Source organism: Streptomyces sp. NBC_00569 (assembly GCF_036345255.1).
Classification (GTDB): Bacteria; Actinomycetota; Actinomycetes; order Streptomycetales; family Streptomycetaceae; genus Streptomyces.
Genome location: NZ_CP107783.1, coordinates 3,143,255 through 3,199,797, shown reverse-complemented (window position 1 = coordinate 3,199,797; position 56,543 = coordinate 3,143,255). Strand labels below are relative to the sequence as shown.

Below are 56,543 nucleotides of genomic sequence, written 5' to 3'. Positions count from 1 at the left end.
TCTCCCGGGACGCGAGCGAGCTGTGGCTCGGCCTGCCGGACGGGGGACGGCTGCGGATCGACGACATCGGGCCGCTCGCCCGGTGCGCCGGGCGGTTCGGCGGCGGCGACGTATCGCTCTTGGTCTCCCGCGCCCGGGCGCCCACCCGCGGCGTGCTGTGGTGGCGGTCGTGTCCGGCCTGGCGGACGCGCTGCGTGTCCCGCCGGTGGACGGGTCGACCGGCGAGCTTGATACGGCGGGCGGGGAGGAGGTGTTCACGGTTCTGCGGTGCGCCGGGCGGTTCGGCGGCGGCGACGTATCGCTCTTGGTCCCCCGCGCCCGGGCGCCCACCCGCGGCGTGCTGTGGTGGCGGTCGTGTCTGGCCTGGCGGACGCGCCGCGTGTCCCGCCGGTGGACGGGTCGACCGGCGAGCTTGATACGGCGGGCGGGGAGGAGGTGTTCACGGTTCTGCGGTGCGCCGGGCGGTTCGGCGGCGGCGACGTATCGCTCTTGGTCCCCCGCGCCCGGGCGCCCACCCGCGGCGTGCTGTGGTGGCGGTCGTGTCTGGCCTGGCGGACGCGCCGCGTGTCCCGCCGGTGGACGGGTCGACCGGCGAGCTTGATACGGCGGGCGGGGAGGAGGTGTTCACGGTTCTGCGGTGCGCCGACGACAAGCTCGGCGGGACGGTTCTCGTCGTCACCCACGTCCCGCTCATGGCCTGCCGGGTGCGCCGCACGGTCCGTATGCGCGAGGGCCGCACGTCGGCGGAGACCTTGCGTGAACGCGGTGGAGAGGGTGAGGAGTTCACGGTTCTGGACCGGGCGGGCGGGCTCCGGCTGCCGCGGGACTCCGTGGAGGGGTACGGGCCGCGCGGCCGGGTTCGGCTCACGGGTGAGGCGGGTCACGTGGGCGTATGGCCGGATCGTGACGACCGCTGCGACGGCTGAACTGCGGCTCTTTCCTCAGCTCTTGACGGAGGGCTGGTACGTACCTAGGGTCTGCGGCCAACACCCGTGTTCATAAAGGTACTTCGCGTTCACGTAGAAGAACGGATGGCCCCCCACATGCCGAACACACCGGCCCCCGCTCGCCACCGGCGCAGACGACGCGCCGCCCTCCTCGCCACTCTGGCGACGACCACCACCGCACTCGTCGCCACCCTCCTCGCCTGGCCCGGCGCCGACCGCGCCGACGCCGCGCCCGCCACCTTCGCCCACCCGGGCGTCACCGTCTCCAAGAGCCAGCTCGACTTCGCCCGCGACAAGGTCAACGCCGGCGCGCAGCCCTGGAAGGGCGCGTACGACCAGATGGTGGCGAGCAAGTACGCCTCGCTCACCCGCACCGCCAAGCCCCGCGCCACCGTCGAGTGCGGCTCCTACTCCAACCCCAACTACGGCTGCACCGACGAGCGTGAGGACGCGATAGCCGCGTACACCGACGCCCTCACCTGGTACATCACGCGCGACGACCGCTACGCGAAGAAGTCCATCGAGCTGATGGACGCATGGTCGGCCACCATCAAGGAGCACACCAACAGCAACGCGCCGCTCCAGACGGGCTGGGCCGGCTCCTCCTGGCCCAAGGCCGCCGAGATCATCAAGTACACGTACACCGGCGGCTGGGCGAACGAGGGCCGTTTCCGGACGATGCTGCGCGACGTCTACCTCCCCAAGGTCATCAACGGCTCCAACTCCAACGGCAATTGGGAGCTGTCGATGATGGAGGCCGCCGTCGGCATCTCCGTCTTCCTGGAGGACAGGACGTCGTACGACAAGGCCATGGCCAAGTTCCGTACACGCACGGCCGCCTACGTCTACCTCGCCTCCGACGGCGACCTGCCGAAGACCGTGCCGAGCCAGAACCTCGACACCAAGGCCAAGATCGTCAGCTACTGGCAGGGGCAGTCCACCTTCGTCACCGGCCTCACCCAGGAGACCTGCCGCGACTTCACGCACACCGGATACGGCATCTCCGCCATCTCCCACATCGCCGAGACCAGCCGCATCCAGGGCCAGGACCTGTACGGCACCGACGTCGGACAGCGCCTCCAGCAGGCCCTCGGCTTCCAGGCCAAGTACGAACTGGGCGAGGCGCCGCCGAGCTGGCTGTGCGGCGGATCCGTCACGCGCGGGCTCGGGCCCGTCACCGAGGTCGGCTACAACGCGATGCACACCCGCCTCGGCAACGCCATGACGAACACCCAGAAGCTCACCGAGCAGAACCGCCCGGCGGGCTCCAACAACCTGTTCGTCGCCTGGGAGACCCTCACCCACGCCGAGAACCCCAACTGATCCCGGCCATTGCCCGGCCGGGCGCCGCGTGACCATACTGGCGCCCGGCCGGGGAACACACGGGGGAGCGCACATGAGTCAGAGCACAAAAGCGGGGACCGCCGTCCTCGGCCAGGACGGCGGCGGCCCCATGGTCGTCATCGAGGACCTGCACCGCTCCTACGGCACCGGGGCCTCGGCCGTGCACGCCCTGCGCGGCGTCTCCTTCGAGGTGCCGCGCGGCGAACTCGTCGCCCTCAAGGGCCGCTCGGGATCCGGCAAGACGACGCTCCTCAACCTCGTCGGGGGGCTCGACGAACCCGACGGCGGGCGCATCACCGTCGACGGACAGGACCTCTCCGGACTCGGCGAGAACGGGCTGCTGGAACTGCGCCGCGACCGCATCGGCTTCATCTTCCAGTCCTTCGGCCTGATCCCGATCCTGTCCGCCGCCGAGAACGTGGGGGTGCCGATGCGGCTGCGCAAGGCCGACCCCCGCGAACGCGAGGAGCGCGTCGAACTGCTCCTCGCCCTCGTCGGCCTCGCCGACCACGCCAGGCAGCGCCCCGGCGAACTGTCCGGCGGCCAGCAGCAGCGCGTCGCCATCGCCCGCGCCCTCGCCAACCGGCCCGCCCTGCTCATCGCCGACGAACCCACCGGCCAGCTCGACGCCGAGACCGGCCTCGCCGTCATGGAGCTGCTGCGCGCCGTCGTCCGCAGCGAACACGTCACCACGCTCGTCGCCACCCATGACGCGGCGCTGCTCGACCTCGCCGACCGGGTCCTCGAACTGCGCGACGGCGAGATCACGGAGATCACCGCGTCAGGGGAGACGCCCGGGCGCCGCTGACCGAGACGCCGCCGGTGCGGCGCGGCCCGCATCAGAGTTGCGTCAAAGACGCACGTCCGCGGCCCTCGCGCCCCATTTGCCGCAATTGGTGGCCGTAGGGTCGACGCTGCGTACAACACGTGCAGCGGGAAGACAATGGGGCCATGGGACGCGGCAAGCTTCGGATCTACCTCGGTGCGGCACCGGGCGTCGGCAAGACCTACGCGATGCTCTCCGAGGGCCACCGCCGTATCGAGCGGGGCACGGACTGTGCCGTCGGCTTCGTCGAGCACCACGGCAGGCCCCGTACGGAGGTGATGCTCCACGGCCTCGAACAGATCGCCCGCGAGGAGCTCACCTACCGCGGCGCCGTCTTCACCGAGATGGACGTCGACGCCGTACTCGCCCGCCGCCCCGAAGTCGCCCTGGTGGACGAACTCGCCCACACGAACGTGCCCGGCTCGCGCAACGCCAAGCGCTGGCAGGACGTCGAGGAACTCCTCGCGGCCGGCATCGACGTCGTGTCCACCGTCAACATCCAGCACCTGGAGTCACTCGGCGACGTCGTCGAGTCGATCACCGGCGTGCGCCAGCGCGAGACCGTCCCCGACGAGGTCGTGCGCCGCGCCGACCAGATCGAACTGGTCGACATGTCTCCCGAGGCGCTGCGCCGCCGCATGGCCCACGGCAACATCTACAAGCCGGACCGCATCGACGCCTCCCTCTCCAACTACTTCCGCCCCGGCAATCTCACCGCCCTGCGCGAACTGGCCCTGCTCTGGGTGGCCGACCGCGTCGACGAATACCTCCAGCAGTACCGCGGCGAACACAACATCCGCTCCACCTGGCAGGCCCGCGAGCGCATCGTCGTCGGCCTGACCGGCGGACCCGAGGGCCGCACCCTCGTCCGGCGCGCGGCGCGGATGGCCGCCAAGGGCTCGGGCAGCGAGATCCTCGCCGTCTACATCGCCCGCAGCGACGGCCTCACCGCCGCCTCCCCCAAGGAGCTCGCGCTCCAGCGCACCCTCGTCGAGGACCTGGGCGGCACCTTCCACCACGTGATAGGGGACGACATACCGGCCGCGCTCCTGGAGTTCGCACGCGGCGTCAACGCGACCCAGATCGTGCTGGGCTCCTCGCGCCGCAAGACGTGGCAGTACGTCTTCGGGCCCGGCGTCGGCATGACCGTGGCCCGCGAGTCGGGCCCCGACCTCGACGTGCACATCGTCACGCACGAGGAAGTTGCCAAGGGGCGCGGCCTCCCCGTCGCACGCGGCGCGCGTCTCGGCCGCTCCCGCATCATCTGGGGCTGGCTCATCGGCGTCGGCGGGCCCGCCGTGCTGTCCCTCGCGCTCACCCACGTCGCCACCGATCTCGGCCTCGCGAACGACATGCTCCTCTTCCTGTCCGTGACGGTGGCCGCCGCCCTCGTCGGCGGTCTCCTGCCGGCGCTGGCCTCGGCCGCCGTCGGCTCGCTCCTCCTGAACTACTACTTCACGCCGCCCCTGCACCTGTTCACCGTCGCCGACCCCAAGAACATCGTCGCCATCGTGATCTTCGTAGGGGTCGCGGTGTCGGTCGCCTCCGTCGTCGACCTCGCGGCCCGGCGCACCCATCAGGCCGCGAGGCTGCGGGCCGAGTCCGAGATCCTGTCCTTCCTCGCCGGCAGCGTCCTGCGCGGCGAGAACAGCCTCGACGCGCTGCTCGACCGGGTCCGCGAGACCTTCGCCATGGACTCCGTCGCCCTCCTCGAACGCGCGGGCGACGTCGAGCCGTGGACCCGCGCGGCCAGCGTCGGCCCGCACCCCGTGGAACGCCCCGAGGACGCGGACGTCGACATGCCGGTCGGCGACCACATGGCGCTCGCCCTGTCCGGCCGGGTGCTGCCCGCCGAGGACCGCCGCGTCCTCGCCGCCTTCGCGGCCCAGGCCGCCGTCGTCCTCGACCGCCAGCGCCTCCAGTCCGAGGCGGACCAGGCCCGCACCCTCGCCGAGGGCAACCGCATCCGCACCGCCCTGCTCGCCGCCGTCAGCCACGACCTGCGGACCCCGCTCGCCGGCATCAAGGCCTCCGTCTCCTCCCTGCGCTCCGACGACGTCGCCTGGTCCGAGGAGGACCAGGCGGAACTCCTCGCCGGCATCGAGGAGGGCGCCGACCGCCTCGACCACCTCGTCGGCAACCTCCTCGACATGTCCCGCCTCCAGACCGGCACCGTCACCCCGCTGATGCGCGAGATCGATCTCGATGAGGTGGTTCCGATGGCGCTGGTGGGCGTCCCCGACGGCAGCGTCGACCTCGACATTCCGGAGAGCCTGCCCATGGTCACCGTGGACAAGGGACTCCTGGAGCGCGCCGTCGCCAATATCGTCGAGAACGCGGTCAAGTACAGCCCCGAGGACGAGACGGTCCTCGTCGCGGCCAGCACACTCGGCGACCGCGTCGAGGTGCGCGTCGTGGACCGCGGTCCCGGTGTCCCCGACACCGCGAAGGACCGCATCTTCGCCCCGTTCCAGCGCTACGGTGACGCACCGCGCGGCGCCGGAGTGGGCCTCGGCCTCGCCGTCGCGCGCGGCTTCGTCGAGGCGATGAGCGGCACGCTCACGGCGGAGGACACCCCCGGCGGGGGCCTGACCATGGTCCTCACGCTCACCGCCGCGACCGGCCGCCCGCCGGCCGGCCCCATCAGCTCAGCCATTGCTCAGAGAGGCAGGTACGCATGACCCGGGTGCTCGTGGTCGACGACGAGCCGCAGATCGTGCGCGCCCTCGTCATCAACCTGAAGGCGCGCAAGTACGAGGTGGAGGCCGCGGCCGACGGCGCGGGCGCGCTCCAGCTCGCCGCCGCGTTCCACCCCGACGTGGTCGTGCTCGACCTGGGCCTGCCCGACATGGACGGCGTCGAGGTGATCAAGGGCCTGCGCGGCTGGACCCGCGTACCGATCCTGGTGCTGTCCGCGCGGCACTCCTCCGACGAGAAGGTCGAGGCGCTCGACGCGGGCGCCGACGACTACGTCACCAAGCCGTTCGGCATGGACGAGCTCCTGGCCCGCCTGCGCGCCGCGGTCCGCCGGGCCGAGCCCACCGGCGGCGGTGAGGACGAGGGCATCGTCGACACGGACGACTTCACCGTCGACCTGGCCGCGAAGAAGGTCAACCGCGACGGCCGCGACGTGCGTCTGACCCCCACCGAGTGGCACCTCCTGGAGGTCCTGGTCCGCAACACGGGCCGCCTGGTCAGCCAGAAGCAGCTCCTCCAGGAGGTCTGGGGCCCCTCCTACGGCACCGAGACGAACTATCTGCGGGTCTACATGGCCCAGCTCCGCCGCAAACTGGAGTCGGACCCCTCCCATCCGCGGCACTTCATCACGGAGCCCGGCATGGGGTATCGCTTCGAGCGCTGACCCGCTCATCCGTTGTCCCGGCCCCCCGGTACGCTTGATTTATGAGTGCTGTCCCTCGTTCCGATACGCCGTCCGAGAAGCCGGCAGGCCGCTTCCGGCGCATGCTCGACCGGCTGTCCTCCTCCCAGGAGGACCTGGAGTCGGAAGAGCTGCGCGAGGACTCGCAGACCACGGGCTGTACCCGCATCGGGGACTGCCAGGACCGGCAGATAGTCACCGTTACTGGTACCTTGCGCACGGTCACCCTCCGACCACGCGCCGGAGTCCCGGCCCTGGAGGCGGAGCTGTTCGACGGCTCCGCGGCTCTGGACGTCGTATGGCTCGGCCGCCGGTCCATCGTCGGCATCGAACCGGGCCGCAAGCTGATCGCTTCCGGACGGGTCTCGATGAGCCGGGGCCGTAGGGTGCTCTTCAACCCTAAGTACGAACTCAGACCGCTCGGACGGGAGTAGCCGGTGACGTCCCTCGACAAGCCGACCGCGGATCAGGAATCCGACTCGAAGGCGGTGACCGAGGCCGCCCTCTTCGAGGCCTTCGGCGGCCTGCGGGGCTTGGTGGAGACCGTCGTTCCCGGTCTCCTCTTCGTGACCATCTTCACGATCAACAAGGACCTGCACATGTCGGCCATCGCGGCCCTCGCGGTGTCCCTGGTCCTGGTCGTGGTCCGCCTGGTCATGAAGGGCACCGTCAAGCACGCCTTCAGCGGCGTCTTCGGCGTGGCCTTCGGCGTCGTCTTCGCGATGATGACGGGCAACGCCAAGGACTTCTATCTGCCCGGCATGCTCTACACGCTGGGCCTGGCCGTCGCCTACATCGTCACGACACTGTGCGGGGTGCCGCTGATCGGCCTGATCCTGGGGCCGGTCTTCAAGGAGAACCTCTCCTGGCGCACGCGCAACCCGGGCCGCAAGAAGGCCTACGCGAAGGCCAGTTGGGCCTGGGGCCTGATCCTGCTCGCCAAGTGCGCGATCCTCTTCCCGATGTACTGGTGGGCCGACACCACGAAGTTCGGCTGGGTCCTGATCGCCCTGAAGATCCCGCCGTTCCTGCTCGCCGTCTGGCTGACCTGGGTCTTCCTGGCGAAGGCGCCCGCGCCCATCGACGTGTTCGCGGAGATGGAGGCGGAGGAGCAGGCCGAGAAGGAAGCGAAGGCCGCCCGCAAGGATTCGGGGGCCGCGCGTCATCGCCGCGAGGTCTGAGCGTCGTCGGGAGGCGTGACCGCCGCCGCCCGCGACGTCCTGTCGTGACGAAGAGGGGCCCCGGAGTTCGCACTCCGGGGCCCCTCTTCGTACCTACGGAAGAACCGTCAGCCCGCGACGTCCTCGCGGCGGACCGACAGCAGGTCCTCGAGCTGTTCCTCACGGGCCTGGGCCGCCACGAACAGCAGCTCGTCGCCCGCCTCCAGCGAGTCCTCCTGGGACGGGGCCAGGACGCGGGTCCCGCGGATGATCGTCACCAGGGACGTGTCCTCGGGCCACTGGACGTCGCCCACGCGCGTGCCGGCCAGCGCCGACTCGGGCGGCAGCGTCAGCTCCACCAGGTTCGCGTCGCCGTGGCTGAAGCGCAGCAGGCGGACCAGGTCGCCCACGCTCACCGCCTCCTCGACGAGCGCGGACATGAGGCGCGGCGTGGAGACCGCGACATCGACGCCCCACGACTCGTTGAAGAGCCACTCGTTCTTCGGGTTGTTCACGCGGGCGACGACCCGCGGGACCCCGTACTCGGTCTTCGCGAGCAGCGAGACGACGAGGTTGACCTTGTCGTCGCCGGTGGCCGCGATGACCACGTTGCAGCGCTGGAGCGCCGCCTCGTCCAGGGACGTGATCTCACAGGCGTCGGCGAGCAGCCACTCCGCCTGCGGGACGCGCTCGACCGAGATGGCGGTCGGCGCCTTGTCGATGAGAAGGACCTCGTGTCCGTTCTCCAGGAGCTCACCGGCGATGGACCGGCCCACCGCGCCCGCTCCGGCAATGGCGACCCTCATCAGTGACCGCCCTCTTCCTCAGGACCCTCGGCGAACGCCGCTTCGACCTTCTCGACGTCGTCGGTGCGCATCATCACGTGCACCAGGTCGCCCTCCTGCAGGACCGTCTGCGACGTGGGCAGGATCGCCTCGCCGAGCCGGGTGAGGAACGCGACCCTGACGCCGGTCTCCTCCTGGAGCCGGCTGATCTTGTGGCCCACCCACGCGACCGAGGCGTGCACCTCGGCGAGCTGGACGCCCCCGGTGGGGTCGCGCCACAACGGTTCCGCACCGGACGGCAGGAGCCTGCGCAGCATCTGGTCCGCGGTCCACCGCACGGTCGCGACGGTCGGGATGCCCAGGCGCTGGTAGACCTCGGCGCGACGCGGGTCGTAGATACGGGCGGCGACGTTCTCGATGCCGAACATCTCGCGGGCCACGCGGGCGGCGATGATGTTCGAGTTGTCGCCGCTGGAGACGGCCGCGAACGCGCCGGCCTCCTCGATTCCCGCCTCACGCAGGGTGTCCTGGTCGAAGCCGACCCCGGTGACGCGGCGGCCGCCGAAGCCGGAGCCCAGGCGGCGGAACGCCGTGGGGTCCTGGTCGATGACCGCTACCGTGTGCCCCTGTTGCTCAAGGTTCTGGGCCAGGGCGGAACCCACGCGGCCGCACCCCATGATGACGATGTGCACCGGCCGCTACCCCGCACTCCTGGTCGCCCCGATGACCTGCGAAAACATCTCGCTCACTCTTCTCTCTCAGTCTGCCGGGCAACTAGAGGCAATCGCGTGCCGCGTTGCCAGGAGATGAGCTTAAGCCGCATGGCCTCCGTTGCCAGCATCCGCGTAGCCGGAAGCTTGATCAGCTTCGCCGCGCGCCGCCCCTGCCCGCGATCTCGGCCGCGTCCCGCCTGAACGCCCACTTCATCTCGGGTTCCATCGCGAAGCGGAAGAGGCGTTGCACGGGCGGGGTGCACAGGCTGGTGATGAGAGCGGCGGCGGCCAGCGTGACGGTGATCTCGCCGAGCGGGGTGTGCAGCCACCGAAGGTCGTACCAGTCCCAGAAGCGGGAGCCCTTGGCGACGAACCCGTGCAGCAGGTAGCCGTACAGCGTCCCCGCGCCCAGCACGGTGAACCACGTCTTCCGCCGCGGTACCCAGGCGAAGAAGCACGCGGTGAGGACGACGGAGCAGCCGAACATGGCGAGCGTCATGACGGCGCCCGACCAGCCGGGGGCGCCGAGTTCCTGGGCGCTGTCACGGCGGTAGAACCAGGCGGCGTTCATGCGCGGGGCCGCCCAGTACGCGAACAGCAGGGCGGCCGCGAAGACGGGGACGGCCAGGATCCGCGCCTCACGGCGGCGTACGAGCTGGAAGTGCTCCGGCTCGAGGACGAGGCCGAGCACGAAGAAGGGGAGGAACTGCAGTACGCGCTGGAGGTCGAGGTCGTCGCCGATGTCGGGGGAGACGGAGGCGAGGATCGCGATGGCCAGCGCGAGGGTCACGGGCCGGCGGACGGTCTTCCACAGCGGGGTGGTGAGCCGCCAGATGAACAGCGCGATGAGGAACCAGGTGAGGTACCAGGGGTCGAGGAGGCTGATCGGGTACGTCGGGTCGTCGTTCGCCCAGCGCTTGAAGAAGGTGTACGCGACCTCGAAGATCACGTACGGCACGGCGACCCCGGTCACCAGGCGCCTGAGGCGTCCCGGGCTCGCGTCGAAACTGCGCGAGAAATAGCCGGAGATGACGATGAACGCCGGCATGTGGAAGGTGTAGACGCTGATGTAGAGGGCGGCCGCCGCCCGGCTGTCGCCGCGCAGGGGCTCCCAGGCGTGCCCCATCGCGACGAGCACGATGGCCAGGTACTTGGCGTTGTCGAAGAACGCGTCGCGCGGCTTGGCGGGCTGCTTGTCCGGCTTCCCCGCGACCACCCGGGACCTGTCCGGCCCGTCCGGCTTCTGCGCGGTCGCGCGCTGCTCGTCCGGCTCGTGCGGCTTGTTCGCGGCCCGCCCGCGTGCCGTCGGCGGCTTCTCCGGCGGGAGCGCGGCGGGCACGGACGCGGGTTCCGGCGACGGCGCGGCGTGGTCACCCCGAGGTGCGACCGGCCGTTGCGCGGGGAGGTGGCTGCGGGACATCTCCCGCACCGTATCCACCCCTTCTCTCGCGCGTGAACCCGGACCACAGCGGCGTTACGGGCGTCACAGTGCCCACCTAGACTGGGGTCCTCCTTGGCCCGGTGAGCCGAAGCGGATGTGGAAGAGGACGACGACGGTGGTGACGCGCGTACGCGACTTCGATGACCGGCCCGCCTTCGACGACCCGCCCGCCGAGGTCATCGCGGAGGCGGCCGGGGCGTTCGGACTGCTCGCCTCCTCGGCCCGGCTGCACATCGTGTGGGCCCTCGCGCAGGGTGAGAGCGATGTCACAGGCCTCGCCGACCGCGTGGGCGGCGCGCTGCCCGCAGTGAGCCAGCACCTGACGAAGCTGAAGCTGGCCGGGCTCGTCCGGTCCCGGCGCGAAGGGCGCCGCCAGGTCTACTTCGTGGACGACCCGGACATCGTGGCCGTGGTGCGGCTGCTGGTCGGCCGGCTCGCCGAGCGGGCCGACCCGAACCCGGCCCGCCGGCTTCGCGGGGCCGGGGCCTAGCGAACGAAAGGCCACGGAGGAGGCAGGGGGATGGCGGAGCGGGGCGGACAGGCCAGGCGCGGGCCCTGGCTCTGGGGCGTGGTGCTGTTCGTCGTCCTGGTGGCCTGGGCGTGCGGTCGGTCGGGGGACACGGGCAATGACAGGACCGGTGGCGCCACGGGGGCCACGGGGTCCACGAGGAAGCCGGAAGCCTCCGCCCACCCCTCGCGAACACCCACGACCCCCACGCCGAAGCCCAGCCCCAGCGGCACCAACACCCCTTCAGGCAAGTACGACCCGGCGGCCTACGCCCCGCAGGTCAGGGCCCGCGCCGCCGAGGCCGGCGTCAGCCCGCGGCTCCTCATGGCGATCCTCTACAACGAGTCGTACAAACCCCACGACCCCGCCCTGGAACGCGCCTGGCAGCGCTACAAACCGGGCGCCGCCTTCGGGATCGCCAACATGCACCGTGCCGCGTTCGACGAGACCAAACGGGGCCGGGCCTTCGCGGGACGCCGGTGGGAGGAGCTGCCCGACGACCGGGACCTGGCCGTGCGCGCGGCCGCCTGGTACCTCCACGACCTGGCACGGCAACTGCCCGCGCACCCCTCGGGCCCGTACGACAAGGACGAGTTGCTCGGGCTCGGCTACAACACGGGCGCGGGGAACATGCAGGCCTTCGCGCGCGGCGCGACGCCCGGCAGCCAGGCCGCCGACTATCTGTCCCGGCTGCGTTCGAACTGGGGAAAGGCGGGACGGGCCGTCGCCCGGACCGGCGGCGGCTGAGACCGAAAGCCCTCGCCAGGACGGCCCGGTGCGAGGCCCGGCCCGGGGCCTTGTGTGAGGTTCCGGTGCACTTGGGGGGTGGTGGGTGGGCGGCCCCCCGTTCGAACGCTTACGATCCTCTGCGTGTCCAAACTGACCGACGTGCCCAAACGGATCTTGATCGGGCGCGCTCTGCGCAGCGACCGGCTCGGAGAAACGCTCCTGCCGAAGCGCATCGCCCTCCCCGTTTTCGCCTCCGACCCGCTGTCCTCCGTGGCCTACGCGCCGGGAGAGGTGCTGCTGGTCCTCTCCATCGCGGGCGTGTCGGCGTACCACTTCAGCCCCTGGATCGCCGTCGCGGTCGTGGTGCTGATGTTCACCGTGGTCGCCTCCTACCGCCAGAACGTCCACGCGTACCCGAGCGGCGGCGGTGACTACGAGGTCGCGACCACGAACCTCGGCCCCAAGGCCGGCCTCACCGTCGCGAGCGCCCTCCTCGTCGACTACGTCCTCACCGTCGCCGTGTCGATCGCCTCCGGCATCGAGAACCTCGGCTCGGCGATCCCGTTCGTCGTCCAGCACAAAGTCCTGTGCGCGGTCCTGGTCATCGTCCTGCTCACGCTGATGAACCTGCGCGGCGTGAAGGAGTCCGGGAAGCTCTTCGCCATCCCGACCTACGTCTTCGTGGCCGGCGTCTTCATCATGATCGCGTGGGGCGCGTTCCGCGGGCTCGTCCTCGGTGACACCATGCAGGCGCCCACCGCCGACTTCCACATCAAGGCCGAACACCAGGGTCTCGCGGGCTTCGCCCTCGTCTTCCTGCTGCTGCGCGCGTTCTCCTCGGGCTGTGCCGCGCTCACCGGTGTCGAGGCGATCAGCAACGGCGTACCGGCGTTCCGCAAGCCGAAGTCGAAGAACGCGGCGACCACGCTCGCGGCGATGGGCCTGCTGGCCGTCACCATGTTCTGCGGCATCATCGCGCTGGCCATGTCGACCAACGTCCGCATGGCGGAGAACCCGGCGACCGACCTGATCCACAACGGCGCCGCGGTCGGCGAGAGCTACGTCCAGAACCCGGTGATCTCCCAGGTCGCCGAGGCCGTCTTCGGCAAGGGCAGCTTCCTCTTCATCATCCTCGCCGCGGCCACCGCGCTGGTCCTCTTCCTCGCGGCCAACACCGCGTACAACGGCTTCCCGCTCCTCGGCTCGATCCTCGCCCAGGACCGCTACCTGCCGCGCCAGCTGCACACCCGCGGCGACCGCCTCGCGTTCTCGAACGGCATTGTGCTCCTCGCCGGCGCCGCGGCGCTCCTCGTCGTCATCTACGGTGCCGACTCGACGCGCCTGATCCAGCTCTACATCGTCGGCGTGTTCGTCTCGTTCACGCTGAGCCAGACCGGCATGGTCCGGCACTGGAACCGCCATCTGCGCACCGAGAAGGACCAGGCCAAGCGCCGCCACATGGTCCGCTCGCGCGCCATCAACACCTTCGGCGCGTTCTTCACCGGCCTCGTGCTCGTCGTGGTCCTCGTCACGAAGTTCACGCACGGCGCCTGGGTCGCCCTCCTCGGCATGTGCATCTTCTACGCGACGATGACCGCGATCCGTAAGCACTACGACCGCGTGGCCGAGGAGATCCAGGCCCCCGAGACGCCGACCGACGACAGTGTCCGGCCCTCCCGCGTCCACTCGATCGTCCTCGTCTCCAAGATCCACCGCCCGACGCTGCGCGCCCTCGCCTACGCGAAGCTCATGCGCAGCGACACCCTCGAGGCGCTCAGCGTGAACGTCGACCCGGCCGAGACGAAGGCCCTGCGCGAGGAGTGGGAGCGGCGCGGCATCGACGTACCGCTCAAGGTCCTCGACTCGCCCTACCGCGAGATCACCCGGCCGATCATCGAGTACGTCAAGGGCCTGCGCCGCGAGTCGCCCCGCGACGCGGTCAGCGTGATCATCCCCGAGTACGTGGTCGGCCACTGGTACGAGCACCTGCTCCACAACCAGTCGGCCCTGCGCCTCAAGGGCCGCCTCCTGTTCACCCCCGGCATCATGGTCACCTCGGTGCCCTACCAGCTGGAGTCGTCCGAGGTCGCCAAGAAGCGGGCCCGCAGGCGCCAGGACTGGAACGCGCCGGGTGCCGTGCGCCGCGGCCCGGTCGAGAAGCGCCCGAAGGAGCCCTCGAACAAGGGCTGACTCCCTCGGCTGTCGTGTGGCGAGCGGCCGGACAACACCCACGTAGACTGGTGGGCTGTTGTCCGGCCGTTCGCCGTGTCCCTTGCTTTCTTACGTTGTGGAGTCCCCCGCCATGCAGGCAGAACCGAAGAAGTCGCTGGTCGGGGAGGAGTACGAGGTCGAGATCGGCCCCGTCGCCCACGGTGGCCACTGCATCGCCCGCACGGACGAGGGCCAGGTCCTGTTCGTCCGGCACGCGCTGCCCGGCGAGAAGGTCGTGGCCCGCGTCACGGACGGCGAGGAAGGCGCCCGCTACCTGCGCGCCGACGCGGTCACCGTCATCGAGGCGTCCAAGGACCGCGTCGAGGCGCCCTGCCCGTACGCCGGCCCCGGCCGCTGCGGCGGCTGCGACTGGCAGCACGCCAAGCCGGGCGCGCAGCGCCGCCTCAAGGGCGAGGTCATCGCCGAGCAGCTCCAGCGCCTCGCGGGCCTCACGCCCGAGGAGGCCGGCTGGGACGGCACGGTCATGCCGGCCGAGGGCGACAAGCTCCCGGCGGGCGAGGTCCCGCAGTGGCGCACGCGCGTGCAGTACGCGGTCGACCCCGACACCGGGAAGGCAGGCCTGCGCCGCCACCGCTCGCACGAGGTCGAGCCGGTCGAGCACTGCATGATCGCGGCACCGGGCGTCTCCGAGCTCGGCATCGAGAAGCGCGACTGGACGGGCATGGAGTCCATCGAGGCGATCGCGGCGACGGGCTCCCAGGACCGCCAGGTCATCCTGACCCCGCGCCCCGGCGCGCGCCTGCCCCTGGTCGAACTCGACAAGCCGGTCTCCGTGCTGCGCGTCGACGAGAAGGACGGTGGCATCCACCGGGTCCACGGCCGCGGGTTCGTCCGCGAGCGCGCCGACGGCCGCACGCACCGCGTCGGCAGCGGCGGCTTCTGGCAGGTGCACCCGCAGGCGGCGGACACGCTGGTCAAGGCCGTCATGCAGGGCCTGCTGCCCCGCAAGGGCGAGATGGCGCTCGACCTGTACTGCGGCGTCGGCCTCTTCGCCGGCGCGATCGCGGACCGCATCGGCGACCAGGGCGCGGTGCTCGGCATCGAGTCGGGCAAGCGCGCGGTCGAGGACGCCCGCCACAACCTGGCCGCGTTCGACCGCGTCCGCATCGAACAGGGCAAGGTCGAATCGGTTCTCCCGCGCACGGGCATCACCGAGGTCGACCTGATCGTCCTGGACCCGCCGCGCGCGGGCGCGGGCAAGAAGACGGTGGAACACCTGGCGTCGCTCGGCGCCCGCCGCATCGCCTACGTGGCCTGCGACCCGGCAGCCCTGGCCCGCGACCTGGCGTACTTCCGCGACAGCGGCTACAAGGTCCGGACGCTGCGGGCGTTCGACCTGTTCCCGATGACGCATCACGTGGAGTGCGTGGCGGTTCTGGAGCCGGTGAAGAAGGACGCCTGACCTGAGGGTTCGCGAGTGTGGGACGGCCCCGCGGATCGAACGGTCGCGGGGCCGTCGGCCTGCTCGGTCAGGCGCGCAGCTGGCCGCCCTTGACCGCTGAGACGAAGGAGGACCAGCCGGCGGCCGGGAACACGAGAACCGGTCCGTGCGAGACCTTGCTGTCCCGTACCGGGACGATGACCGCGAAGTCGTCGGAGACCTCGACGCACTCGCCACCGTCCGAGTTGCTGTAGGAACTCTTGCGCCAGCTAACGGCACTCAGGTCGATACCTCGCACGGCACTTCCTCCAAGGTGGCCAGGACGAAATTCCGCGACTCGGCTGGGGACAGCGCCAAGTCGCGCATCGCATCGTACGCACGCTGCAGCCGCTCAACCGGCGAGTCCGCTTCGATGAGTTCGCCACGGTGTGCGTTCTCCGTATATGCAACCGTAAGCCCGCCGGGGAGCCGCAGGAACATCAGCGCGGTGCTGTCCAGACCGTGCATCCCGGCGCTCAGGGGAAGCACCTGCATCGTCACGGTCGGCCTCGCCGCCACCTCCGCGACGTACTCCAACTGCCGCCGCCACTGCGCCACTTCCCGCAACGGCGTCCGCAGCACCGCCTCCGAGAGGATCGTCCGGAACGGTGGCGCGTCCTCTCCCTCCAGCAACTCCCGCCGCCCCATCCGGGCCTCGACCTGCTGCTCCAGCTCCTTCCCCCGGAGTCCGCCCGCCGCCAGCACCTCGCGCGCGTACCCCGGCGTCTGCAACAGCCCCGGCAGCACGCTCACCGCGAAATGCCACAGGCTCACCGCCTCGGCCTCCAGCGCCATGTACCGCCGGTACCGCTCGCGGAACTGCGTATGGTCCCCGGCGGCGAGCTCCCACAGCGCCAGCAGCAGTCCCGGCGTCCCGTAGTGCTGGTCCAGGGCCTGGACGACCTCGGGGCTGCCGAGCGTCTCACCCTTCTCCATCTTGCCGAACAGGGAGTAGTCCCAGCCCAGCCGCTCGCCGAGCTGCCGCAGACTCGTCCCGCTCCCGGCCCGCAGGGTCCGCAGCTCCTCGGCGAACCTCTGACGCGGCTCCTGGCTGCGGCCGGTGACGACCCGTCGCTGCGGCATACGGCCGACTCCCGTCCGAGCCGCCGGCTCGTGGTCCGTGTGGAAGGTGTGGAACCAGCGCCGCACGACGGGGAAGCACCGCACGTCCACGGCGTGATCGGTCACATCCGCGCGCATCCTCGTAACGCCCGGACTACGCAGCGTAATTCACGCAGCTTGCCGGGGTCATGGAATCAGTCGGACCGACCAACCCGCCAGACCGACCGGCGAAGGACGAGGACACGTATGCCCCCCCACGCAGCGGCCCCCGCACCACTCGATCACCCCCGCCACCGGCCACACCGCCATCGTCACGGGCCCTTCGAAACCCCGTACGCCCAAGGTCCAGGAAGCGCTCGACGCCCGCGACGCCCTGGCCGGCGCTCTCCGCCAGGCAGGAGTCCAGCTCCCCGCAATGGACGTCCGCACCCCATGGGCGGGCGACGCAGGGGGCGAGAGCCGGTATGCGCTCGTCCACCTCGGGGTCTGCTCGGCGCCCGTGGCGCTGCAGTTGGCGGCCGTGATCGCCAAGGGGGCCGGTTCGTGACGCCGGAGCCGGTCCCGTTCCTGGAGGTGGGAGACGCCGTCCACGACACCGTGCGGGACCGGTTCGGGCGGGTCATGGGACATGAGGGGCCGTACCTCCGGATCCGTCCGCTGGCCGGTGGCCGCGAATGGGACGCCGACCCGGGCCACCTGCGGCTCCTGACCCAGGACGAGTTGCTGCGCGCCCTGGTGGCCGAGGCGAACGCCCGTAGTAGGCAGGGCATTTGACGGCGCAGCGGTCAATCAGGCGCGGAATCCCGACGACGCCCTCCTCGTGATCCACTCGGGCGGATGTACACCGCAGGCCAGCGCGGGTGTGCCCTCCATGGCGGCGGTGTCCGTGGCGCCGCCGGCTTCCGGTGGGAGAAGGGTGCTCACTCCTCCTCGGCGGCCGGGGGATTCGCGGGCCGGGCCGCGTCCCTGGGCTGCCGGAAGGCGGCGACGGCGGCCTCCACGGTGGGGAAGAAATGGCGCGGGTCGATGGTGCGGGTGAGTCCGTAGCGTTCGATCTTGTGGCGTACGGGGTCCTTGAGTTCGGCGAACACGAGGTGGACGTGTTCGGCGTTGAGTTCCCTGTCGAGATCCTCCAGGACGTCCGCGGCGGTGGTGTCCACGTCGGTCATCGGCTCCGCCGCGATGACGATCCAGCGCGGCCCCGGCTCCGTGCGCGCCAGCCGCCTGACCTCGTCGCGGAAGGTCTTGGCGTTGGCGAAGAAGAGCGGGGCGTCGAACCGGAGGATCACCAGGCCCGGCAGTTGTTCGGCGTGCGGGTAGGAGCGGATGTCGTGGTATCCCTCCAGGCCCTTCACCCGTCCCAGCACAGTGTTGTACGGCCACCAGGCGCGCCGGAAGACGTTGAGGACGGACAGGGCCACGGCGATGGCGATCCCCTCCAGGACACCGAGCAGGGCCACCCCGAGGAACGCGGCGACCGACAGCAGGCACTCCGTCCTGCTCTGCTGCCAGAGCCGTGCCGTCCCTCGCACGTCGGCCAGGGACAGCGAGGCGGTGATGACCACGGCGGCCAGGGCGGGCTGGGGAAGATTGCGGAACATGCCCGGTGCGAGGACGAGCATGAGGACGATGAGCACGGCCCCGACGACTCCGGTGAGCTGGCTTCTGGCGCCCGCCCGCTCCGCCACCGCCGTGCGGGATCCGCTCGTGCTGACCGGGAAGCCCTGGAAGAGACCGGCCGCCAGGTTGGCCGCACCGATCGCGGCCATTTCCTGGTTGCCGCGGACCTCCTGACCGCTACGGGCCGCGAACGCCGACGCGTTGGAGATCGTGTCGGCCAGGGACACCAGCGCGACGCCCAGCGCACCTCCGAACAGCGGAGCGAGGTCGGACGGCCGGACATCGGGGACGGTGAACGGCGGAAAGCCGTGCGGCAGTTCGCCGACCAGGTCGACTCCGTGGTTGCCGAGGTCGAACAGCGCTGCCGCCGCGATCGCCAGGACCACCATCACCAGCACCGCGGGGACCTTCGGCAGCCACCGCTGCAGCCCCAGTACCAGAAGGATCCCGCAGATGCCGACCGTGGCGGCAGCCGGCACCGTCGCTCCTTCGGCGACTTTCTGTACGAGGCCGACGCCCTCCCCGATCAGGTTTTCGGCGTCGACCTTGAAGCCGAGCAGTTTGGGCAACTGGCCGACCAGGATGGTGAGGGCCAGGCCGTTCATGTAGCCGATCATCGTCGGTTTGGAGATCAGGTCGGCGATGAAGCCCAGCTTCGCAACCGAGGCCAGGATCATGATCGCCGCCACCATCAGCGCGAGCACCGAGGCCAGGGCGACCGCCCGGTCGGGATCCTTGTCCGCCGCCACAAGGGGCAGCACCGTGGCGGCGATCATCGGCCCCAGTGAGGAATCCGGGCCCAGCACCAGAATGCGGGAAGGCCCGCACACGGCGTAGCCGAGCAGGCAGAGGACCGTCGTGTACAAACCGGTGATGGCCGGCAGACCCGCCAACTCGGCGTATGCCATGCCCTGTGGCACCAGCAGTGTCGTCAGGACGATCCCCGCGATCAAGTCCTTGGCCAGCCACTCACGGCGGTACGACGACACGGCACTGATCCCGGGAACCGCCCGGAGCCGGGACAGCACCGCGCGACCGCCGTGTCGGCCGTACCGGCCCTGCTCGTCGGTCACGGCCTGTCCTTTCGGCGCCGGGTGGTGACGCCCCGGCCCATCCGGCACCCCGGCTCGTCCGGCCTCCCTCACCCCTCGGGCCTCTCGTGAACGCCGGGGAAGAGCTTGCCCAGTTCCCACAGAATCAGCAGGCGACGGCGGTCAGCAGGCCCAGCCGTATGGTCCGGAGGTGATCGAGGTCGTCCCCAGGAGGCGGTGGAAGCCGTCCTGCCGGTGGCCGGCCGCGTGCGGGGGATCGGCCTGCCCCCACCTGATTCTCCGGCCCACGAGTCAAGATCGCCTCCTGGCCCATGGCGGCTCCGCCCGCGCGCACGGCCGGAAAGGCTGGGATCCTGAGTGTGGGCGGGCCCATGATCGGCCCCTGACAAGCAGCGGTGGTGAGCGCCGTGGCGGAGAGTTCCAAGCACACTCCGGGACCGGCCGGTCCGAGTGTTCCGTGCGTTGATCCTCTGGGGGACTCCTTTCTGCGCACGCGGATCGCTCTGCCGACGCGCCCCGCCGTCTACCTGCGGCGGCAGCGGCTCGACCGGCACCTCGACAAGGCACTTCGGACGCGGCTGACCCTGATCAACGGAGCGGCGGGCGCGGGCAAGACCCTGCTGGCCGCCGACTGGGCCGCCGGCCTGCCACAGCCGGTCGCCTGGCTGACCGCCGAGGACGAGGACCGGCAGCCCGGTGTGTTCTGGGCGTACGTGCTGGAGGCTCTTCGCGCGTGCGGTGTGCCGGTCTCCGGCGCGGTCGGGGTCCCTATGGAGGCGGCCCGCGTGGACCGCAAGCTGCTGGCGGCGCTCGCCGCCGATCTGGACGCACGCGACCAGCCGGTGACCGTCGTGATCGACGAGTTCGACCGCGTGACCACCCCCGAGGTCGCCGAGCAGCTGGAATTCGTCCTGCACCACGCCGGGCAGGGCATGCGCCTGGTCCTCGTCACCCGCACCGAACCCCTGCTGCCGTTGCATCGCTACCGGGCGGCCGGCGAGCTGACGGAGCTGCGCGGCGCCGAGCTGGCCTTCACCCCCGAGGAGGCCGTCTCGCTGCTGGAACTGCACGGTCTGCGCCTGCCGGTCGACGCCGCGCGCGGCCTGGTGGACCGCACCCGGGGCTGGGCCGCCGGACTGTGCCTGTGCGCCCTGGCCGCGCGGGAGAGCGCGGCCCCGGAGCTCTATCTGAAGGAGTTCGAGGCGGACCGGAGCGCGGTCGCGGACTTCCTGCTGGCCGAGGTGCTCAAGCGGCAGCCGGAGGAGACACAGGATCTCCTGCTGCGCGTCAGCGTCCTCCAGCGTTTCAGTCCTGATCTGGCGAACGCGCTGACCGGGCGGACCGACGCCGAGCCCCTGCTCGTCGAGCTGCACCGCGCGAACGCGTTCGTCGAGGACCTCGGGCACTCGTGGTTCCGGCTCCACCCGCTGTTCGGGGAGATACTCCGGGCCCACCTGCGGGTCCGCCTGCCGGGCCTTGAGCCCGAGCTCCACCGGCGTGCCGCGCTGTGGCTGCGCCGCTCCGGATCCCTCCCGGAGACACTCGCTCACGGCGCCGCCTCGGGCGACTGGGATTTCACCGCCGGCGCCCTCGTCGACGACCTGGCGATCGGACAGCTCTTCACCGGCCTGCGCTCGGGCGACCTCGACCAGCTGTTCTCCGGGATGGACCCCGAGGCCACCGGCCTCGCGACGGAGCTCGTCCGGGCGGCCCGCGACCTGTCCCGTTGCGACGTCGAGCGCGGTCTGTCCCATCTGCGCCGCGCCGAGGAGCGGCTTGCCGCCGACCCGCACGCCGGGGCGGCCGTGCAGCTGAGCTGTGCGCTGCTGGAGACGCTGGCCGCCCGGCTGACCGGTTCTCCCGGGCAGGCCGAGGAGGCCGCGCGGGCGGCCGCCCGGCTCCGGCGGGAGGTCCCGGAGCACCTCCTGGACAGGCATCCCGAACTCCAAGCGCTCCTCATGACCCATCTCGGCTCCACCCGCCTGTGGGCCGGGCGCTTCGAGGACGCGCGTGCCGCCCTGACCACGGTGGCGGGAATCCATGACGGACCGTCCACCGTGCTGCCCCGTGAGGAGTCGCTGGGGCACCTGGCACTGATCGACTATCTGAACGGCTGGATCGACAGGGCGGAGCGCAAGGCTCTCGCGGGTGCCTCCGAGGCGGAGAGGTTCCGTCCGCCCGAGCCGGGCGTCTCCGGTGCCGGCACGGGCATCGGGTTGCTGGTGCTGGCCGCCGTGGCCGTGGACCGTGACGAGCTGAGCCGGGCGCAGACCCTGCTCGACGAGACGGCCCCGCTCCCCTCCGCGACACACGATCCGGTGATCGCCGCGGTCCGGGCCGTCACCAAGGCGCGTCTCCTGCTGGTCCAGGGCCATGCCCGGGCCGCCGTCGAGGCGGCGGACCCAGGCATCCGCGTCCTTGCGGCCTCGCCCTGGGCGGCGGGCCAGGAGGCGCTGATCGCCTCGGCCGCGCACATGGCGGAAGGGCGCCCTGGGGCGGCCGCCGAGGTGCTCCAGGTCGTCTCCGGCGACCAGCCGGCCTGTGCCGTGGAAGCCGCGCGGATACTGCTCGCCGCAGGTCGCCCGGAAGCGGCCGTCGGTCTGCTCGACAGCATCGACACCGGGGGCCGGATCGGGCCGGCGGTGACCGTTCGGGCGGCGCTGGTCAGGGCACAGGCCGCGCACGGGGCGGGAGACGAGGCCACAGCGCACCGGCTCGTCGCGCAGGCACTGCTCGGCGCCCGCCGCGAGCGGCTTCGCAGACCCTTCCTCGACGCGCGGCCGTGGATCCGGCCTCTGCTGTCCACCGGGCCGCTCCAGGAGCTGGCCGCGGACTGGCTGACGCCCGCTCCGTCGCGTCCTGGTGAACCGGCCACGGACGACGCGCGGCCCTCTCCGCTCGTCGTGGAGCTGAGCGGACGCGAGCGGGACGTGCTGGAGCGGCTGGCCCGGATGATGTCGACCGAGGAGATCGCCGCCGACCTCTTCGTGTCGGTGAACACGGTGAAGACCCACCTCAAGAGCGTCTACCGGAAGCTGGCGGTGAACCGGCGCAACGAAGCGGTGCGCCGCGCGCGCGAACTCGGACTGGTGTGAACGGGCCCCGGCTGCCGGGACCGACCTTGGTGTCCCGGCACGAGCGCGGTCCCTCCCCCGTGGCGGGTGATGCGCGATGCGAGCACATCGGCTGCGATGGGAAGGGCGGCAGCGCCGGACTGCCGCGCTGAGCGGTAAGCCCTATGCGGTCCGAGGTCCGAGGTCCGAGTGTCCGAGTGTCCGAGGCTGTCACGGACTCCTGCGCCACCGTACAGCTCAGCGGGCCTGAAGACGGCGATCCTCGCCACCGGCGGCATCACCCTCCTCAGCTTCCTGGAGACATCCCATCGGCCGGCCGACGGGATGTCAGAGCCGTCCCCCGCCCGCGGGACACCCACGCTCCGGCCCGGGCGGCCGGACCGACGCCCCGGGCCGAGCCCGAGGAGGCACCCGTGTCCCGAACCACCGGACCCGTCAGAGCCGAGCGCCGAGCACGTGCCGACTACACGGGCGGCGTCTACGGATCCCTGCTCGCGGCCTCCGTGGTCGTCGGCGCCGGCTCGCTGGGCTCCTTTCCCCGCGCGGAGCTGGTGCTGCTGCTGTTGCTCACCGGCGTGGTGTTCTGGGTCGCGCACGTACACGCGCAGCTCTTCGGAGCTCGGCTGGCGCGGCGGACGGCACTGGACCGCGGGACTGTGCTGCGCGTGTGCCGCGACGAGTGGCCGATCGTCAACGCGGCCGTCCCGCCCGCCGCCGCGGTGGCCCTCAGCCCTGTCCTCGGGCTGGACGTGAAGGGCGCGCTCTGGCTGGCGCTGTCCGTCGCCGTGGCCGGGCAGGTGGGCTGGTCCGTGGCCGCGGCACGCAGGGCCGGTGCCCCCTGGCGCCTCATGGCCGGCACCGCGCTGGTCAACCTGGTGCTCGGTCTCCTGATCATCACCTTCAAGATCGTCCTGAAGCACTGAGCCGGACCGTCGTACGCCGGAGAAAGCGAGCAGGTCACCTCTACCGGGTGAGGCCCGGCCGGGCGCAGAGGCGGACGCTCGCAGGTATGGACGTCGCCCACCCGCCCCACGCTGCTCGCGGGAGAAATGCCCATGCGTTACGAGATCCGCGTCGAGGGACTCATGTCGGAAACGCTGACCAAGGCCTTCCCGGAGCTGGGCCACGTGATGATGGCCGGTCAGACGGTCCTGTTCGGCCCCGTGGTGGACGATGCGCACCTGTACGGGCTGCTGGCCCGGCTCCAGTCGCTGGGACTGCGGGTGCTGGAGATGCGGCAGCTGCCGGAGGGCCGGGCCGACTGATCAGAGGCGCTCCGCGCTGATCCGAATCCGGGAACGGCGAGCGACTCCGGTTCCTCACGCATCGCCCTGGCGGCGCCGACGGATCACCCGCCGTGGGTGACCCGGCGGGCTGCGGCGCGCGGGACGCTGAGGCGGTCAGGTCCCCGCGTACCGCCGGCCCCTTCGGCGGTCCGGGAACGACCCGCTCGATCATGCGAGGAGGAGCCATGACCATGCCGCGTGGTCCGGCGCCGCAGACCGGACCGGAACCCCCCGCCGGCGGGGCGCCCCACCGTCCGGTCGACGATCCCGCCGACGCGCTGGCGCGACTGGGCCGCTCATGGACCTGGATCCTGGGCTCGGCCGTCGTCACGCTGGTGCCCGGCATCCTGATCCTGGTCTGGCCGGCGGAGACACTGCACGTCCTGGCGGTCCTCATCGGCCTGTACCTGCTGGCCATGGGGGTGTTCCGGTTCGTGGCGGTCTTCGCGCGGGACGAGCACGGCGAACGGCTGTCGGGGCTGCTCCTTGCCGTGCTGTTCCTCCTGGCCGGGGTGCTGTGCCTGCGGAACCCGCTGCAGACCATCACCGCGCTCTCCCTGATCGTCGGCGTCGTCTGGCTCGTGTCCGGCGTCCTCACCCTCTACACCGCCATCGCCTCCAAGGACCTGCCGCACCGCGGCGTGCTCGTGGGCGTCGCGGTGCTCGGCATCGTCGCGGGGATCGTCGTACTGGCCCTGCCTGCCGCGTCGGCACAGGCCCTGACCCGGCTGCTCGGGCTGTGGCTCGTCCTGCTCGGTCTGGCCGAGGCGGCGGTCGCCCTCGCCTGGCGGTCCGCGCTTCGGAAGGCGGGCGTCACGGGCTCGCCCGGTCAGGCTCCGACGGCCTGACACCCCACCCACCGAGCTCACCCCCGTCGGGTGAGGCCACCCGGCCCGCGTCGGCCCACGCTGAAGACGGCAGGCAAAGGCGGCTGGGCGAGCGCCCGGGACGGAGAAGAGACATGAACGCGCAGACGTACCTGGCGTACGACTATCCCCTGATGAGCGTCTTCTGGAGCATGCTCTGGTTCTTCCTGTGGATCATGTGGTTCGTCCTGCTCTTCCGCGTCATCGGCGACATCTTCCGCGACGACGCCATGAGCGGCTGGGGGAAGGCCGGCTGGCTGGTGCTGACCATCTTCCTGCCCTTCCTGGGCGTCTTCGTCTACATGATCGCCCGGGGCAAGAACATGGGCCGCCGGGAGATGGCGCAGGCCCGTGAGCAGCAGAAGGCCTTCGACAGCTACATCAGGAAGACCGCGGGCGGTACGGACCGGCCCAGCAGCGTCGACGAGCTGGCCAGGCTGTCCGAGATCCGCGCCCGCGGCGACATCACGGAGGAGGAGTTCAGCAAGGCGAAGCAGCTGGTGCTGGCCGGCCGGGGTCCGGCCGAAGGCCCGGGTACCGACGCCGCCTCCGGCTCCGCAGGTTCCGGACGCTGAGCGCGTGCCGGACGAACACGAAACGAGGCACCACCATGACCGCACACACGCAGCCGGCCGACACGACGAAACAGGCGTGGGCAGGCGGCCTGACGATCTTCGCCGGCGTCATGCTCATGCTCGTCGGTGTGCTCGGCATCTGCCGGGGCATCATGGGGATCGCCAAGGACGACGTCTTCGTCGCCACACGCAATTACGTCTTCCAGTTCGACCTGACCGGCTGGGGCTGGGTCCACCTCGCCCTGGGCGTGGTCGCGGTGATCGTCAGCTTCGGGCTGCTCCGGACCGCGACGTGGGCACGCGTCGGCGGCGTCGCGATCGCCGGACTCGTCATCATCGCCAACTTCCTCTCCCTGCCGTACTACCCGGTCTGGTCGGTCGTGCTGATCGCGATCTCGGGATTCATCATCTGGGCGCTGTGTGTGGTCCAGAAGGACGAGTCCGACTGGTTCTAGGGGGCACCTCACGGCGTCGAGTGACGCAGAGGGGAACCGCAGGGATCGGGACGGTTGTCCGGAGCCCGGGCAACCGTCCCGATCCCTGCCACCGTACGAACGCCCGCGCGAGTTGTCGCGAGGCGAGCCCCACCTCGCCGTCGGGGTTCGGCCACCTGGGCCCCGACGGCGAGGTGGTTCCAGGGCTGCGGCTGGAGTTGATCCGCTTGTGCGGCTTGAATGGTCTTATCGACTCGCACGTACTGTGTGATCAGGCTGTTCTGGGCTGCATGTGCGGATTGGGGCGAGGCTGTGGGCGTACTGGTGGTGCAGCATGTGCGGGCCGAGGGGCCCCACGCGATCGGTGAGGCACTGGTGGCGGCCGGGCTGCGGCTGCGGGTGTGCCGGGTGTGGGCGGGGGATCCGCTGCCGGAGAGCCTGGCCGGCGTCGAGGCGCTGGTGGTGATGGGCGGGCCCATGGCCGCTCACAGCGACGCCGGGTTCCCGACGCGTCATGCCGAACTGGACCTGCTCCGGGAGGCGTTGGCCGCCGAGGTGCCGGTGCTCGGGGTGGGTCTGGGGGCCCGGCTTCTCGCCGTCGCGGCCGGCGGCGCGGCCCGTACGGGTTCCGGCCCGCAGGTGGGCTGGGCTGAGGTACGCACCGGTCCGGCGGCCGACCGGGATCCCCTGTTCGCGGGTGCGCCCGAGCGGCTGCGCGTGCCGCACCGGCACGGCGACACCATGGAACTTCCCCACGGGGCGGCGCTGTTGGCCTCCTGCGAGCGGTGTCCGGTGCAGGCGTTCCGGGTGGGCGCCTCGGCGTGGGGGCTGCAGTTTCACCTGGAGATGGACGAGGCCGCCGCGGACGCCTTCGTGACGGTATTCGCGCAAGAGGCCGCCACCGCTCCCGGCAACAGCGATGCCGCGCCGGGTGAAGGGGCAGAACAGGGACCGTACCGGGACCGGGTGTTCGGGCGGTTCGCGGCGCTGGTCGCCGCGCGCGCCGCGCACACCGCCACCCGTACGTTCTTCACGCCCAGGGCCGACGCCTGGGAGGCGCGCTTCGCCGCCGACGGCCCGAGGTACGTGGCGGCGGTCGCCCGGATGGGACTGCTCCCCGGCCAGACGGCCCTCGACCTGGGCTGCGGCAGTGGACGCGCCCTGCCTGCCCTGCGCGCCGGGGTGGGTGACAAGGGGAAGGTGTTCGGGGTGGACGTCACCTCGGCCATGCTCACGGCGGCCGCCCGGGAGGGGCGCGCTGGTCCGGCCTGCCTGCTGGTCGCCGACTGCCACCGGTTGCCGTTGCCGCCGGGCACGACGGACGGCATCTTCAGTGCCGGGCTGCTCGACCATCTCCCCGCCCCGCCCGTGGCCCTGCGGGAATGGGCCCGCGTCACCGCCCCCGGCGGCACGCTCCTCCTCTTCCACCCCTCCGGCCGCGCCGAACGCGCCGCCCGCCACGGCCGTCCCCTGAGCCCCGACGACCCGCTGGGTGAGCCGAATCTGAGGCCCATGCTGGACGGCAACGGCTGGCAACTCGTCTGCTACGAAGACAAGTCCGAGTACTTCCTGGCCCGCGCCGTTCGCGTCGCTGACGAGGCGCGCAACTGAGCGGAACACCCGACCGCAGGGCATTCAAGGGCATTCATGAACACCGAACTCAACCGCGCCGCACGCCTGTTGGACGCCCAGGCCCAAGCCGCCGAGCTCTTCGCCGAGATCGAGGCGAGGAAGCCGGTCGAGCCGGGGAGGGGGAGCGGGCGGTCAGTAAAAGTCCTCCGCCACCGGCGGCCTCCGCACCATCCACGCGAACAGAAACCGAGTGATATCTGTTCCGACGAGTGCAGAAATTGAGGGCGCGAGGCTGAAGTTTTTCCGGGCGGCAGGGCTGGGAAATTTGAGTTCTGCGGGGATTTCTGGGTGGCGTGCTACTGTTGGATTTAGTTGCAGTTGTGGTTCCCAAAAACTTTGAGTGCCCCCGCCGGAATATCTGTTCCGGCGGGAGTGCTTCTGTGTTTCCGGTGTCCTTTCCGGGCGGGGCGATGATCGCAGCGACAGGAGTTCGCACAGTGCGGGCTCCGGGCACTGCCCCGAAGGAGATATGACATGGCTGCTGGCACCGTGAAGTGGTTCAACGCGGAAAAGGGTTTCGGCTTCATCGAGCAGGACGGTGGCGGCCCCGACGTCTTCGCCCACTACTCGAACATCGCCGCCCAGGGCTTCCGTGAGCTGCAGGAAGGCCAGAAGGTGAACTTCGACATCGGTCAGGGCCAGAAGGGCCCGACGGCCGAGAACATCGTTCCCGCCTGACGTCGTCGCTGACGCGTAGACCGTAGCTGGGGCCCGCACCTTGGGGTGCGGGCCCCAGCTCGTTTCTTTTCCGGGTGTCGTTCATGTTTTTGGCATCCAATTATTCGGCTCGTTTCCGCGATTCCCTCTGCTGTTCAAATGCCGCGGGAATTCCCTGACGCGTGCCGTGCATTTTCGTGCCGCGTTCAGGAAGGTTTTGCCGATCATGAAACGTACGTATGGGGCAGGTCGAGGGAGTCGAGACGGGCGAACGGGCCGGAGTGTGGTTTCCGGGGAGTTCGCGTTGCCGAAGACCGTTCGGCCGGGCCTTCCCGCAGTCGCTTCCTTCGGGGAACTCGCCCTGCCGGACGAGCTCCTGCGGATGCTCACCAGCCTCGGCATGAACGAGCCGTTCCCCATCCAGGCCGCGACCCTGCCCAACTCCCTCGCCGGGCGTGACGTGCTCGGCCGCGGCCGTACCGGGTCCGGCAAGACCCTCGCGTTCGGGCTCGCCCTCCTCGCCCGTACCGCCGGGCGGCGCGCCGAGCCCCGCAGCCCGCTCGCCCTGGTCCTCGTGCCCACCCGCGAACTCGCCCAGCAGGTCGCCGAGGCACTCACCCCCTACGCGAAGTCGCTGAAGCTGCGGATGGCCACCGTGGTGGGCGGCATGTCCATCGGGCGTCAGGCCGGAGCGCTGCGAGGCGGCGTCGAGATCGTCGTCGCCACCCCGGGGCGGCTCAAGGACCTCATCGACCGGGGCGACTGCCGGCTCGACGAGGTGGCCGTCACGGTGCTAGACGAGGCCGACCAGATGGCCGACATGGGGTTCATGCCCCAGGTCACGGCCCTGCTCGACCAGGTGCGGCGGGAGGGGCAGCGCATGCTGTTCTCCGCCACGCTCGACCGCAACGTCGACCTCCTCGTGCGCCGCTATCTGCACGACCCGGTGGTCCACTCCGTCGACCCGTCGGCCGGCGCCGTGACCACGATGGAACACCACGTCCTGCACGTCCACCCCGTCGACAAGCACGCGGCCACCACCGAGATCGCCGCCCGCGACGGCCGGGTCATCATGTTCCTCGACACCAAGCACGCGGTGGACCGGCTGACCCGGGACCTGCTCGGCGTCGGTGTGCGTGCCGCCGCCCTGCACGGCGGCAAGTCCCAGCCCCAGCGCACCCGCACCCTCGCCCAGTTCAAGAGCGGACACGTCACCGTCCTGGTCGCGACCAACGTCGCCGCCCGCGGCATCCACGTCGACAGCCTCGACCTCGTGGTCAACGTCGACCCGCCGAGCGACCACAAGGACTACCTGCACCGCGGCGGCCGTACCGCCCGCGCCGGCGAGTCCGGCAGCGTCGTCACCCTCGTCCTGCCCTACCAGCGCCGCGACATGAGCCGTCTGATGCGCGACGCCGGGATCACCCCGCAGATCGCCCAAGTCCGGGCGGGCGAGGCCGAGTTGAGCCGCATCACCGGGGCGCGGGCGCCGTCCGGTGTGCCGGTCGTCATCACCGCGCCGGTGACGGAACGCCCGCGGCGCAGCGGGGCGAGCACCCGAGGCCGCCGCAGCCGTTCCGCCGAGGCCCGGCGCGCCGCCGGTCCGAGGCGCGCCCCCGACCAGCCGCGGACGGGGCAGGGACCGGGAGCCTCCCGGCCGACCGCGTCCTCGGTCGCCGTGGCGTCCTGACCTGTCACGCCACGGCCCCACCCCATCCCGCCATCCCGTAGGAGGCACTTTGACACTGGTCGAGACACATCCGCGCAAGACGGCCCGCCCCTCTTCGGGGGCAGAGTCCCTGAGGCCGTCGGGACCCCACGTCTGGGCCGACATGACCGTCGAGGTGGCCCTGTCCGTCCTCGACAGTTCCCGTGCCGGCCGGCTCCTCCTCTGCGACGAGGACGGCCGCTGCACCGGTACGGTCAGCCGCGCCGAGCTGAGCGCCGCGCGCGACAGCGCCCGCTACACCGATCGCACCCAGCTGCGGGACATCGTCCACAGCTCCGGACCGTCCCTCTCCCTGTGAGGCCCTCATGCGCTGTGTCATCGCCAGATTCCCCTTCGACCTGTTCAGCAGTGACGTGCTGGACGCGATGAAGGGCGTCAAGCCCGAACCCGTCACCGGCGACTCCGTGCTCATCGGGCGGCGCCGCTACCCCGTCAAGCAGGTCGGGGCCGTCATCACCCGGCAGGACCGGCGCGACTTCACCTCCGCTGAGGTGGTCAGGGCGCTGACCGCGCTCGGCTTCACCTGTACGGAGGTCTCCGCGGGCGGCTCCGCCCGGGCTGAACTCACCCCGCTCCAGGCCGCGTCGGCGCTGATGGGCCTGCCGGCCTCCGCGTAGACGCGCCACCGCCTGCCGCCGAGGCCGGGCGGTACCGAGGGCCCCGACCGGTGAACCGGTCGGGGCCCTCGGCGTGTGCGCGGCCCGGCGGCGGCGCGGTCCTGCGGACGCATGGTGTTCAATTTGGCCGGGGCACGGCGGCCGCGACGGCGCCGGGCCCCCTCCACGCGCCCCTCGACGAGGTGAGATGACAGCAGAAGAACCGCTCGGCCGTCTCGACGACGACGACTACCCCGCCTTCACGATGGGACGGGCCGCCGAGATGATCGGCACCACGCCCGCGTTCCTGCGGGCCATCGGCGAAGCGCGCCTGATCACTCCGCTGCGGTCGGCCGGCGGACACCGCCGCTACTCCCGCTACCAGCTGCGTATCGCGGCACGTGCCCGCGAGCTCGTCGACCGGGGCACCCCCGTCGACGCCGCCTGCCGCATCATCATCCTCGAGGACCAGCTCGAGGAGGCCCTGCGCATCAACGCGGAGTTCCGCCGCGCGGCGGCCGGACCGGACACCGGGGCCGAGGGCCGTTAGGCCCCACCCGAAGACACAGCCCCTCAGGCAACTCCCTGCCATGCAGCTTCCTGGCGTGGCCGGATGCGGACAGTGGGGGTGGCGCGGTGATTATCTCTAGGCACGCAGTCGGAACGGCCGAGACGGACCGGACCGGCGCAGGTCAACGCATCGAACGTACGCCGCACCGTACTCGCGAATGGAGACCTCCCATGTCCCGTGCCACCACCCGCTGTACCGTCCTCGCCGCCGCCGTACTCGGCGGGATCCTGTGGGCCGTGCCCGCGCAGGCCCTCCCCTCCGGGCCCACCGGGCACGAAGCCGGCGCCCCGAAGGCGGCCCCCTCCTCCGCCGACGACTTCGTGTGGCCGACCCCGCCGGCCCGGCCCTTCGACTTCGTGTGGCCGAGCCTTCCGCAGAACCTGCCCGGCCTGCCCGGCATACCCGCCTCGCCCGACGACTTCGTCTGGCCCGTCACCCCTCAGCGGTGAGTGCGATGCGGACGACGACGCCCCGTCAGATCCATTCCCTGCGCGTGGCCTGCACGCCGGCCTCGAAGCGGCTCGACGCGCCGAGGCGCTCCATCAGCTCCGCCATGATGCGGCGCTCGGTGCGCACCCCGATACCGAGGGCACGGGCCACGGCCTCGTCGGTGAGACCCGTCGCGAGGAGCTGGAGGAGCTTGCGCTCCTGCGGTGTGAGCCCGCCGGGCAGAGCGTCGCCGGGCCGGTCGAGGGGGCAGGAGTGCTCCCAGTACGCCTCGAACAGGGCCCGCATCGCGAGGACCACCGGCTGGCTGCTGAACAGCAGCGCGGACGGCTGGGCCTGACCCGGCAGACCGGCCACGATCGCGGCGGTGTTGTCGACGATGAGCAGCCGCATCGGCAGCGTGGGCGAGGTCCGGATCTCGCTGTGCCGCTCCGCCATCCACTGCGCGTGCGCCTTGGTGACGCGGTCGTTGGCGACGCTGTCGAGGTAGATCGACCGGAAGCGCACCCCCCGCGCGAGCGCCCGCTCGTTGAGGGGCCGACCGGCCTCGATCGACTCCTGGGTCAGCGCGTTGACCGGATGGAACGCGAGGGACTCGCGCACGCAGGACTCGGCGAGTGCCTCCAGACGGATACGGATGTCGTCGACGTTGTCGAGGTGTTCCGTGCCGTCGAGGGTGTTCGACCAGCCGGACGCCGTGTACTCGGCGGCGAGCGCGGCCAGCGCGGCGCGGTTCTGCTCGATGCGCTGCTGGCGCCAGGCCAGTTCGTTCTGCTCCCGCTGGAGGAGGACCTTCAGGCCGAGCGACGGGTTCACCGCCCGCAGCCGGCCGGGTGAGTCCGTCGAAGGTGCGAGGAGGGCGAGTTCGGACAGCCTGTCAAGGGCCGCCTCCACCGCCTCCGGTGTGCAGTCGAGTAAAGAGGCGAGGCGCTTCGGATCGTGTTCCTTGTGGAACAGAATGGCGCGGTAGACGCCGAGCGTCTGCTGATCCAGTGACGAGACTTCGTCCACGTGGTGTTTCCCCCTTGAACCACGGTTGAACGTTTATTCAGCGCCAGGTCATGGCGCCTGAACTCCACTTCATCAGGGCGCGCCGCTTTCCCGGCGACGCGCACGTTTCAAGCCGTCCACAGATTCCGCACGTTACCTGCTCATCGTATTCCGCGAACAGGGAGTCCTCGTGTCCCACGCAGCGTCCTACGCACCCCCACCGCTCGACGGCTGCGTCGTCCTCGTCGTCGACGCCACCACCGGCACCGGACGGGTCGTCACCGCGCGGCTCTGTGCCGCCGGGGCCGCCGTGGCCGTCGTCGGCGCGGGCCATCGGGGGCGCGGGGACGACGCGGCCACCAACGCCGCCTTCCTGTGCAAGGAGCTGGCCGACATCGGTCTCGTGGCGCTGCCGTACCAGGTGGACGCCGAGGACACCGAGGCGGTGCTGGGGCTGCCGGCGCAGATAGCCGCCGACATCGGTCCGCTCACGGCCGCCGTCGTGATCGTCCCGGCCGAGGACGCTCCGTACGGCCTCGCGGACACGTTCCGCGCGGTGTCGGCCGCCGTCGTGGCGGGCCTGCCCGCCCACGCCGTGCACATCGAGATCGACCAGGAGGCCCGGGCCGAGGAACTGGCCAGGTCCGTGGTCGACCGGCTGCTCGGCACGTCCGGTTCCGAGTGCGAGTCCGAGCCTGAGTCCAGTAGATCGATACGGGGGTAAAGGGATGTCCGTACGCGTGGTCGTAGCAGGTGATCACCAGCTGGTCCTCGAAGCGTTCGCCGAGACGCTCAACGGCACCAACGGCCTGGACGTCGTGGGGCTCGCCACGACCTACGAGGCCGTGCTGCCCGCCGTCGAACGGCACCGGCCGACCGTGCTGCTCCTCGGGGAGCCCACCATGGGCGGCAAGGCGCTGCGGGCCGCGACCGATGTGCGCGCGCGGCACCCCAAGTGCGGCGTCGCCCTCATGGTCGGAGCGGCCACCCCCGCGGTGGTCGACCGGGCCGTCGCCGCGGGCGCGCTCGGCATCGTCCCCAAGAACGCGCGCCTGCCGCAGCTGATCACCACCCTCATGGGCGTCGCGGGCGGCTGTCTCACCGTCGACCCGGCGCTGCTGCGGCCGCCCACGGCCGGTGAATCGGCGCTCAGCGTGAGGGAGATGGACGTGCTGCGCCTCACCGCCGGCGGCGCCACGGTGAAGGAGATCGCCGGCGAGCTGTATCTCGCCGCGGGGACCGTACGGAACCTCACCTCGGCGGCCATCAAGAAGCTCGGCGGCCGCAACCGGTTCGACGCGGCGCGCATCGCGAGCGAGCACGGATGGCTGTGAGACCGGGGCGGCCCGGGGCCGGACGCGCGCCGGCCCCGGCACGGGGTGTGCCGGGGCGGGGCGTCCTGGTGCGCGGCGTACGGGCGCTGCTCACGCGCGTACGGGCGCTGCTACTTCTCCAGGCAGAACTCGTTGATCGGGTAGCCGACGTGGCGGTCGGCCGTGGGCAGATGACCCAGGATCGTGTCGCCCGGCTTGAGTTCGGTGCTGTTGAGGACCGAGGCGCCGGGGCCGAGGACACGAACGTGCCAGTCGTCCTGGAGGATCAGGTTGACCGTCTGGCCGTTGGGCGCGACCGCGTCGATGGAGATCAGCGGACGCGTCTCGATCTTCACCCTGCCGACGCTGACGGGACGCGTGCGGCCCTTCACGTCGACCGCAAGCACCGAGCTGCCGGCGTGCAGTTCGCTCAGGTAGTGGGTGCGCCCGTGCTGCGCCACGGTGTACGAGTGCAGCGCGCCCGCGTTGACCCGGAAGGGGCGCGTCGGCATGTACGGCAGCGGGTGGGTCTCGCTGACGCACAGCACCATGCCCTTGGAGTGCGAGCCGACGAGGATGCCCTCGTCCTTGCGGAAGTGGGTCGTCGTGTCGACGCAGGCACGCTCACCCATCCCGATGTGCGTGGCGCCGGTGACCGTCAGCTCCACCAGCGGGATCTCCCCGCCGCGCGAGGTGGCCGCGGTGCGCAGGGCGGTGGCGTCGCCCACGGTGCGGCCGCGCATCAGGACGCCGTCCGAGCCCAGTTCGAGCACGCCGTAGACGATCTCGGCCTCCTCGTTGTTGGCCGCGGTCGTGACGATGGAGCCCGGGGCGCCGGTGGCCGCCGCGATGACGATCTCCAGCGGGATCTTCGTCGGGTCGCGGAAGTCGAGGACGCTCCACGCCTCCAGACGCGCCGCCAGGCAGGCGTCCTCCAGGGTGTCGGCGTCGACGATCTCGACATAGCGCCCGAACTCGACGTCGGGGTGTGCCTCCACGAGCGGGGCCCGCTCGTCCTTGCCGCCGGGCACGATCACCAGGTCGGCCTCGCCGAGGTCGGCGGGGACCGAGGCCGCCCCGTCCTCGAACAGGAGGATCTTGCGGACGGTCGGGGGCAGACCGGTGAAGGCGGCCGGGTCGGCGGCGACGACGCCGTCGATCCGCTGGTGGACGGCCTCTTCGAGGATGGCGGCGGTGGCGGTGCCGGCGTCGCGGATGTCAAGCCAGCACAGTTTTGCGTCCGTCATGATGCGGACCTCCTGTCAGATCGTGGGAGAGCGGGGCGGTGGTCGGTGCGTCGAGGTGGTCCGGGGTGAGCCGGGCGTCGCTGTCCGTGTCGGCGGACGCGGTGAAGGGGCCCGGCCCGAAGTGCTGTTCGGGGAAGTGGTGGACGAGCCGGGCGACCTTGGCGGCGAGCCGCCTGGGGTCGGCGGCCTGGAAGATGTTGCGGCCCATCGCCACGCCGCCCGCGCCGCCCGCCAGGGCGTCCCGCACGTACGCGAGGACGTCCTCCTCGTCGGCGAGGGCGGGGCCGCCCGCCACGAGCACCGGCACCGGACACGCCGCCGTCAGGTCGAGCATCTCCGCGGTGGAGCCGAGGAAGACGGTCTTGACCAGGTCGGCGCCCAGGTCGGCGGCGATCGTCACGGCGTGCGCGACGAGCTCCGGGTCCCGGGGGTCGGTGATCCGCGGGCCGCGCGGGTACACCATGGCGAGCAGTGGCAGGTTCCAGCGGTCGCAGGCGTCGGCGATCCGGCCGAGGTCGCCGATCTGCTGCCGCTCGTCGTCGGAGCCGAGGTTGACGTGGACGCTGACGGCGTCCGCGCCCAGGCGCAGGGCCTCCTCGACGCCGGCGACGACGTACTTGGCGTTGGGGTCGAGCGCCTGGCTGGTGCTCGCGTTGAGGTGGATGATCAGGGACATCGCGGCGAACCGCTCCGGACTGATGTGCCGCACACTGCCCTTGTGCACGACGACGGCGTCCGAACCGCCGGCCGCGAGGCGGCCCGCGAGATGGTCGAGTGACATGCCCTTGGACACCACGGGACCGTCACTGATCGAATGGTCGAGAGGGGTGATCATCAGGCCGGCCGTGCTGTGGCGGTAGAGCCGCCGCAGCCGCAGCGACCGGGCGAAGTGGCCGTATGCGGTCATGAGACGCCCTTTCTGGTTCGCGGGATGGCGTGATCGGGCGGAGCACCCGTGCCGCGTACGCGGACGGGGCCGTCCCGCGCGGTGGCTCCGCGCGGGGAGCTGGTGGCGGGCGCCGGAGCCGTCCCTGAGCGCTCGGGTGTGGACGACACCCGGCGCAGATACGCGCGGTCCGGCTTGCCCGACGGGGTCAGAGGCAGCTGCGGCCAGACGGAGATCCGGACCGGGGTGTGCTCCGGAGTCAGCGTCGCGGCCACGTACCCGCGCAGGTCGCACGAGGTGCGGGCGGCACCCGAGTGCAGTTCGACGGCGGCGTGCACCTGCTCCACGTAGTCGTCGTCCCGCACGCCGAAGACCGTGGCCTGGCGTACCTGCGGATGCTTGAGGAGCGCGTCCTCGATCGCCGTGGGGTCCAGCTTCAGACCGCCGTGTTTGATCACGTCGCCGACGCGTCCGTCGAGCCGCAGATAGCCGTAGCGGTCCCAGTGCCCGAGGTCACCGGTGCGCAGCCAGCCGTCCCTGAGGGTGGCGCCGGTGAGCTCGTCGTCGTCCAGGTAACCGGCCGTCACCGTGGGGGAGTTGACCCACAGCTCGCCCGTGACGCCCCGCTCGACCTGTGGTCCGCCGCCGGGCGCCCTGATCTCCAGACGCACCCAGGGGAAGGGCCGGCCGACCGAGCCGAGCAGTTCCGGCTCCCGGTGGTCGAGCGGGTTGAGGCTGCTGATGCCGCCCGCCTCCGTGGTGCCGTACACCTGGATGAGGACGTCCCCGAAGAGGCGGACGGCCCGCTCCACGCGGTCCGGGGCCGCGGGTGTGCCGCTGTAGGTGATGCGGCGCAGCGAGGACAGGTCGGTCGTGTCGATGCCCGGATGGTCGAGCAGCCGGTACAGGTGGGGCACCGCCAAGTACACGTCGGTGACCCGCTGTCGGGCGAAGGCGCGCAGGACGTCGTCGGGGTCGAAGCCGTCGTGGAGCACCACCGTTCCCCCGCCCGACAGGACGGCGTCGGCCATCGGTGCCGTGGTGTGGCTGATCGGTGTGACGGACAGAAGCGTCGCGGGTCCCCGGGGATCGAGGCCATGGGCGAGGCGGTCGACGAGCTCCTCACGGGTGCCGAACTGCTGGGCGACCATCTTGGGCCGGCCCGTGCTGCCGCTGGTGAAGTCGACGACGGCGAGCGCGTCGGCCCGCGGCGGCGGCAGCCGGCCCGGATCCAGGGCCCGGGCTGGAGCCCCGCGCGGGATCGGCAGCACGGTGAGCCCCGGCAGACGGTGGGACAGCCAGCGCCCCCGCTCGGCACTCTCCTCGTCCACCAGCAGGAGCAACGCGCACAGATCGCCAAGGAGTTGGGTCTGCGTGCCGAGCGAGAACGTCTCCGTGTCGGTCCTCGGGTTCATGGACCGTACGTAGACGGACGTGGCCCCCAGGAGGTGCACGGCGTACCGGGCGCTGAGCATCAGCGGATGGTTCGGCCCGGTCAGGACGGCCACGGTGTCGCCCCGGCCGACCCCGTGGTCGTACAGCAGGGCCGCGGTGGCGTGCACGGAGTCGCTCAGCTCACCGGCGGTGACGGTGCCGTCCGGCCGGTGCAGGACCGCGCGGGACGGATCCCGTTCGAGCGCGTCGAGAATGCGGCGGACGTACGGGCTTGATCGTGCGGTCATGTTTCCCCCTTTCTCCAGCAATTCGGTGTGCGGAATGGGCGGTTCAAGAGATCTTCATCTGCGCCATCATTCCCATGGCGCTGTGGTCGATCATGTGGCAGTGGTAGGGATAGACGCCCTTGTGCGTGTCGAAGGTGAGCTGGAGTCTGGCCGTCTGCCCCGGAAAGAGCAGCACGGTGTCCTTGAGGCCGGCCTCCGCCGGATAGACCGGCTGCCCGTCGCGTTCGAGAATGCGGAACTGCACCAGGTGCGTATGGAAGTTGTGCGGAATAGTGGTGCTGGTGTTCGTGACCGTCCAGACCTCGGTGTCGCCCCATCTGATGTGCGTGTCGATGCGGCCGGCGTCGAAGGTCTTTCCGTTGATGTAGGCCTTGTCGCCGGTGCCGGGCTCGTCCATCCGCAGCTCGAAGCTGCGCTCGACGGTCGGCTTCGGCAGGGCGGGCAGGGTGGTGAGGACGTCGGGCACGCGGCTGGTGTCGGGCGTCTTCTCGCCGACGTCGAACCGCATGATCTGGCCGACGAGTTCGGTCGGTCCGGGGCCCAGCATGTTCTGGAGCGTGAGCTGGGTGCCGGGCGCGTACTTGGAGAAGTCGACGACGAAGTCGGCGCGTTCACCGGGGGACAGGACGAGGACCGGGGTGGCGGCGGGTGCCGGGAGCAGGCCGCCGTCCGAGCCGATCTGGGTGACCTGGCTGCCGTCGTTCAGGCAGAGGATGAAGATGCGCAGGTTGCATGAATTGAGCATCCGGAAGCGGTACTTGCGCGCCTCGACCTTCATGTACGGCCACGGGGCGCCGTTGACGAGGATGGTCGTCCGGTTCTCCGCGTCGTCCATCGTGTAGACCATCTGGCCCGCCGCGTCGAACTGGGCGTCCCGCAGGATCAGCGGTACCTCGTAGCGGCCGGACGGCAGGCCGAGCGCGTCCTCCGCCTTGTCGCCGAGCAGATAGAGACCGGAAAGGCCCCGGTAGACGTGCTCGGACTCCATGTGGTGGGCGTGGTCGTGGGTCCACAGCGTGGCCCCGACCTGGTCGTTGGCGTAGACGTACGTCCTGGAGCGGCCCGGCGCGATCGTGTCCATCATGCCGCCGTCGTGCTCCACGGGGTTGCTGCCGCCGTGCAGATGGACGGAGGTCGGCATGTCCAGGGCGTTGATCTGCCGGACCACCGCGGTGCGGCCCTTGCGGGCTCGGATGGTGGGGCCGGGGAACGTGCCGTTGTAGGTCAGCACGTCCGTGCGGGTGCCGGGCAGGATCTGGTGGCTGGTGCGGCTCATGGTGACCGCGTAGTGGTCGGCGGTGCTCGTTCTCCGGTACGGGGCGAGGACCTTGGGCACGGACAGCGGGACCGCGAACGGCGTGACGGCCGGGGCGCCGGCCGCCGTTGCCGCGTTCGCGGATCCGCCCGACGTCAGTGTCTGGAAGAGCCCTCCCGCGGCGCCCACTGCGCCGACGGCACCGGTGGTGAGACCGAGGCGTATTGCATGACGACGTGTAAGCACGGCGGGGATTCCTTAACTGAGGTCGCTCGGCCGACTTGCCCGGCCGGATGGTGAATTCGTCTTCCGAGCATGCGGACCAGGGCGCGGAATTCCGAGCGTTCGACGCCTCGCGGTGACGGGTGTCATGGCCGCCGATGGTGTACGTCACCGATTTCACGCGAGACAGGGGGAGGGGTTCCCGTTCGGCCTGACAGTGATTTCCGGAGTACGCCCTCGACCGCACGCCGACTGGGCAAGTCGCCTCAAAGGAACCGGAGATCAGCATGCAGACCGAGAAGACGGCGAAATCACCGCCCCGGACCGCGCCCGCGTTCCGCGCCGACGTGCGGGTCCTCTTCGACGGGGAGTCGGCGACCCTCGCGGGCCCCGCCACCTCGCTCACCCTGCGACCGGTGCGCGGCGGCATCCGCACCGCGCTCGGCCGGCTCGCCGAAGGACCGCGCCCCATGGGCGAGTTGCTGGACGGGCTGCGGGCCGCCGAGGTCGTCCAGGTGGAACGGTTCCTCGACCGCGCGGGCCATCTCGTCGCGCGCAGCGTCCTCACCCGGGGCGGACCCGCCGACCGCAGGGAGCTCCTGCGCATCGAGCCCACCGCGCGTGACGCCGAGCACCGGATCGCCGTGGTGGCGCCGGGCACGACCGTGCGCCTCTCCCGGTTCGCGTTCTGCCGTACCCGCGAGGGCGTACTGGTCCTGGAGTCACCGCTCGTGAAGTTCCGCGCGGTGCTCGTGGACCGCGCGGCCCGCGAACTGGTCGCCGCCCTGGGCGAACCCGTCGCGGCCGGCGCGCTCGGCACCGGCCTGCACGAGGACGACGCCCTCGACGCGCTCGCCCACCTCGTGGGGGCCGGCTTCGTCGAACCCGCCGACGAGGACGGCGCGTTCGCCTCCGACACGGAGCCGACGCTGCGCCAGTGGGACTTCCACGACCTGCTGTTCCACTCCCGCATCCGCTCCGGGCGCTACGACGACGTGTTCGGCGCCGTCTACCCGTACCGCGGCGAGATCGACCCCCAGCCCGCCGTGAAGCCCGCCCCGGACGGACCGGCCGTGGACCTGTACCGGCCCACGCGCGAGGAGATCGCCGGGCGCGACCCGTCCCTCACCACCGCCCTGGAGACGCGCCGCTCCATCCGCTCCTACGGAGAAGGGGAGTTGACGGCCGAGCAGCTGGGCGAGTTCCTCTACCGGGTCGCCCGGGTCCGCGCCCACTACACCCCCGAGGACGGCAGCGGCCGCGACGAGGTCGTCTCCCGCCCCTATCCCAGCGGCGGCCAGGGCTACGAACTGGAGCTGTACGTGACCGTGCGGCGGTGCGCGGGACTCGTCGCGGGCATCTACTACTACGACCCCGTCGCGCACCGCCTCGTCCTCGTCAACGACGCGGAGACGGACCGGGAGTCCCTCTTCCATGTGGCGTCGCGCGCCACCGGGATGGAGGCGCGCCCCGACGTGCTCATCACCGTCACGGCGCGCTTCCAGCGCATGGCGTGGAAATACCGCGCCATCGCCTACGCCACGACGCTGCGGCACACCGGTGTGCTCTACCAGACCATGTACCTGGTGGCGACGGCCCTCGGCCTCGCCCCGTGCGGCCTGGGCAACGGCGACGCGGACATGTCCGCCCGTGTCCTCGGCCTCGACTATCTCAAGGAGTCGTCCGTGGGCGACTTTCTGCTGGGCAGCCGCAGCCCCGACGATTCCGTGGCCGGCGATCCCGAGGCGGGCTGGGCCATGCTCAACAGCCCGGAATGGTCGCTGCCGGTCGATTCCCCCGTGATAAATGTCAGCGAGGGGGCGCAAAGGCTGGCCACCGAATGACCGGCCGAGCATTATTAATTGCGCAGCCACCGGTTGCGGAAAGAAAAAAGACCCCCCGGAAATCTCCGGGAAGGTTCCTCCGGGGAATCCCCGGGAACTCCTGAAAGGAATTCATCACATGAGCATCAACGACATCAAGAACGGTGACGACGCGGAGAAGGCGTTCGACAGCTTCGACGTCGACGAGCTGGAGACCCTTGAGGTCGCCCAGGGCGTGGCCCTCCCGGAGATGGGTGCCTCCAGCGGTTCGATCGGCACCTCGTCGTCCTCCTCGTCGACCTGCTCCGCCTGCTGACTTCCCCTCACCCACCCCTCATCCACCCCGCGAAGCCACTTCGCGGAACACCGGAAGGAATTCATCACATGAGCATCAACGACATCAAGAACGGTGACGACGCGGAGAAGGCGTTCGACAGCTTCGACGTCGACGAGCTGGAGACCCTTGAGGTCGCGCAGGGTGTGGCCCTCCCCGAGATGGGCGCCTCCAGCGGTTCGATCGGCACCTCGTCGTCCTCGTCCAGCACCTGCTCCGCCTGCTGATCCACCGTTCCAAAGGATGCGCCCATCCAGCCGGGAGCTGGATGGGTACATCCTTTTGTGGGGACGTTTCGCGGGCCCCTGCGGGGGCCGGCCGCGTTCCCGCGTCAGCCCCGCACGGCGACGTGGAACGACGAGGCCCACAGCACCAGCGCGGCGCCCAGGCCGACCACGACACGCACCGTCTCCATCGTCGTGCCGGTCGCGGCGACCACCAGGCCGGCCACCGCGACCGCGGTCAGGAAGACGGCCGTCCACTTGTACTGCCACTGGTCGAAGAGGCGGGCGAGCGGGAAGAAGTGCAGGCCCACGACCAGGCAGATGCCGGGCGGGATCAGCTCCGGGTGGCCGCTCGCGTTCGACGCCGCGATCACCACGAAGATCGCCACCAGCTCGGCCATGTTCACCATGCCGACGCCGCGGTTCCACTTCTCCGGGAGCCGCACCATGCGCGAGGCCGGACCGGCCCCGCCGCGGAAGGCCAGGACCACCGCCACGACGGTCACCGCGGCGGCGAGCACGCCGATCGTCACCGAAACCCCCACGGCACTTATGCCGGAGCCGCCCGCAAAAGCCCACACCAGGGCAAAAACCGCGAGGACGATGGCCCCGCGGCGGCGCAGATTCTGCGTGAGTGCGAGGCACTCCGAGTCCGTAGTCATGGCCGGAGGGTACAGCGATCTTGGCGCCGGCCCGGCAGTTTTCGGCCAACCTGTCCGTGACTCGTCGGGCGCCCGTGTCACGAAAGCGGTGACGTATGTAAGCGGCCGCCCCGCATTCCCTTTCCGGGCGCAAGTCGCCGCCACAGAATTCCAGTCAAAACATTCCGCAAGATCTGTTGAAGATTTCCTGGAAGGTGCGAAAAACATGGGGGTTGAAGCGCCGGAGCGCACTGCCGTGAAGCCGGACTCCGCCGGCCTGACGGGAGTGCGGCTCCACACACGGATGCCGGTGACACCGGCGTGGCTCGCCCGGCACGTCGTGCCGGTCGCCCGCGCCCTGAGCGAACGGGGCGCTCCCGCCGTCCAGTTGAGGCGCGGCTGGCTGCACGGCCCGCATGTCGACGTCCTCGCCCTCGCGGTGCCGGGCGGCCCCGACTGGACCGAGGTCGCGGACCTCCTCGACGCCGGTCCGCTCGACCCGCCGCGCGCCCTGACCGAGGAGGCGTACCTGGAGCAGGCCCGCGAGTTCGGCCGGCTCGAAGCGGTGCAGCCGCCCTACCTGCCGCTGCACGAGCACGGCGCCGTCTCGCGGGTGGGCCCCGCCGACACGGCGTCCCGTGAGCCGCGCCTCGACCAGTTCCGCACCGTCGTGCTCGGCGCTCTCAACAAGCCCCTGCTGCGCATGATCGAGGGCATCGCGGCCGAGCCCGCCACCGCCACCGTGCGGCTCGCCGAGGCGTTCGCCGCGCTAGTCGACACCCACTTCCTCGGCCCCGCCTACGGGGTGTTCTCGCCCCGCTCCCACGTGGAGGCGTTCCTCGCCTGGGCCGCGCCCACCAAGGACGTCAGGCCCGTCTTCCAGGACCGGCTCGCCAAGGACGCGCCCCGGCTGCGTACCGTCGTCGAACAGCGTCTGTCCGGCGAGGTGTCGGCCGGGGCCGCCGAGTGGCGGACCGCGTTCGCGTACAGTTCCGGCGCCCTGGAGAGCGCCGTCGCCGCCGGGACACTCACCCTCGACCTGCTCGACTCCGTCACCGACGGTGTGGACCGCAGCGAGATGGGCCCGCCCGGAGCGACCCGCGTCGTCCCGCAGGGCGACCAGCCCGACAGCGACTTCCACCGCGCCGTCGGCGAGTCCGGAGTGGTCGCCGACCCCTCCCGCTGGTTCGCCGCCTTCCGCCTCCTGACGAACCTCTTCTACGAGCAGCTGCCGCTTCTGACCGTCTCGCCGATGCAGCGCTACTACATGTGCTTCGCCATCGCCGAGACCGTCGACGACGTCCTCGGCGTGTCCTGGCAGGACCGCCTCAACGACCGCCGTGACCGCATGGCCGGCGCGGCGGCCGACCCGACGGGAGTCACGCGATGACCGGCCCGACCACACCCGAGTCCCTCTGGTTCCTGCGCGTCAACCCGCTGCGCCGCACCCGCCTCGCCGACCCGGCACAGCGCCGTACCCTCGCCGAACTCGCCGCCGCCGAGGAGGTGTTGAGGCAGGCCGCCGACGCGTGCTCCGACGAGCTGTACCACCGCATCGGCGCCGCCGCCGACGACGCCGAGCGCCGCGACCTCATCGCGCTGCGCCGCTCCATCCACAACGGCCGCGCACCCAAGAAGCCGCCGGCCCCCACGCCCGCCGTCACCGAGTGGCTGGCCGCGCGGGACGCCAGGGAGCGGCTGCGCGACGCCGTCGTCGACGGCTACACCGAGGCCGCCGACCGTGAACGTGCGGTCCTGGCCGCCCTGCTGGGCGACGACGACCTGCTGCGCTCGCTCGCCCTGGTGGCACCCGAGGTCCACCAGGAGGCCGAGCGCTACCGTGCCGCCGTCCTCGGCCCCGGCAAGGTCTCCGCCCGCACCCGCAAGTCCGAGCGCGGCCTCATCCAGTACGTCACCCGGGCCATGGTCCGCACCAGCCCGCTGTCCCGGTTCACCGCCGTGGGCATCGCGGAGCCCGACCCGGCCGGGGTCGACCCCGGCGACGTCCCCTTCGAGGGCGCCACCGCCTTCCCCGGGCTCGACCGCGTCATGCTCGGCTACGTGCTCGGCGGGCTCCCCGCGGCCGACACCGCCGACCTCACGGACCTTTGGGTGGGCATCCCGCCCACCTCCGCGCCCGACCCCGAGTCCGGCAAGCTGTTCTTCCTGCGGCTCACCGACGCGGGCATGCGCCGGCTAGCCGTACCCCTGGACGGGCCCGTCGGCGACCTGCTCGACGCGGTGTCCATGGGGCCGCGGCTCTTCCCCGCCGTCGTCGCCCACGTCGCCGAACGCGCCGGCATCCCGGCCGAGGCCGCCGACAAGCGCGTACGGCAGGCCGTGGGCCAGGGCCTGCTGTGCACCTTCCACGAGGCCGAGGACGGCTCCGCCGACTACGACGACCTCCTCACCCCCGACGACCCGCGCGCCACCGCCCTCGCCGCAGGCATCCGCGCCGGACTGCCCCGCCTCGCCGGTGCCCCGTCGCCCGAACGGGGCGGTGTGCTCGCCGAGTTGCGCGGCGACCTCGGCAAGCTGAGCCACCTCGCCGGGCGGCCCGCCCAGATCACCGTCGAGGAGGACTACGTCATGCCGCCGCTGAAGGTGGCGACCCGGCAGTGGCACAAGCCGCTCGCCGACCTCGGCCCGGCCGTCGAGCTCCTGTCCGTCTTCGACTGGCTGCACGACGTGCGCGTCCTGATGACGGCCGCGTTCGTCGAACGGTTCGGCGCCGGGGCCAACATCCCGCTCGCCGCGAACGCCGCGTTCGTCGTCGGCGAGGTGTCCCGGCGCGCCGCCGCCATGGACGCCGTGTACGGGCCGCACGGCACCGGCGACCCGTCCGCACTCGCCGGCATCGGCCCCGCCGACGGCTCCCTGGAGCGCATGTACCTGCTGCGCCGCGAGCTCACCGAGGCCGTCCACGCCCGCCTGTCCAAGACCGTCGACGCAGGCGACGACACCCTCGTCCTCAGCCCCGACGACGTGGCGGGCCTGACCGCGTCCCTGCCCGAACGCTTCCGCCGGGACCCCCTCATCTACGGCGTCCTCCTCCAAGAGGGCGACGGCAGGCTCGTCCTCAACGACGGACTGCCGGGCCACGGCATGCTCTACGCCCGCTTCCTCGACGCCGACCGCCGCATGGGCGGCCGCGCCCTGCCCCGCCTCGCCGGACACCTCCAGCGGGAGTACGGCTTCGACGGCGCCCGCGTCACCGAGGACCTCGGCCTGCACCGTCTCAACGTCAACGCGCACGCGCCGATCCTGCCCGGCGGCCTCACCCCCGAGGACTGGTTCACGCTGCGCCTCGCGCACGACCCGGACACCGACACGCTGCGCGTCGAGGACGCCGACGGCGCGCCCCTGCGCGTACTCCCGCTCGGTACGGGCCACCCCGGCCTGTTCCCGCCGCCCCTGTCCGTCGCCTCGGGCCTCGCCATCAGCGGCCGCCTCTTCAACAGCCTGCCCAACAGCTGGCACGCGGCGACGCCGTGGGACCGCGCCACCACCAGGACCGCGCCCCGCATGGCCGTCGGCGACGTCCTCATCGGGCGCCGCCGCTGGTACGGCGGCGACGAGCTCACCACCGCGGTCGCCACGGGACCCGACGAGCACGACCGGCTCCTCGCGCTCAACGCGTGGCGCGCCCGGCACGGCGTCGCCGAAGAGGTCGTCATCAAGAACGCGCCCGAGGACGAGGGACCTCTCTCGGTGGGCGCCCCCGACGTGCAGTCCAAGCGGCTCCAGCAGAAGCCGCAGTACGTCGACCTCACCAGCGCCCTGAGCGCCCGCGTCCTGCCGCGCATGCTCGACCGGCGCGGCGCCGACGGCTGCTACCTGGAGGAGGCGCTGCCGTCCGTCGTCGACGGCACGCACGCCACCGAGTGGGTCGTCGAGGTCGGCCGCGACGACGGCGGCCGCTTCACCTACCGAGGGGGACAGGCATGACGAACGCCAGGCTCAAGGCCCGCCCGGACCTGCACTTCGCGCCCGTGCCCGGCGGCGTCTACCTCAGCGGCACGCGCGGCCAGGTCGTCCTGCGCGGCTCCGACGTCCTGCACGCCGTGGCCGAGGGCTGCGTCCCCCTCCTGGAGAACGGCGCGACCGAGGACGAACTCGTCGCCGAACTCGGCACCGAGCGCTCCCGGCCCGCCGTACGCCACCTCGTCGGCAAACTGCGCGACGCGGGGCTTCTGCTCGACCCCGACGCGTTCACCGCCCCCGAACCGACCGCCGAGGAGCGCGCGCCGCACGCCGAGTCCGTCGCCCGCCTCGAAGCCCGACTCGACGACCCGTACGCTGCGTTCGCCCGCCTGCGCGCCGCCCGGGTCCTCGTCACGGGCCCGCCCGAAGCGACGGGGCCGGCGGCGCGCGGGCTGCGCCGGGCCGGAGTGGGGGAGGTGACGGTCGCCGAGGCGCCCGGTTCGTCCGACCACGTGTACGAAGGTGCTGACGCCGTACTGGAGATCCGTACCGCAGCCGATGGTGCGGGGCCCGAACTCCCCTCAATGACACACCACTTGACCGTTCTTCTCGGCGACACGGTTCATGTCGTGGGCCCCGTTGTCGCGGGTGGTCCCGAGGGCGCCGAGGCCTTCCGTGAGCGGGTCCTGTCCTGGACGGACGAGGGCGACGGGCCCGTACCGCGCCCGGTGGCCGACGCCGTCGCCGGGGCCCTCGCGGGACAGCTGCTCATCGACACGCTGACAGGGACGGCGGACGCGGGCGAGGCCCACGTCGTGCACGGGGCGGACCTGGTCTCCGACCGGGTGACCGTCGGGGGAGCCCGCATGGCGGCCGCGCCCGGCCGGCCGGGCTCCCTCCTCACCGACGCCCCCTCGGCACCGATGCCCGAACCCGAGGACGCGCGCGAGTCGGCCGTGACCCTCGCCGGACGCTGGACCGGACTGTTCGCCTACACCGCCGACGAGGAGCTGCCGCAGATGCCGCTCGCGCTGCGCGCCGTGGAACAGCGCGGGGAGCGGACGGGCACGGTCGTCGCCTGGGGACCGCACCAGGAGACCGCGACCGTCGCCGCCGCGCTGCTCGCCCTGCGGGACCGCGTCCCGGGGGCGGCAGCGGGACTGACCGAGGAACACTGGCTGCTCGACGGCGCGCTGCGGCTGCTGGCCCCGCGCGCGGTGGAGCTCGCCGGGGCCGACGCGACGCCCGACGCCGAAGGGCGGCGCATCCTGTCCGCCCTCCGGCAACTCGTGGACGGCGGGCCGCGGCTCGCGCTGCGTCACGTCCCCGGCGTCGACTGGCGTCTCGCCGAGGTCACCACGGCGGCCGGTGAACTCCTCGGCGCGGGCTGGGGATCCACCCCCCAGGAGGCGCTGCGCACCGCCCTGTGCGAGGCCGTCGCCCACGCGCAGACGGACCGGCCCGGCCGGCTCTCCACGGACGCGCTGCTCTTCGCCGATCCGGCCGCCGTCGGCGCCCTGCGCGCACAGCTCATCGCCCACGCCGACACCGTCGGCGGCGCCTTCATAGGCCACGCCGTCGCCGCGGACCCGGTGCTCGGCGAGATCCCCTTCTGGTACGGGCCGGTCGAGGCCGCAGCACGCACGCGGGAGACCCACGATGCACAGTGACACGGCGGACACGACGGACACGATCACCGCGCGGCGCGCTCCCGACGCGTACGACGACGAGATCTGGCGCGACGTCTGCGCCGGGCTCGGCGCACCGGCCGTCGCGGACGGCGTGAGCGTCTCCGTCCGGCGCGGCTGGGACCTAGGCTGGGAACGCCAACACCTCGACGCGGCAAGGGAGTCGGGCCGCCCGCATCTGTCCGTGCGCGTCCACGGTGACGAGGTCCTCGTCGGACCGTTGTGGGCGCCGGACACCGATGCCGGGTGCGCGGGCTGCGCAGAGGTCCGCGAGCGCACCGTCGTCGACCACCCCCTGGTCGGCGACCTCACCCACGCCGTCGACGGCCCAGCGCCGTCCGAGGCGCTGCTGCCCGAACTGCTCCGGGCGTCCCTGGAGCATCTGGCGCGGCGGCCCGTCGGCCCCGGCGAGCTCTACGCCGTCTCGGCGCGCGGCCTGCGCCGCCACCGCGTCGCCCGCAGCTTCCACTGCCCGCTGTGCGGCCCGGAGAAGGGCGAACTCGCCTCCGGACAGCAGCCGTTGCCCCTCGCGCTGCGCAACCGGCCGGCCTCCCCGGGCGACCCGACCCGGTCCGGCGACAGCCGTCTCGTCGAGCGCGGTCTGCTGCGCGAGCGCCTCGTCGACGACCGCTTCGGCCCGGTCCGAGCCATCCTGCGCGAGTCCCGCACCCCGTTCGCGATGAGCATGGCGGTCGTGCCGGACGCGCCGGCGATGGGCCACGGCCGCGCCAGGACGTTCGCCGAGACCGAGCCGGTCGCCGTCCTGGAGGCGTACGAGAGGCTCGGCGGATTCCCGTACGACATCCCGGTCCTCACGGACCGCGCGTACACGGACGTCGCCGAGCACGCCGTGGACCCGGCGACCCTCGGCCGGTACACGGACGAGCAGCTGGCCCACCCGACGAGCCGGGTGACACCCCACACGGCCGACACCCCGATGGACTGGGTGTGGGGCCACGACCTCGACGACGGGCGGGCCCTGCTGGTCCCCGCCGACCACGCCTTCTACCAGTACGAGTACGCGTTCCGCCGGGACCGGCGCGCCGCGAGGGCCGTCGAACCGCACGAGCGCAAGCACTACTTCTACGAGTCGTCCAGCGGCTGCGCCGTCGGCGCGAACCTCGAAGAGGCGGCGCTGCACTCGCTGTTCGAGCTGGCCGAGCGCGACGCGTTCCTGACCTCCTGGTACCGGGCCGTGTCGTTGCCCCACATCCCGGAGAGCTCGATCACCGACCCGACGAGCCGCGCCATGATCGAGCTGATCCAGGCACGCGGCTTCGACATCCATCTGCTGGTCGCCACGCGGGACATCGCGCTGCCCGTGGTCTGGGTCCTCGCCGTCAACCGCCTCCACCCGTTCCCCGCGACGTTCTCCTCGGCCGGGTCCGGGGCGGACCCGCAGTCCGCGATCCGCGGCGCCCTGCGCGAGGTCGCCCAGCTCGTCACCAACCCGGTCGACTGGACCAGGGAACAGGTCGAGGCCATGGCCGAAGACCCCTGGCTGGTCCAGGAGCTGGAGGATCACGTCCGGTTCTCCTCGATCCCCGAGACGCGCGAGCGGGCCACGGCCGCGCTCGGCGGCCCGAGCGTCACACCGGACGAGGCGTTCCCCGACTGGCCGCGGCGCCTCGCCGACGCGTCGGGCGGCGATGTGCGCGGCGCGCTGGACTTCGTGCGCTCCCTGTTCGCCGACGCGGGCCTCGACCGGATCGTCCTCGTCGACCAGACGAGCCGCGAGCACGCCGACGCGGGCATCCACGTCGCGCGCGCGGTCGTCCCCGGCATCCTGCCGATGTGCTTCGGCCACGCACAGCAGCGCCTGGCGGGCCTGCCCCGCCTGGAGGCGGCCCTGCGCGGCACCGCCCAGGAGCACCGGACGTCCCCCTACGACCCCCACCCGTTCCCGTGACCGCGCCCGCGCCGGCCCGGCGTTCCCCCGTGGAACTGCCGGGCCCCGAAGGCGACAACAGCATCGCGCGCGAACCCCTCTGGTACGCGTACGGCGCCGGCGCCGACCGGCCCGAGCCGCCCCCGTGGACCTGGACCCCGGAACCGCCGCCGGACACGCACGTCCCGCCCGAGCCCCCGCGCGCGGGCGATCCGCGCGAGACCCTCCCGCTCGGCACCGTCGACCTGCTGGAGGCCATGCCCTACCCCGCGCTCCCGCCGCCGCGCGACGTGCCGGACCGCCTGGCCCGCGCGCTGATCACCGCGTTCGGCCCGCAGCGCCGCGAGCCCGAGAACCCGTACAACGACCACCGCCCCTACGCCTCCCCGCGCTGCCTCTTCCCCGTGCACGCCTTCGTGGCCGGGGGCAGCGGCGGGGCGCCGTGGCGTGTCCTCGACCCTGACCGGCACGCGCTGACCGGTGAGCCGGGCGGGGGCGCACCGCGCCGGATCGCCCTCACCGGCCGCTACACGGCGATCCCCGCCGCCTACAAGTGGTTCAGGGGATCGCTGGTCGCGCTCGAACTCGGCATCGTGCTGCGAGCGTTGGGCGTGGGCTGCGAACTGTTCGACGTACCCGCGCGGCTCTCGCTGCCCGGGCCCGACGGGCATGAACTCCTCGGGGACCTCGGGCTCGACCCGGCATGGGAGTGGTCGCTGCCGCTCACCCTCGACGTCGGCGACCCGGCCCCGGTCCTGCCCGTACGGCGTCGTGCCGCCATCCCCGACCTGCGCGACCCGTCCCTCGCCGACCTCGTGCGCGTCAACCGGCAGCAGACGTACGACGGTTCACCCGTCCCTGTCGGGCGCGCGATCCCGCGGGACCTGCCCCTCTCGCGCACTGTCCCGAACTGGGCGGAGCTGCTGTGGCAGCGGCACTCCGGGCGCATGCCCCGCGCCCTGCACGGCATGAGCGGCCGCCGCGCCCGGCTCCCCGCCGAGGCGTTCGACAGCGTACTGCGGTGGCTCGCCGTCCCGCCCCCGGGACCCGACCTCGCGGCGGCCTTCGACGCGGTGAACGTCACCGCCGTCGTCCAGGGCGTCGACGGCCACGAGGACGGGGTCCACCGCGCGGTCCCGGGCGGCGCCCGCCTGCTGCGCGCCGACCCGGAAGCGCCCGCCCGCCTGGAGGAGCACTACGGGTACGGCGTCTCGCCCGTCAACGGCTGCCGCATCCGGCACGCGCCCATGACCGTGTTCTTCTCCGTGCGCCCCCGCGACCTGTTCGCCCGCTCGGGGCCGGCCGGGTGGGGCGCCGCACAGCACGCCGTCGGCTGGGCCGCCCACGGCCTGTGCCTCTCGGCGGCGGCCTCAGGCCTCTTCGCGCGGCCCGTCCGCGCGTTCAAGGAGATCCCCACGCAGCGCGTCCTCGGCCTCGATCCGGACGAGACGATCGTCCTCTCCGTCGTCGTCGGCGCCCCGCAGGACTCGGGCGGCGCGCTTCTGGACCTGCGGCTGTGACCGCCCGCACCCCGACCACTCAGGGAGACCTCATGACATGGAGCTCGTGGCACCTCCACCTCGCCACCACCGCCCGGTCCGCGCACGACCGCGTCCTGACCGACGTGATCGGCCCCACGATCGGCGAACTCGCCCCCGGCACACCCTGGTTCTTCATCCGCTACTGGCAGGCAGGACCCCATCTGCGGCTGCGGATCAGGGACGTGGACCCGGATGCGTACGACCGTGTCGAGGAGCAGCTGCGCGTCCGGCTCGCCGATGCCGGAACGCTCGGGCCCGGCGAGGAGCCGCTCGACCCCGACGCCTACCTCGAAGGCGCGGGAGCGCTCGCCTCCGCGGGCGAGCAGGGCGACGACCGGCACGTACGGGCCATGCTGGCGCCCGGCGTCCACCGCGCCGACTACGACCCCGAGTTCGACCGCTACGGCGGCCCCGCCCTGATGCCCGCCACCGAGGACCTGTTCCGGCTCTCCAGCGAGCTCGTCCTGCGCCTCGCACCGAAGGCTCCCGCGCAGGCGCAGCGATCCCTGCTCGCCCTGCGCGGCACCATGGCCGCCGCCGCAGCCCTCGGTGACACCGCCGAACGCGGCTACTTCTACGCGCACGGCCTCGGCGCCTGGCGGGCCTGGGCCGGGGAGGCCGGCTACCCGGACGAGCTCCTCGACTCGCTGACCACGATCACCCGGGACGCCGGCGCCAAGCCCGTGGACCCGCTCGCCCACGGCCCGTTCGCCCACTGGCACGACAGGCTCGCCGCCCTCACCGGCGACATCCGGGAGAAGTCCCCGACCCACCCCGGAATGATCCTCTTCTCACACGCCCACATGCTCCACAACCGCCTGGGCCTGAGCCTCCTGGAGGAGCTGCGCAACTACGCCTGGCTGGCGCATGTCTTCCCGGTCACGGAGGGCGCCCTCGCCTGACCCGGGAGCGCGCACGACGAGGCCCGGCCGGTAGAGCACCGGCCGGGCCTTCGTGTTGTGCCGCACGCGGATCAGGCGCGTACGAACACCGCCGTCACCCGCAGCCGCAGCCGGGGACCCACCATCGCCCGCATCGCGCTCACGCCGCACGCGTGCCGGTCGACCGTCGCCGACGCGCGCACGACCGTGCTGGCGCCCTCCGGGACGACCTCGTCGACCGTGAGGACCAGCGGCACCGCGCGGCCCTTGACGGACAGCAGGCCGGAGACGGTCCAGGGCTCGCCCGTGGCGAGGGTCTCACCGTCGAAGCGCAGGAGCGGGTGGTGCTGCGTGTCGAGGAAGGCGGGGCCGCGGACGGCGTCGTCCCGGCGCGGGTTCCCGGTCGTGAAGCCGGCCGCGTCGAGCGCGACGTCGAGGTGCCCGAGCCGGCCCTCCCCGTCGAGTTCCGCGGCGCCGGAGCGCACCGGCATCGACCCGGTCACCGGGAGGAGGAGAAAGTGCCGGCCGGTGAACTCGACGGAACTGGCGGAGGGTTCGAGGGTCCAGGCACCGGCGAGGTCGGCCGGCCCGGGGCGCGTGTGCGGTTCGGTGAGCGACATGCGAGGGGGTTCCCTTCGGGATGGGGGGGTGGGGCGAGGTGCCGAGGGGGCCTCCGAGGAGGCCCCCAAGAAGTGCGCGGGGTACGGCGCGTGGTCTACTCCGGCCGCGGGTCCCAGCGGAAGCTGCGCACCGCGATCAGGGCGCCGACGACACCCCAGGCCGCGAGAACGGCGAGGTCGCGCCACTGGTAGCCGGAGTTCTGCGCGAACGGCGCCAGCATCGCGTCGTTGAACGGCTTCACCGGGAGCAGCCCGGCGATGTTGTTGAGGACCTCGGAGTGGATCGGGAAGTAGCTGCCCGAGATGAACACCAGGGGGAACTGGATGAACTGCACCACGGCGGGTGCCGCCTCCGAGTTCTTGATGAGCGAGGCGACACCCACGCCCAGCGCGCAGAAGCTCGCCGCGCCGAGCACGAGGGTGAGCATGATCGCGCCCCAGTGCGTCGGCAGAGGCACGTCGTACAGCGAGCCGATACCGATGACGAGCGCGACGTCGACGACGCTCACGACGATGCAGTGCACGAGCAGGCCCGTGAAGTAGACCCAGGCCGGCAGCGGCGTCGCGTGCAGCCGCTTGAGCACCCCGGTCTGCCGCCGCATCGCGAGGACGATCGCCAACTGCCCGTAACAGGCGCCCAGTACGGACACCGCGGCGATCGTCGGCGTGTAGTACTGCATGCCGGACAGGCCGAAGAAGAACTTGTCGTCGGCGCTGCCGCTGAACACCGCGCCGAAGATCGCGATGATGACGATCGGCAGCACGAACGTGAACACCATCGACTGCGGGTTGCGCCAGAACGACAGCTGCTCGTAACGGATCTGATGGCCGAGCAGCGCCAGCGGGCTCCGCTCGGTGCGCGCGGTGCGTCCGGCGCCGGCGGCCGTGGTCGGGGTCAGGGTGGTCATGAGCGGCTCCGTCCGGGTCGGCGCCCTCGCCGCGAGGACGGCCCGCGCCCGCGTTCGGAGGACGGTGAGGATGCTTCCTGTTCCGCGTACTTGCTGGTCAGGCCCAGGTAGATGTCTTCGAGCGTGGGCTGCTCCACGGTCAGGCGCTCCAGCGGGGTGCCGCGCCGCAGCGCCCACTCGGTGAGCCGGTGGAGCGCGGCCGTCGGCTCGTCCGACTCCGCCGTGACCAGGCCCTCCTGCACATCGCTCACCTGCAGCGGCACATCGGTGAGGGCCGCGCCGTGCGGCAGCAGGAAACGGATCCGGGCCAGCGCGCTGTCCCGGCCGCCCAGCGTGTCGGGCGTGCCCGCGGCGACGATCTCACCGCCCGCGATCACGGCGACCGAGTCGGCGAGCGCCTGCGCCTCGTCCATGTAGTGCGTGGTCAGGACGATGGTGGTGCCCGCGTCCCGCAGGTTCTTGACGACCTCCCAGGCGCCGCGCCGCGCGTTCGGGTCGAAGCCCGTCGTCGGCTCGTCGAGGAAGAGGAGCTGCGGGTTGCCGACGACGCCGAGTGCCAGGTCGAGCCGCCGCTTCTGCCCGCCGGACAGGTCCTTCACCTTCGCGCCGCGCTTCTCGTCGAGCCCGACCAGGTCGATGACCTCGTCGATGCCGCGGGGCGCGGGGTAGTAGCCGGCGTTGCGCGCGATCGTCTCGCGCACCGACAGATACGGCTCGACGGCGATGTCCTGGAGCACGAGCCCGATCTGCCCGCGCAGCCACTTGCCGTCCGCCTTCTTGCCCGGGTCGCGCCCGAGCACCTCGACACTCCCGCCGTCCCGGCCGCGGAAGCCCTCGAGGATCTCCAGTGTGGTGGTCTTGCCCGCGCCGTTCGGTCCGAGCAGGGCGAAGATCTCCCCGTCCGAGACGGTGAAGTCGACGCCGCGTACGGCCTCGTGGTCCCCGTAGCGCTTGCGCAGGCCCTCCACGGCCACCGCGGTCACCGCGGTCCCTCCGCTTCCGTCACTGTGTGCCTCCCGGCGTCGTCAGATGTCGCTGTCACCTGGAAGTTAGGCCCGGACGGGGGCACTTGAGCCGCCGTGGCCCGGTTCCGATGACGGACGTCACGCAAGCGGCGACAGTTGTCAGGTCAGGGGGTGACGGCCGTTGCCGCGCGGGCCGTGAGCCGCCGATGCTCTGGGAGCGGCGAAGGGCGGGACCCCGGCACTCCGGGCTTCTCGCACCGCCGCGCACCTGGCCGGTAGACAGCGACGCGGAAGGCGGTCCCAGACGTGCGGTTCGGGGAAGTGGGCGAAGGGGAACGGCCGCGGATCACTGTGGTCGGCGCGGGCATCGGAGGCCTGGCACTGGCCGGCGCGCTGGCCGCGCACGACCTGCCGTACGTGGTCTTCGAGCAGACCAGGCGCCTCGCGGAGGTGGGGGCGGGCGTCCAGCTCTCGCCGAACGCGATCAGGCCGCTGCTGCGTCTCGGCCTCGGCCCGGCGCTGCGCGAGCACGCCGTGCGCATCGAGGCGATGGAGGTACGCGGCTGGACCGGCCGCCCCATCGCCCGTACCCCGCTCGGCGAGGACTGCGAGCGGATGTTCGGGGCGCCGTACTACGCGATCCACCGTGCGCATCTGCACGAGGCGCTGCTGTCACTGGTCGACCGGGACAGCCTCCGGCTCGGCCAACGCCTGCGCGGCGCCGACGAGTCCGACGACGGCGCCCGGCTCACCTTCGAGGACGGCACCGTCCGCGAGGCGGAGGTCGTCGTCGGCGCCGACGGCATCCACTCGACCGTCCGCGAGACGTTCCTGCGCGACGAGCCGGTCTTCGCGGGGCTCGGCATCTACCGGGGCCTGGTCCCCGTGGACCGGCTCCCCGACGAGGCGCGCGCCGCGCTCGTGCGCCTCTGGCTCGGTCCCGGCGGGCACTTCGTCTGCTACCCGGTGTCCGGCGGCCGCCACCTCAGCTTCGCCGCGACCGTCCCCATGACGGACGCGCCGCCCGAGTCGTGGTCGGCGCCCGGCGACCCGGAGGAGCTGCGCCGCGCGTTCGGCTCGTGGACCGGCCTCGTCTCCGACATCGTCGAGGCCGTCGAGGTGACCCATCAGTGGGCGCTCCACGACCGGCCGCCGCTGCGGCAGTGGTCGAGCCGCCACATCACGCTCCTCGGCGACGCGGCGCACCCGATGCTGCCGTTCATGGCACAGGGCGCCAACCAGGCCATCGAGGACGCGATGGACCTGGCGGCCTGCCTCGCCGCCCCGACCGACGAGCCGACCGGCACCCGCCTCGCCCGCTACGAGTCCCTGCGCATCCCGCGCACGGCCGAGATCCAGCGCGGCTCCCGCGGCAACGCCGGCGTGCTGCACCTGCCCGACGGCCCGGCCCAGCGCCGCCGCGACGCGCAGATGGCGGTGCACGCCGCTCTGCGCGACCGGACGACGCTGTACGCCCACGAGACGGGCCGCAGCGTGGTGCCTTCGGGGGTGTGACTCCCGGGCGCGCCTACGGCGGTGTGCCGTCGAAGGTGTGACTTCGGTGGTGTGCCTTCGGAGGTGTGCCTTTTCGAGGGGAGGCGGACAGTGTGACGGGGCGTCGGCCGCCGTCTACTGTTCGGCCCATGCAGTCCTACACCATCGGGCAGGCGGCGCGTCTGCTCGGCGTCAGCCCCGACACGGCACGCCGCTGGGCCGACGCGGGCCGCGTCGCCACCCACCGCGACGAGGGCGGCCGCCGCCTGATCCGCGGCCAGGACCTGGCCGCCTTCTCCGTCGAGGTCGGCCAGTCCGGACCCGACGGAGAGGACGCCTCGTACACCTCCGCGCGCAACGCCTTCCCCGGCATCGTCACCGGCGTGAAACTCGGCGACGTGGCGGCCCAGGTCGAGATCCAGGCGGGCCCGCACCGGCTCGTCTCGCTCCTGACCCGCGAGGCCGTCGAGGAGCTGGGCCTGGAAGTGGGCATGCAGGCCATCGCCCGCGTGAAGTCGACCAACGTACACATCGACCTCACCTGACCCGGCCCCACCGGGTACCCGGACGAGGGGGGTGTACGTAGCGACACCCGAGGTCCGGGCCGTACGCCCCATGTGCCGGAGAGCCGCCGTCCCTAACGTCGTGGTCATGGCGCAGACAGCGCCGTGACGACGACGGTGGACGGGGAGAGACCATGTTCCGACGCAGGGGCCGCGCGGGCGGCAGCGGACCGGCAGGACACGGCGGCGAGGCCCTGCGGCTGGTCAAGGTCAGCAAGACGTACGGGGCCGGGGAGGGCGCCGAGAACGCCGTGACCGCACTCGACGACGTGACCCTGAGCCTGCGGAGCGGCACGTTCACCGCCGTGATGGGTCCCTCCGGCTCCGGCAAGTCCACGCTCCTGCAGTGCGCGGCCGGACTGGACCGGC

At 71.9% G+C, this 56,543-nt stretch carries 56 protein-coding genes (1 of these 56 cut by a window edge); 40 read left to right on the top strand and 16 right to left on the bottom strand.

The window, feature by feature from the left end:
- Positions 1-539 precede the first annotated feature (539 nt).
- The 7 genes from OHO83_RS14360 to OHO83_RS14330 all read left to right on the top strand — a co-directional run bounded on the left by OHO83_RS14360 (position 540) and on the right by OHO83_RS14330 (position 7,677).
- Positions 540-926 carry a hypothetical protein gene (locus tag OHO83_RS14360; protein WP_330279582.1) on the top strand — a complete coding sequence of 129 codons (387 nt, stop codon included), beginning with the start codon at positions 540-542 and terminating at the stop codon, positions 924-926.
- 117 nt (positions 927-1,043) lie between these two features.
- Positions 1,044-2,270 (top strand): alginate lyase family protein, encoded by a 1,227-nt coding sequence (locus OHO83_RS14355; protein WP_329433765.1) that lies wholly within the window; start codon positions 1,044-1,046, stop codon positions 2,268-2,270.
- 73 nt (positions 2,271-2,343) lie between these two features.
- Positions 2,344-3,099 (top strand): ABC transporter ATP-binding protein, encoded by a 756-nt coding sequence (locus OHO83_RS14350; RefSeq protein ID WP_330279581.1) that lies wholly within the window; start codon positions 2,344-2,346, stop codon positions 3,097-3,099.
- Between the two features lie 143 nt (positions 3,100-3,242).
- Complete coding sequence (locus OHO83_RS14345; RefSeq protein ID WP_330279580.1) at positions 3,243-5,798, top strand: sensor histidine kinase KdpD; 2,556 nt, start codon at positions 3,243-3,245, stop codon at positions 5,796-5,798.
- Positions 5,795-6,478: a response regulator gene (locus OHO83_RS14340; protein WP_266558987.1), complete on the top strand. Its 684-nt coding sequence runs from the start codon at positions 5,795-5,797 to the stop codon at positions 6,476-6,478. The genes OHO83_RS14345 and OHO83_RS14340 overlap by 4 nt, the downstream gene beginning before the upstream one ends.
- Before the next feature lie 41 nt (positions 6,479-6,519).
- Positions 6,520-6,930, top strand: coding sequence for an OB-fold nucleic acid binding domain-containing protein (locus OHO83_RS14335; RefSeq protein ID WP_100591174.1), 411 nt, complete (start codon positions 6,520-6,522; stop codon positions 6,928-6,930).
- A 3-nt stretch (positions 6,931-6,933) separates the two neighbouring features.
- Positions 6,934-7,677 (top strand): DUF3159 domain-containing protein, encoded by a 744-nt coding sequence (locus OHO83_RS14330; RefSeq protein WP_266674956.1) that lies wholly within the window; start codon positions 6,934-6,936, stop codon positions 7,675-7,677.
- 107 nt (positions 7,678-7,784) lie between these two features.
- Here the strand turns inward: OHO83_RS14330 and OHO83_RS14325 are convergent, their stop codons facing one another.
- The 3 genes from OHO83_RS14325 to OHO83_RS14315 all read right to left on the bottom strand — a co-directional run bounded on the left by OHO83_RS14325 (position 7,785) and on the right by OHO83_RS14315 (position 10,574).
- Positions 7,785-8,462 (bottom strand): potassium channel family protein, encoded by a 678-nt coding sequence (locus OHO83_RS14325; RefSeq protein WP_116508876.1) that lies wholly within the window; start codon positions 8,460-8,462, stop codon positions 7,785-7,787.
- Complete coding sequence (locus tag OHO83_RS14320) at positions 8,462-9,133, bottom strand: potassium channel family protein (RefSeq protein ID WP_266674957.1); 672 nt, start codon at positions 9,131-9,133, stop codon at positions 8,462-8,464. Before OHO83_RS14320 ends, OHO83_RS14325 begins: the two co-directional genes overlap by 1 nt.
- A 169-nt stretch (positions 9,134-9,302) precedes the next feature.
- The gene (locus OHO83_RS14315; protein WP_330279579.1) at positions 9,303-10,574 is read right to left on the bottom strand and encodes an acyltransferase family protein; all 1,272 of its coding nucleotides are present in this window, start codon (positions 10,572-10,574) and stop codon (positions 9,303-9,305) included.
- 139 nt (positions 10,575-10,713) lie between these two features.
- On the opposite strand from OHO83_RS14315, the gene OHO83_RS14310 reads away from it, so the two are divergent.
- The 4 genes from OHO83_RS14310 to OHO83_RS14295 all read left to right on the top strand — a co-directional run bounded on the left by OHO83_RS14310 (position 10,714) and on the right by OHO83_RS14295 (position 15,466).
- A complete protein-coding gene (locus OHO83_RS14310; protein ID WP_227300612.1) occupies positions 10,714-11,085 on the top strand; it encodes an ArsR/SmtB family transcription factor in 372 nt (123 codons plus the stop codon).
- Positions 11,086-11,115: 30 nt separating this feature from the next.
- Positions 11,116-11,850 (top strand): transglycosylase SLT domain-containing protein, encoded by a 735-nt coding sequence (locus OHO83_RS14305; protein ID WP_330279578.1) that lies wholly within the window; start codon positions 11,116-11,118, stop codon positions 11,848-11,850.
- A gap of 123 nt (positions 11,851-11,973) precedes the next feature.
- Positions 11,974-14,022 carry an APC family permease gene (locus OHO83_RS14300; RefSeq protein ID WP_266674960.1) on the top strand — a complete coding sequence of 683 codons (2,049 nt, stop codon included), beginning with the start codon at positions 11,974-11,976 and terminating at the stop codon, positions 14,020-14,022.
- A gap of 112 nt (positions 14,023-14,134) precedes the next feature.
- Positions 14,135-15,466, top strand: coding sequence for a class I SAM-dependent RNA methyltransferase (locus OHO83_RS14295; protein ID WP_330279577.1), 1,332 nt, complete (start codon positions 14,135-14,137; stop codon positions 15,464-15,466).
- Positions 15,467-15,533: 67 nt separating this feature from the next.
- On the opposite strand, the gene OHO83_RS14290 is transcribed toward OHO83_RS14295, so the two are convergent.
- Together OHO83_RS14290 and OHO83_RS14285 are read right to left on the bottom strand one after the other, a co-directional pair.
- Positions 15,534-15,743, bottom strand: a complete 210-nt coding sequence (locus OHO83_RS14290) for a DUF397 domain-containing protein (RefSeq protein ID WP_330279576.1) — start codon at positions 15,741-15,743, stop codon at positions 15,534-15,536.
- A complete protein-coding gene (locus tag OHO83_RS14285; RefSeq protein WP_330280776.1) occupies positions 15,725-16,567 on the bottom strand; it encodes a helix-turn-helix domain-containing protein in 843 nt (280 codons plus the stop codon). The genes OHO83_RS14290 and OHO83_RS14285 overlap by 19 nt, the downstream gene beginning before the upstream one ends.
- Positions 16,568-16,961: 394 nt before the next feature.
- Here OHO83_RS14285 and OHO83_RS47020 point away from each other — a divergent pair, with 394 nt between their 5' ends.
- On the top strand, positions 16,962-17,093 hold the full coding sequence (locus tag OHO83_RS47020) for a hypothetical protein (protein WP_405634989.1): 132 nt from the start codon (positions 16,962-16,964) through the stop codon (positions 17,091-17,093).
- On the top strand, positions 17,090-17,320 hold the full coding sequence (locus OHO83_RS14275; RefSeq protein WP_266674964.1) for a hypothetical protein: 231 nt from the start codon (positions 17,090-17,092) through the stop codon (positions 17,318-17,320). The genes OHO83_RS47020 and OHO83_RS14275 overlap by 4 nt, the downstream gene beginning before the upstream one ends.
- Before the next feature lie 15 nt (positions 17,321-17,335).
- Here the strand turns inward: OHO83_RS14275 and OHO83_RS14270 are convergent, their stop codons facing one another.
- Entirely contained in the window at positions 17,336-17,470 is a 135-nt protein-coding gene (locus tag OHO83_RS14270) for a hypothetical protein (RefSeq protein ID WP_266674965.1), read from the bottom strand.
- The gene (locus tag OHO83_RS14265) at positions 17,467-19,194 is read right to left on the bottom strand and encodes a SulP family inorganic anion transporter (protein ID WP_266676699.1); all 1,728 of its coding nucleotides are present in this window, start codon (positions 19,192-19,194) and stop codon (positions 17,467-17,469) included. Before OHO83_RS14265 ends, OHO83_RS14270 begins: the two co-directional genes overlap by 4 nt.
- A 431-nt stretch (positions 19,195-19,625) precedes the next feature.
- Between OHO83_RS14265 and OHO83_RS14260 the strand changes: the two genes are divergently transcribed.
- The 13 genes from OHO83_RS14260 (at position 19,626) to OHO83_RS14195 (ending at position 31,087) form a co-directional block, all read left to right on the top strand.
- Positions 19,626-22,313 (top strand): LuxR C-terminal-related transcriptional regulator, encoded by a 2,688-nt coding sequence (locus OHO83_RS14260; protein ID WP_330280774.1) that lies wholly within the window; start codon positions 19,626-19,628, stop codon positions 22,311-22,313.
- Between the two features lie 392 nt (positions 22,314-22,705).
- Positions 22,706-23,215, top strand: a complete 510-nt coding sequence (locus tag OHO83_RS14255) for a hypothetical protein (RefSeq protein WP_266674967.1) — start codon at positions 22,706-22,708, stop codon at positions 23,213-23,215.
- A gap of 132 nt (positions 23,216-23,347) precedes the next feature.
- On the top strand, positions 23,348-23,557 hold the full coding sequence (locus OHO83_RS14250; RefSeq protein ID WP_266674968.1) for a hypothetical protein: 210 nt from the start codon (positions 23,348-23,350) through the stop codon (positions 23,555-23,557).
- 206 nt (positions 23,558-23,763) lie between these two features.
- Entirely contained in the window at positions 23,764-24,426 is a 663-nt protein-coding gene (locus OHO83_RS14245) for an HdeD family acid-resistance protein (RefSeq protein WP_266674969.1), read from the top strand.
- 113 nt (positions 24,427-24,539) lie between these two features.
- Positions 24,540-25,019 carry an SHOCT domain-containing protein gene (locus tag OHO83_RS14240; RefSeq protein ID WP_266674970.1) on the top strand — a complete coding sequence of 160 codons (480 nt, stop codon included), beginning with the start codon at positions 24,540-24,542 and terminating at the stop codon, positions 25,017-25,019.
- Positions 25,020-25,054: 35 nt separating this feature from the next.
- Positions 25,055-25,474, top strand: a complete 420-nt coding sequence (locus OHO83_RS14235; RefSeq protein ID WP_266674971.1) for a DUF7144 family membrane protein — start codon at positions 25,055-25,057, stop codon at positions 25,472-25,474.
- Between the two features lie 291 nt (positions 25,475-25,765).
- Complete coding sequence (locus tag OHO83_RS14230) at positions 25,766-27,064, top strand: methyltransferase domain-containing protein (protein ID WP_330279575.1); 1,299 nt, start codon at positions 25,766-25,768, stop codon at positions 27,062-27,064.
- A gap of 495 nt (positions 27,065-27,559) precedes the next feature.
- Positions 27,560-27,763 carry a cold-shock protein gene (locus tag OHO83_RS14220; RefSeq protein WP_266558953.1) on the top strand — a complete coding sequence of 68 codons (204 nt, stop codon included), beginning with the start codon at positions 27,560-27,562 and terminating at the stop codon, positions 27,761-27,763.
- A gap of 205 nt (positions 27,764-27,968) precedes the next feature.
- Positions 27,969-29,432, top strand: coding sequence for a DEAD/DEAH box helicase (locus OHO83_RS14215; RefSeq protein ID WP_330279574.1), 1,464 nt, complete (start codon positions 27,969-27,971; stop codon positions 29,430-29,432).
- 49 nt (positions 29,433-29,481) lie between these two features.
- Positions 29,482-29,769 (top strand): CBS domain-containing protein, encoded by a 288-nt coding sequence (locus tag OHO83_RS14210; RefSeq protein WP_266674975.1) that lies wholly within the window; start codon positions 29,482-29,484, stop codon positions 29,767-29,769.
- A gap of 7 nt (positions 29,770-29,776) precedes the next feature.
- Positions 29,777-30,088 carry an SCO5918 family protein gene (locus OHO83_RS14205; protein ID WP_266674976.1) on the top strand — a complete coding sequence of 104 codons (312 nt, stop codon included), beginning with the start codon at positions 29,777-29,779 and terminating at the stop codon, positions 30,086-30,088.
- A gap of 187 nt (positions 30,089-30,275) precedes the next feature.
- Positions 30,276-30,617 carry a helix-turn-helix domain-containing protein gene (locus OHO83_RS14200; protein WP_329433748.1) on the top strand — a complete coding sequence of 114 codons (342 nt, stop codon included), beginning with the start codon at positions 30,276-30,278 and terminating at the stop codon, positions 30,615-30,617.
- 191 nt (positions 30,618-30,808) lie between these two features.
- Complete coding sequence (locus OHO83_RS14195; RefSeq protein ID WP_266674978.1) at positions 30,809-31,087, top strand: hypothetical protein; 279 nt, start codon at positions 30,809-30,811, stop codon at positions 31,085-31,087.
- A 25-nt stretch (positions 31,088-31,112) separates the two neighbouring features.
- On the opposite strand, the gene OHO83_RS14190 is transcribed toward OHO83_RS14195, so the two are convergent.
- Entirely contained in the window at positions 31,113-32,096 is a 984-nt protein-coding gene (locus OHO83_RS14190) for a helix-turn-helix transcriptional regulator (RefSeq protein ID WP_266674979.1), read from the bottom strand.
- Between the two features lie 169 nt (positions 32,097-32,265).
- On the opposite strand from OHO83_RS14190, the gene OHO83_RS14185 reads away from it, so the two are divergent.
- Positions 32,266-32,799, top strand: a complete 534-nt coding sequence (locus tag OHO83_RS14185; protein ID WP_330279573.1) for a hypothetical protein — start codon at positions 32,266-32,268, stop codon at positions 32,797-32,799.
- Between the two features lie 4 nt (positions 32,800-32,803).
- A complete protein-coding gene (locus OHO83_RS14180) occupies positions 32,804-33,409 on the top strand; it encodes a response regulator transcription factor (RefSeq protein WP_227297853.1) in 606 nt (201 codons plus the stop codon).
- 110 nt (positions 33,410-33,519) lie between these two features.
- On the opposite strand, the gene OHO83_RS14175 is transcribed toward OHO83_RS14180, so the two are convergent.
- From OHO83_RS14175 to OHO83_RS14160, 4 genes are read right to left on the bottom strand one after another with little or no spacing between them, the layout of a single operon-like run.
- The gene (locus OHO83_RS14175; RefSeq protein WP_266674981.1) at positions 33,520-34,635 is read right to left on the bottom strand and encodes a 3-dehydroquinate synthase II; all 1,116 of its coding nucleotides are present in this window, start codon (positions 34,633-34,635) and stop codon (positions 33,520-33,522) included.
- On the bottom strand, positions 34,607-35,542 hold the full coding sequence (locus tag OHO83_RS14170) for a 2-amino-3,7-dideoxy-D-threo-hept-6-ulosonate synthase (protein WP_266674982.1): 936 nt from the start codon (positions 35,540-35,542) through the stop codon (positions 34,607-34,609). Before OHO83_RS14170 ends, OHO83_RS14175 begins: the two co-directional genes overlap by 29 nt.
- Entirely contained in the window at positions 35,539-37,203 is a 1,665-nt protein-coding gene (locus OHO83_RS14165; RefSeq protein ID WP_266674983.1) for a class I adenylate-forming enzyme family protein, read from the bottom strand. Before OHO83_RS14165 ends, OHO83_RS14170 begins: the two co-directional genes overlap by 4 nt.
- Before the next feature lie 43 nt (positions 37,204-37,246).
- Positions 37,247-38,704, bottom strand: coding sequence for a multicopper oxidase family protein (locus tag OHO83_RS14160; RefSeq protein ID WP_330279572.1), 1,458 nt, complete (start codon positions 38,702-38,704; stop codon positions 37,247-37,249).
- A 263-nt stretch (positions 38,705-38,967) separates the two neighbouring features.
- On the opposite strand from OHO83_RS14160, the gene OHO83_RS14155 reads away from it, so the two are divergent.
- From OHO83_RS14155 to OHO83_RS14145, 3 genes are all read left to right on the top strand, one after another.
- On the top strand, positions 38,968-40,524 hold the full coding sequence (locus OHO83_RS14155) for a SagB/ThcOx family dehydrogenase (RefSeq protein WP_330279571.1): 1,557 nt from the start codon (positions 38,968-38,970) through the stop codon (positions 40,522-40,524).
- 118 nt (positions 40,525-40,642) lie between these two features.
- Positions 40,643-40,819: a thiazolylpeptide-type bacteriocin gene (locus OHO83_RS14150; protein ID WP_100591202.1), complete on the top strand. Its 177-nt coding sequence runs from the start codon at positions 40,643-40,645 to the stop codon at positions 40,817-40,819.
- Between the two features lie 68 nt (positions 40,820-40,887).
- Positions 40,888-41,064, top strand: a complete 177-nt coding sequence (locus OHO83_RS14145) for a thiazolylpeptide-type bacteriocin (protein WP_100591202.1) — start codon at positions 40,888-40,890, stop codon at positions 41,062-41,064.
- 104 nt (positions 41,065-41,168) lie between these two features.
- Here OHO83_RS14145 and OHO83_RS14140 read toward each other — a convergent pair whose 3' ends face one another.
- The gene (locus OHO83_RS14140) at positions 41,169-41,723 is read right to left on the bottom strand and encodes a DUF7010 family protein (protein ID WP_266674986.1); all 555 of its coding nucleotides are present in this window, start codon (positions 41,721-41,723) and stop codon (positions 41,169-41,171) included.
- 205 nt (positions 41,724-41,928) lie between these two features.
- Between OHO83_RS14140 and OHO83_RS14135 the strand changes: the two genes are divergently transcribed.
- From OHO83_RS14135 to OHO83_RS14110, 6 genes are read left to right on the top strand one after another with little or no spacing between them, the layout of a single operon-like run.
- Positions 41,929-43,092, top strand: a complete 1,164-nt coding sequence (locus tag OHO83_RS14135) for a hypothetical protein (RefSeq protein ID WP_329433737.1) — start codon at positions 41,929-41,931, stop codon at positions 43,090-43,092.
- Entirely contained in the window at positions 43,089-45,650 is a 2,562-nt protein-coding gene (locus OHO83_RS14130) for a hypothetical protein (RefSeq protein ID WP_330279570.1), read from the top strand. Before OHO83_RS14135 ends, OHO83_RS14130 begins: the two co-directional genes overlap by 4 nt.
- Complete coding sequence (locus OHO83_RS14125) at positions 45,647-47,296, top strand: hypothetical protein (protein ID WP_266674989.1); 1,650 nt, start codon at positions 45,647-45,649, stop codon at positions 47,294-47,296. Before OHO83_RS14130 ends, OHO83_RS14125 begins: the two co-directional genes overlap by 4 nt.
- The gene (locus OHO83_RS14120; RefSeq protein WP_330279569.1) at positions 47,286-49,223 is read left to right on the top strand and encodes a TOMM precursor leader peptide-binding protein; all 1,938 of its coding nucleotides are present in this window, start codon (positions 47,286-47,288) and stop codon (positions 49,221-49,223) included. The genes OHO83_RS14125 and OHO83_RS14120 overlap by 11 nt, the downstream gene beginning before the upstream one ends.
- Complete coding sequence (locus OHO83_RS14115) at positions 49,220-50,722, top strand: nitroreductase family protein (protein WP_330279568.1); 1,503 nt, start codon at positions 49,220-49,222, stop codon at positions 50,720-50,722. The genes OHO83_RS14120 and OHO83_RS14115 overlap by 4 nt, the downstream gene beginning before the upstream one ends.
- 32 nt (positions 50,723-50,754) lie before the next feature.
- Positions 50,755-51,645, top strand: a complete 891-nt coding sequence (locus OHO83_RS14110) for a thiopeptide-type bacteriocin biosynthesis protein (RefSeq protein ID WP_329433729.1) — start codon at positions 50,755-50,757, stop codon at positions 51,643-51,645.
- A 71-nt stretch (positions 51,646-51,716) separates the two neighbouring features.
- Here OHO83_RS14110 and OHO83_RS14105 read toward each other — a convergent pair whose 3' ends face one another.
- The 3 genes from OHO83_RS14105 to OHO83_RS14095 all read right to left on the bottom strand — a co-directional run bounded on the left by OHO83_RS14105 (position 51,717) and on the right by OHO83_RS14095 (position 54,135).
- Complete coding sequence (locus tag OHO83_RS14105; protein WP_330279567.1) at positions 51,717-52,244, bottom strand: YceI family protein; 528 nt, start codon at positions 52,242-52,244, stop codon at positions 51,717-51,719.
- Positions 52,245-52,339: 95 nt separating this feature from the next.
- Positions 52,340-53,152 (bottom strand): ABC transporter permease, encoded by an 813-nt coding sequence (locus tag OHO83_RS14100; RefSeq protein WP_266674994.1) that lies wholly within the window; start codon positions 53,150-53,152, stop codon positions 52,340-52,342.
- Positions 53,149-54,135 (bottom strand): ABC transporter ATP-binding protein, encoded by a 987-nt coding sequence (locus OHO83_RS14095; protein ID WP_266674995.1) that lies wholly within the window; start codon positions 54,133-54,135, stop codon positions 53,149-53,151. The genes OHO83_RS14100 and OHO83_RS14095 overlap by 4 nt, the downstream gene beginning before the upstream one ends.
- Positions 54,136-54,423: 288 nt before the next feature.
- Between OHO83_RS14095 and OHO83_RS14090 the strand changes: the two genes are divergently transcribed.
- The 3 genes from OHO83_RS14090 to OHO83_RS14080 all read left to right on the top strand — a co-directional run.
- On the top strand, positions 54,424-55,632 hold the full coding sequence (locus tag OHO83_RS14090; protein ID WP_330279566.1) for an FAD-dependent monooxygenase: 1,209 nt from the start codon (positions 54,424-54,426) through the stop codon (positions 55,630-55,632).
- 128 nt (positions 55,633-55,760) lie between these two features.
- The gene (locus OHO83_RS14085) at positions 55,761-56,156 is read left to right on the top strand and encodes a TOBE domain-containing protein (RefSeq protein ID WP_329433727.1); all 396 of its coding nucleotides are present in this window, start codon (positions 55,761-55,763) and stop codon (positions 56,154-56,156) included.
- Positions 56,157-56,308: 152 nt separating this feature from the next.
- A protein-coding gene (locus OHO83_RS14080) for an ABC transporter ATP-binding protein (RefSeq protein ID WP_330279565.1) crosses the window boundary here: on the top strand, positions 56,309-56,543 show its start. It continues 566 nt past the right edge of the window; only the first 235 of its 801 coding nucleotides appear in the window; its start codon is at positions 56,309-56,311; the stop codon falls past the right edge of the window.

Coding starts and splice junctions, on each gene's coding strand:
- OHO83_RS14355 (WP_329433765.1), top strand. CDS start 1,044: ATGCCGAACACACCGGCCCCCGCTCGCCACCGGCGCAGACGACGCGCC.
- OHO83_RS14350 (WP_330279581.1), top strand. CDS start 2,344: ATGAGTCAGAGCACAAAAGCGGGGACCGCCGTCCTCGGCCAGGACGGC.
- OHO83_RS14345 (WP_330279580.1), top strand. CDS start 3,243: ATGGGACGCGGCAAGCTTCGGATCTACCTCGGTGCGGCACCGGGCGTC.
- OHO83_RS14340 (WP_266558987.1), top strand. CDS start 5,795: ATGACCCGGGTGCTCGTGGTCGACGACGAGCCGCAGATCGTGCGCGCC.
- OHO83_RS14335 (WP_100591174.1), top strand. CDS start 6,520: ATGAGTGCTGTCCCTCGTTCCGATACGCCGTCCGAGAAGCCGGCAGGC.
- OHO83_RS14325 (WP_116508876.1), bottom strand. CDS start 8,462: ATGAGGGTCGCCATTGCCGGAGCGGGCGCGGTGGGCCGGTCCATCGCC.
- OHO83_RS14315 (WP_330279579.1), bottom strand. CDS start 10,574: ATGTCCCGCAGCCACCTCCCCGCGCAACGGCCGGTCGCACCTCGGGGT.
- OHO83_RS14305 (WP_330279578.1), top strand. CDS start 11,116: ATGGCGGAGCGGGGCGGACAGGCCAGGCGCGGGCCCTGGCTCTGGGGC.
- OHO83_RS14295 (WP_330279577.1), top strand. CDS start 14,135: ATGCAGGCAGAACCGAAGAAGTCGCTGGTCGGGGAGGAGTACGAGGTC.
- OHO83_RS14285 (WP_330280776.1), bottom strand. CDS start 16,567: ATGCCGCAGCGACGGGTCGTCACCGGCCGCAGCCAGGAGCCGCGTCAG.
- OHO83_RS47020 (WP_405634989.1), top strand. CDS start 16,962: ATGGACGTCCGCACCCCATGGGCGGGCGACGCAGGGGGCGAGAGCCGG.
- OHO83_RS14250 (WP_266674968.1), top strand. CDS start 23,348: ATGCGTTACGAGATCCGCGTCGAGGGACTCATGTCGGAAACGCTGACC.
- OHO83_RS14245 (WP_266674969.1), top strand. CDS start 23,764: ATGACCATGCCGCGTGGTCCGGCGCCGCAGACCGGACCGGAACCCCCC.
- OHO83_RS14240 (WP_266674970.1), top strand. CDS start 24,540: ATGAACGCGCAGACGTACCTGGCGTACGACTATCCCCTGATGAGCGTC.
- OHO83_RS14235 (WP_266674971.1), top strand. CDS start 25,055: ATGACCGCACACACGCAGCCGGCCGACACGACGAAACAGGCGTGGGCA.
- OHO83_RS14220 (WP_266558953.1), top strand. CDS start 27,560: ATGGCTGCTGGCACCGTGAAGTGGTTCAACGCGGAAAAGGGTTTCGGC.
- OHO83_RS14215 (WP_330279574.1), top strand. CDS start 27,969: ATGAAACGTACGTATGGGGCAGGTCGAGGGAGTCGAGACGGGCGAACG.
- OHO83_RS14205 (WP_266674976.1), top strand. CDS start 29,777: ATGCGCTGTGTCATCGCCAGATTCCCCTTCGACCTGTTCAGCAGTGAC.
- OHO83_RS14200 (WP_329433748.1), top strand. CDS start 30,276: ATGACAGCAGAAGAACCGCTCGGCCGTCTCGACGACGACGACTACCCC.
- OHO83_RS14195 (WP_266674978.1), top strand. CDS start 30,809: ATGTCCCGTGCCACCACCCGCTGTACCGTCCTCGCCGCCGCCGTACTC.
- OHO83_RS14180 (WP_227297853.1), top strand. CDS start 32,804: ATGTCCGTACGCGTGGTCGTAGCAGGTGATCACCAGCTGGTCCTCGAA.
- OHO83_RS14175 (WP_266674981.1), bottom strand. CDS start 34,635: ATGACGGACGCAAAACTGTGCTGGCTTGACATCCGCGACGCCGGCACC.
- OHO83_RS14170 (WP_266674982.1), bottom strand. CDS start 35,542: ATGACCGCATACGGCCACTTCGCCCGGTCGCTGCGGCTGCGGCGGCTC.
- OHO83_RS14165 (WP_266674983.1), bottom strand. CDS start 37,203: ATGACCGCACGATCAAGCCCGTACGTCCGCCGCATTCTCGACGCGCTC.
- OHO83_RS14155 (WP_330279571.1), top strand. CDS start 38,968: ATGCAGACCGAGAAGACGGCGAAATCACCGCCCCGGACCGCGCCCGCG.
- OHO83_RS14150 (WP_100591202.1), top strand. CDS start 40,643: ATGAGCATCAACGACATCAAGAACGGTGACGACGCGGAGAAGGCGTTC.
- OHO83_RS14145 (WP_100591202.1), top strand. CDS start 40,888: ATGAGCATCAACGACATCAAGAACGGTGACGACGCGGAGAAGGCGTTC.
- OHO83_RS14140 (WP_266674986.1), bottom strand. CDS start 41,723: ATGACTACGGACTCGGAGTGCCTCGCACTCACGCAGAATCTGCGCCGC.
- OHO83_RS14135 (WP_329433737.1), top strand. CDS start 41,929: ATGGGGGTTGAAGCGCCGGAGCGCACTGCCGTGAAGCCGGACTCCGCC.
- OHO83_RS14130 (WP_330279570.1), top strand. CDS start 43,089: ATGACCGGCCCGACCACACCCGAGTCCCTCTGGTTCCTGCGCGTCAAC.
- OHO83_RS14125 (WP_266674989.1), top strand. CDS start 45,647: ATGACGAACGCCAGGCTCAAGGCCCGCCCGGACCTGCACTTCGCGCCC.
- OHO83_RS14120 (WP_330279569.1), top strand. CDS start 47,286: ATGCACAGTGACACGGCGGACACGACGGACACGATCACCGCGCGGCGC.
- OHO83_RS14110 (WP_329433729.1), top strand. CDS start 50,755: ATGACATGGAGCTCGTGGCACCTCCACCTCGCCACCACCGCCCGGTCC.
- OHO83_RS14105 (WP_330279567.1), bottom strand. CDS start 52,244: ATGTCGCTCACCGAACCGCACACGCGCCCCGGGCCGGCCGACCTCGCC.
- OHO83_RS14100 (WP_266674994.1), bottom strand. CDS start 53,152: ATGACCACCCTGACCCCGACCACGGCCGCCGGCGCCGGACGCACCGCG.
- OHO83_RS14085 (WP_329433727.1), top strand. CDS start 55,761: ATGCAGTCCTACACCATCGGGCAGGCGGCGCGTCTGCTCGGCGTCAGC.